This is a genomic window from Chryseobacterium sp. GM_Chr_2, from assembly GCF_026540445.1.
In the GTDB taxonomy this organism is placed as follows: domain Bacteria; phylum Bacteroidota; class Bacteroidia; order Flavobacteriales; family Weeksellaceae; genus Chryseobacterium.
In genome coordinates this window covers 1-57671 of the sequence record NZ_JALNUD010000016.1, presented here as the reverse complement: position 1 = coordinate 57671, position 57671 = coordinate 1, and the positions used below count along the sequence as shown (strand labels likewise).

Annotated in this window: 61 protein-coding genes (1 of these 61 running past the window's edge); 50 read left to right on the top strand and 11 right to left on the bottom strand. The window is 33.5% G+C overall.

Annotated elements, in window-relative coordinates; translation table 11 throughout:
- The 10 genes from OXQ85_RS19765 to OXQ85_RS19720 form a co-directional block, all read left to right on the top strand.
- Positions 1–392: the 3' portion of a hypothetical protein gene (locus OXQ85_RS19765; RefSeq protein ID WP_267406731.1), read on the top strand. It extends 241 nt beyond the left edge of the window; the window shows 392 of its 633 coding nt (coding positions 242–633); its start codon lies beyond the left edge, outside the window; the stop codon is at positions 390–392.
- Between the two features lie 133 nt (positions 393–525).
- Positions 526–780, top strand: a complete 255-nt coding sequence (locus OXQ85_RS19760; protein ID WP_267406729.1) for a hypothetical protein — start codon at positions 526–528, stop codon at positions 778–780.
- Positions 781–888: 108 nt separating this feature from the next.
- A complete protein-coding gene (locus tag OXQ85_RS19755) occupies positions 889–3564 on the top strand; it encodes a TonB-dependent receptor (protein WP_267406728.1) in 2676 nt (891 codons plus the stop codon).
- A 317-nt stretch (positions 3565–3881) separates the two neighbouring features.
- Positions 3882–4298, top strand: a complete 417-nt coding sequence (locus OXQ85_RS19750; RefSeq protein ID WP_267406727.1) for an OsmC family protein — start codon at positions 3882–3884, stop codon at positions 4296–4298.
- Between the two features lie 278 nt (positions 4299–4576).
- Complete coding sequence (locus OXQ85_RS19745; RefSeq protein ID WP_267406725.1) at positions 4577–5182, top strand: TetR/AcrR family transcriptional regulator; 606 nt, start codon at positions 4577–4579, stop codon at positions 5180–5182.
- 2 nt (positions 5183–5184) lie between these two features.
- The gene (locus OXQ85_RS19740) at positions 5185–5610 is read left to right on the top strand and encodes a PaaI family thioesterase (RefSeq protein ID WP_267406724.1); all 426 of its coding nucleotides are present in this window, start codon (positions 5185–5187) and stop codon (positions 5608–5610) included.
- Between the two features lies 1 nt (position 5611).
- The gene (gene fabF, locus OXQ85_RS19735; protein ID WP_267406723.1) at positions 5612–6853 is read left to right on the top strand and encodes a beta-ketoacyl-ACP synthase II; all 1242 of its coding nucleotides are present in this window, start codon (positions 5612–5614) and stop codon (positions 6851–6853) included.
- 25 nt (positions 6854–6878) lie between these two features.
- Complete coding sequence (locus tag OXQ85_RS19730) at positions 6879–7463, top strand: helix-turn-helix domain-containing protein (protein WP_267406722.1); 585 nt, start codon at positions 6879–6881, stop codon at positions 7461–7463.
- An 87-nt stretch (positions 7464–7550) separates the two neighbouring features.
- A complete protein-coding gene (locus OXQ85_RS19725) occupies positions 7551–8594 on the top strand; it encodes a serine hydrolase domain-containing protein (protein ID WP_346659724.1) in 1044 nt (347 codons plus the stop codon).
- 266 nt (positions 8595–8860) lie between these two features.
- Positions 8861–9973: a TlpA disulfide reductase family protein gene (locus tag OXQ85_RS19720; RefSeq protein WP_267406721.1), complete on the top strand. Its 1113-nt coding sequence runs from the start codon at positions 8861–8863 to the stop codon at positions 9971–9973.
- 91 nt (positions 9974–10064) lie between these two features.
- On the opposite strand, the gene OXQ85_RS19715 is transcribed toward OXQ85_RS19720, so the two are convergent.
- The 3 genes from OXQ85_RS19715 to OXQ85_RS19705 all read right to left on the bottom strand — a co-directional run bounded on the left by OXQ85_RS19715 (position 10065) and on the right by OXQ85_RS19705 (position 12484).
- Complete coding sequence (locus OXQ85_RS19715; RefSeq protein ID WP_267406719.1) at positions 10065–10544, bottom strand: hypothetical protein; 480 nt, start codon at positions 10542–10544, stop codon at positions 10065–10067.
- Between the two features lie 21 nt (positions 10545–10565).
- Positions 10566–10985: a Dabb family protein gene (locus OXQ85_RS19710; RefSeq protein ID WP_267406718.1), complete on the bottom strand. Its 420-nt coding sequence runs from the start codon at positions 10983–10985 to the stop codon at positions 10566–10568.
- 170 nt (positions 10986–11155) lie between these two features.
- Positions 11156–12484, bottom strand: a complete 1329-nt coding sequence (locus OXQ85_RS19705; protein WP_267406716.1) for a hypothetical protein — start codon at positions 12482–12484, stop codon at positions 11156–11158.
- Positions 12485–12734: 250 nt separating this feature from the next.
- Here OXQ85_RS19705 and OXQ85_RS19700 point away from each other — a divergent pair, with 250 nt between their 5' ends.
- On the top strand, positions 12735–13424 hold the full coding sequence (locus tag OXQ85_RS19700; RefSeq protein WP_267406715.1) for a response regulator transcription factor: 690 nt from the start codon (positions 12735–12737) through the stop codon (positions 13422–13424).
- Positions 13421–14806: a HAMP domain-containing sensor histidine kinase gene (locus tag OXQ85_RS19695; RefSeq protein WP_267406714.1), complete on the top strand. Its 1386-nt coding sequence runs from the start codon at positions 13421–13423 to the stop codon at positions 14804–14806. The genes OXQ85_RS19700 and OXQ85_RS19695 overlap by 4 nt, the downstream gene beginning before the upstream one ends.
- 24 nt (positions 14807–14830) lie before the next feature.
- Here OXQ85_RS19695 and OXQ85_RS19690 read toward each other — a convergent pair whose 3' ends face one another.
- A complete protein-coding gene (locus OXQ85_RS19690) occupies positions 14831–15586 on the bottom strand; it encodes a murein L,D-transpeptidase catalytic domain family protein (protein WP_267406712.1) in 756 nt (251 codons plus the stop codon).
- Positions 15587–15716: 130 nt separating this feature from the next.
- Positions 15717–16160: a peptide-methionine (R)-S-oxide reductase MsrB gene (gene msrB / locus OXQ85_RS19685; RefSeq protein ID WP_267406711.1), complete on the bottom strand. Its 444-nt coding sequence runs from the start codon at positions 16158–16160 to the stop codon at positions 15717–15719.
- A gap of 80 nt (positions 16161–16240) precedes the next feature.
- On the opposite strand from msrB, the gene OXQ85_RS19680 reads away from it, so the two are divergent.
- Positions 16241–17485: a DUF445 domain-containing protein gene (locus OXQ85_RS19680; protein WP_267406710.1), complete on the top strand. Its 1245-nt coding sequence runs from the start codon at positions 16241–16243 to the stop codon at positions 17483–17485.
- Between the two features lie 191 nt (positions 17486–17676).
- Here OXQ85_RS19680 and OXQ85_RS19675 read toward each other — a convergent pair whose 3' ends face one another.
- Positions 17677–18714 (bottom strand): quinone-dependent dihydroorotate dehydrogenase, encoded by a 1038-nt coding sequence (locus OXQ85_RS19675; protein ID WP_267406709.1) that lies wholly within the window; start codon positions 18712–18714, stop codon positions 17677–17679.
- Positions 18715–18969: 255 nt separating this feature from the next.
- Positions 18970–19665: a pseudouridine synthase gene (locus OXQ85_RS19670; RefSeq protein WP_267406707.1), complete on the bottom strand. Its 696-nt coding sequence runs from the start codon at positions 19663–19665 to the stop codon at positions 18970–18972.
- A gap of 121 nt (positions 19666–19786) precedes the next feature.
- Between OXQ85_RS19670 and OXQ85_RS19665 the strand changes: the two genes are divergently transcribed.
- The 4 genes from OXQ85_RS19665 (at position 19787) to OXQ85_RS19650 (ending at position 23695) form a co-directional block, all read left to right on the top strand.
- Positions 19787–20284 carry a sigma-70 family RNA polymerase sigma factor gene (locus OXQ85_RS19665; RefSeq protein ID WP_267406706.1) on the top strand — a complete coding sequence of 166 codons (498 nt, stop codon included), beginning with the start codon at positions 19787–19789 and terminating at the stop codon, positions 20282–20284.
- A complete protein-coding gene (locus tag OXQ85_RS19660) occupies positions 20268–20858 on the top strand; it encodes a hypothetical protein (RefSeq protein WP_267406705.1) in 591 nt (196 codons plus the stop codon). The genes OXQ85_RS19665 and OXQ85_RS19660 overlap by 17 nt, the downstream gene beginning before the upstream one ends.
- Before the next feature lie 80 nt (positions 20859–20938).
- Positions 20939–22480 (top strand): glycine--tRNA ligase, encoded by a 1542-nt coding sequence (locus OXQ85_RS19655; protein ID WP_267406703.1) that lies wholly within the window; start codon positions 20939–20941, stop codon positions 22478–22480.
- A 78-nt stretch (positions 22481–22558) separates the two neighbouring features.
- Complete coding sequence (locus OXQ85_RS19650) at positions 22559–23695, top strand: serine hydrolase (RefSeq protein ID WP_267406701.1); 1137 nt, start codon at positions 22559–22561, stop codon at positions 23693–23695.
- 21 nt (positions 23696–23716) lie between these two features.
- On the opposite strand, the gene OXQ85_RS19645 is transcribed toward OXQ85_RS19650, so the two are convergent.
- Positions 23717–24994: a Y-family DNA polymerase gene (locus OXQ85_RS19645; RefSeq protein WP_267406699.1), complete on the bottom strand. Its 1278-nt coding sequence runs from the start codon at positions 24992–24994 to the stop codon at positions 23717–23719.
- A gap of 439 nt (positions 24995–25433) precedes the next feature.
- Here OXQ85_RS19645 and OXQ85_RS19640 point away from each other — a divergent pair, with 439 nt between their 5' ends.
- From OXQ85_RS19640 to OXQ85_RS19560, 17 genes are all read left to right on the top strand, one after another.
- Entirely contained in the window at positions 25434–26909 is a 1476-nt protein-coding gene (locus OXQ85_RS19640; RefSeq protein ID WP_267406697.1) for a transglutaminase domain-containing protein, read from the top strand.
- A 114-nt stretch (positions 26910–27023) separates the two neighbouring features.
- Positions 27024–27320, top strand: a complete 297-nt coding sequence (locus OXQ85_RS19635) for a hypothetical protein (protein ID WP_267406694.1) — start codon at positions 27024–27026, stop codon at positions 27318–27320.
- Between the two features lie 22 nt (positions 27321–27342).
- Positions 27343–27651 carry a hypothetical protein gene (locus OXQ85_RS19630; protein WP_267406692.1) on the top strand — a complete coding sequence of 103 codons (309 nt, stop codon included), beginning with the start codon at positions 27343–27345 and terminating at the stop codon, positions 27649–27651.
- 21 nt (positions 27652–27672) lie between these two features.
- A complete protein-coding gene (locus OXQ85_RS19625) occupies positions 27673–27951 on the top strand; it encodes a hypothetical protein (protein ID WP_267406691.1) in 279 nt (92 codons plus the stop codon).
- A 10-nt stretch (positions 27952–27961) separates the two neighbouring features.
- Positions 27962–28267 carry a hypothetical protein gene (locus OXQ85_RS19620; protein WP_267406690.1) on the top strand — a complete coding sequence of 102 codons (306 nt, stop codon included), beginning with the start codon at positions 27962–27964 and terminating at the stop codon, positions 28265–28267.
- A gap of 20 nt (positions 28268–28287) precedes the next feature.
- On the top strand, positions 28288–28587 hold the full coding sequence (locus OXQ85_RS19615; protein WP_267406689.1) for a hypothetical protein: 300 nt from the start codon (positions 28288–28290) through the stop codon (positions 28585–28587).
- Between the two features lie 22 nt (positions 28588–28609).
- Positions 28610–28903: a hypothetical protein gene (locus tag OXQ85_RS19610; protein WP_267406687.1), complete on the top strand. Its 294-nt coding sequence runs from the start codon at positions 28610–28612 to the stop codon at positions 28901–28903.
- 20 nt (positions 28904–28923) lie between these two features.
- Positions 28924–29214 carry a hypothetical protein gene (locus OXQ85_RS19605; RefSeq protein WP_267406685.1) on the top strand — a complete coding sequence of 97 codons (291 nt, stop codon included), beginning with the start codon at positions 28924–28926 and terminating at the stop codon, positions 29212–29214.
- Positions 29215–29284: 70 nt separating this feature from the next.
- Positions 29285–29587 (top strand): hypothetical protein, encoded by a 303-nt coding sequence (locus OXQ85_RS19600; protein WP_267406683.1) that lies wholly within the window; start codon positions 29285–29287, stop codon positions 29585–29587.
- A 7-nt stretch (positions 29588–29594) separates the two neighbouring features.
- The gene (locus OXQ85_RS19595; RefSeq protein ID WP_267406680.1) at positions 29595–29978 is read left to right on the top strand and encodes a hypothetical protein; all 384 of its coding nucleotides are present in this window, start codon (positions 29595–29597) and stop codon (positions 29976–29978) included.
- 3 nt (positions 29979–29981) lie between these two features.
- Positions 29982–30344, top strand: a complete 363-nt coding sequence (locus OXQ85_RS19590; RefSeq protein ID WP_267406677.1) for a DCC1-like thiol-disulfide oxidoreductase family protein — start codon at positions 29982–29984, stop codon at positions 30342–30344.
- Positions 30345–30370: 26 nt separating this feature from the next.
- Positions 30371–31012 carry a hypothetical protein gene (locus OXQ85_RS19585; RefSeq protein ID WP_267406675.1) on the top strand — a complete coding sequence of 214 codons (642 nt, stop codon included), beginning with the start codon at positions 30371–30373 and terminating at the stop codon, positions 31010–31012.
- Positions 30987–31922: an HTTM domain-containing protein gene (locus OXQ85_RS19580; RefSeq protein WP_267406674.1), complete on the top strand. Its 936-nt coding sequence runs from the start codon at positions 30987–30989 to the stop codon at positions 31920–31922. The genes OXQ85_RS19585 and OXQ85_RS19580 overlap by 26 nt, the downstream gene beginning before the upstream one ends.
- Before the next feature lie 6 nt (positions 31923–31928).
- Positions 31929–34067 carry an outer membrane beta-barrel protein gene (locus OXQ85_RS19575; protein WP_267406673.1) on the top strand — a complete coding sequence of 713 codons (2139 nt, stop codon included), beginning with the start codon at positions 31929–31931 and terminating at the stop codon, positions 34065–34067.
- A 104-nt stretch (positions 34068–34171) separates the two neighbouring features.
- Positions 34172–37150, top strand: a complete 2979-nt coding sequence (locus tag OXQ85_RS19570) for a lantibiotic dehydratase (protein WP_267406672.1) — start codon at positions 34172–34174, stop codon at positions 37148–37150.
- A 4-nt stretch (positions 37151–37154) separates the two neighbouring features.
- A complete protein-coding gene (locus OXQ85_RS19565; RefSeq protein WP_267406671.1) occupies positions 37155–38318 on the top strand; it encodes a sensor histidine kinase in 1164 nt (387 codons plus the stop codon).
- A gap of 1 nt (position 38319) precedes the next feature.
- Positions 38320–39042 (top strand): LytTR family DNA-binding domain-containing protein, encoded by a 723-nt coding sequence (locus tag OXQ85_RS19560; protein WP_267406670.1) that lies wholly within the window; start codon positions 38320–38322, stop codon positions 39040–39042.
- On the opposite strand, the gene OXQ85_RS19555 is transcribed toward OXQ85_RS19560, so the two are convergent.
- Positions 39019–39393: a hypothetical protein gene (locus OXQ85_RS19555; protein WP_267406668.1), complete on the bottom strand. Its 375-nt coding sequence runs from the start codon at positions 39391–39393 to the stop codon at positions 39019–39021. The genes OXQ85_RS19560 and OXQ85_RS19555 overlap by 24 nt on opposite strands.
- A gap of 440 nt (positions 39394–39833) precedes the next feature.
- On the opposite strand from OXQ85_RS19555, the gene OXQ85_RS19550 reads away from it, so the two are divergent.
- From OXQ85_RS19550 to OXQ85_RS19475, 16 genes are all read left to right on the top strand, one after another.
- Positions 39834–40217, top strand: a complete 384-nt coding sequence (locus tag OXQ85_RS19550) for a hypothetical protein (protein ID WP_267406666.1) — start codon at positions 39834–39836, stop codon at positions 40215–40217.
- Positions 40218–40277: 60 nt separating this feature from the next.
- Positions 40278–40796, top strand: coding sequence for a hypothetical protein (locus tag OXQ85_RS19545; RefSeq protein WP_267406663.1), 519 nt, complete (start codon positions 40278–40280; stop codon positions 40794–40796).
- Between the two features lie 122 nt (positions 40797–40918).
- Positions 40919–41419 (top strand): M15 family metallopeptidase, encoded by a 501-nt coding sequence (locus OXQ85_RS19540; protein ID WP_267406661.1) that lies wholly within the window; start codon positions 40919–40921, stop codon positions 41417–41419.
- Positions 41420–41608: 189 nt separating this feature from the next.
- Entirely contained in the window at positions 41609–42646 is a 1038-nt protein-coding gene (locus OXQ85_RS19535) for a patatin-like phospholipase family protein (RefSeq protein ID WP_267406659.1), read from the top strand.
- A 363-nt stretch (positions 42647–43009) separates the two neighbouring features.
- Positions 43010–43573, top strand: a complete 564-nt coding sequence (locus OXQ85_RS19530) for a DUF2589 domain-containing protein (RefSeq protein WP_267406658.1) — start codon at positions 43010–43012, stop codon at positions 43571–43573.
- Positions 43574–43644: 71 nt separating this feature from the next.
- A complete protein-coding gene (locus OXQ85_RS19525; protein WP_267406657.1) occupies positions 43645–44334 on the top strand; it encodes a hypothetical protein in 690 nt (229 codons plus the stop codon).
- 2 nt (positions 44335–44336) lie between these two features.
- Entirely contained in the window at positions 44337–44891 is a 555-nt protein-coding gene (locus tag OXQ85_RS19520; RefSeq protein ID WP_267406656.1) for a hypothetical protein, read from the top strand.
- A gap of 335 nt (positions 44892–45226) precedes the next feature.
- Positions 45227–45397: a hypothetical protein gene (locus OXQ85_RS19515; RefSeq protein WP_267406654.1), complete on the top strand. Its 171-nt coding sequence runs from the start codon at positions 45227–45229 to the stop codon at positions 45395–45397.
- 292 nt (positions 45398–45689) lie between these two features.
- Positions 45690–49811, top strand: coding sequence for a hypothetical protein (locus tag OXQ85_RS19510; protein ID WP_267406652.1), 4122 nt, complete (start codon positions 45690–45692; stop codon positions 49809–49811).
- Between the two features lie 18 nt (positions 49812–49829).
- Entirely contained in the window at positions 49830–50162 is a 333-nt protein-coding gene (locus tag OXQ85_RS19505; protein ID WP_267406650.1) for a hypothetical protein, read from the top strand.
- 51 nt (positions 50163–50213) lie between these two features.
- Positions 50214–52739, top strand: a complete 2526-nt coding sequence (locus tag OXQ85_RS19500) for a hypothetical protein (protein ID WP_267406649.1) — start codon at positions 50214–50216, stop codon at positions 52737–52739.
- Positions 52740–52761: 22 nt separating this feature from the next.
- The gene (locus OXQ85_RS19495) at positions 52762–53061 is read left to right on the top strand and encodes a hypothetical protein (RefSeq protein WP_267406647.1); all 300 of its coding nucleotides are present in this window, start codon (positions 52762–52764) and stop codon (positions 53059–53061) included.
- Positions 53062–53248: 187 nt separating this feature from the next.
- On the top strand, positions 53249–53596 hold the full coding sequence (locus tag OXQ85_RS19490) for a hypothetical protein (RefSeq protein WP_267406646.1): 348 nt from the start codon (positions 53249–53251) through the stop codon (positions 53594–53596).
- Between the two features lie 75 nt (positions 53597–53671).
- Complete coding sequence (locus OXQ85_RS19485; protein ID WP_267406644.1) at positions 53672–54592, top strand: WYL domain-containing protein; 921 nt, start codon at positions 53672–53674, stop codon at positions 54590–54592.
- A 129-nt stretch (positions 54593–54721) separates the two neighbouring features.
- Positions 54722–55279 carry a hypothetical protein gene (locus OXQ85_RS19480; protein WP_267406642.1) on the top strand — a complete coding sequence of 186 codons (558 nt, stop codon included), beginning with the start codon at positions 54722–54724 and terminating at the stop codon, positions 55277–55279.
- Entirely contained in the window at positions 55280–55711 is a 432-nt protein-coding gene (locus OXQ85_RS19475; protein ID WP_267406640.1) for a nucleoside deaminase, read from the top strand.
- A 140-nt stretch (positions 55712–55851) separates the two neighbouring features.
- Here OXQ85_RS19475 and OXQ85_RS19470 read toward each other — a convergent pair whose 3' ends face one another.
- Both OXQ85_RS19470 and OXQ85_RS19465 read right to left on the bottom strand, forming a co-directional pair.
- Complete coding sequence (locus tag OXQ85_RS19470) at positions 55852–56385, bottom strand: GNAT family N-acetyltransferase (protein WP_267406638.1); 534 nt, start codon at positions 56383–56385, stop codon at positions 55852–55854.
- 81 nt (positions 56386–56466) lie between these two features.
- Complete coding sequence (locus tag OXQ85_RS19465) at positions 56467–57225, bottom strand: type III pantothenate kinase (protein WP_267406637.1); 759 nt, start codon at positions 57223–57225, stop codon at positions 56467–56469.
- Positions 57226–57671 lie beyond the last annotated feature (446 nt).

Sequence of the window (57671 nt, the reverse complement as noted above, 5' to 3'; positions counted from 1 at the left end):
ATATTCCTGTAGGACAACCTTTGAACAGCAAACCAGCACCTGCACAACAAGTGACTCAAAATGCAAACGGAACGCAAACCATTCAGATAGATCCGAACGCTTTAAAACCCGGAAAATTTTCTGTAGATAACAACGGGCAACCCGTAAAAACAGCACCGGGAATGAACCCACCACACGGGCAGCCAGGACACCGTTGCGACATCCCTGTAGGACAACCTTTGAATAGCAAGCCAGCCCCTGCACCTCAACCACAACCTGTACAAACTATAACTCAAAACACACCAGCTCCGGCTCCAACGCCTGCACCGACTGGTCCAAAACCAGCATTAAATCCTGCTCATGGAGAGCCTTGGCATAATTGCGCTGTGAAAGTTGGCGAAGCATTGCCATAAATGTTGTATTTTTGCAGTCGTGAAATTATTTCAGATCATAACGATTATTTTCTGCCTTGGGATTTTTTTAATTCCCAAAGATAATTTCTATGCTCAAGCTTCGCAGGAAACATGCTGTCACAGTGATTCTAAAATGGATTGTTGTAAAAGCAACCATAAAGATCATTCCACAAAAAAAGACAATGACAAAGAAAAACAATCTTCCTGTAATGATGATTGCTGCTCTTCTTGTGTTTTGTGTTACACTTTCATAGAAACTCCTTTTTCAAAGAGCTTGTATTTGGAGTTTTCTTACTATAAAGCCAATAAAAACTTACAGTTTCAGTATTCAGACCCTCATATTTCAGATGGTTTAAAAGAAATCTGGCAACCGCCGAAAATAGGTTAATTAATAAATATACCAATGTATCAGTTTAGCAATTTATCAATGATTGTCAAATTATTACATCGCTAGATTGTTACATTAAATTTTCAATTAATCTAAATTTTAAACAAAATGAAATTATATATTTCCAGGTTTATACTTGGTCTATTCCTATTATCTACACAATTTATATTTGCTCAAAATCTTTCTAAAAGCCAGTTTAAAGTAAAAGGAAACTGCGAAATGTGTAAAGAAAGAATAGAAACAACAGCCAAAAAGGCAGGTGCTAAAACGGCACGTTATTCTATTGATACACAAACATTAACATTAGAAACAAAGGATGTTTCTTCGGATGAGATTCTTAAAAAAGTTGCCGAAGCAGGACATGACAATGAAAAATTCAAAGCACCTAACGAAACATACGAAGATCTTCCCGGGTGTTGTCATTACGAAAGAGATCTAGCGTCTATCACATCGGAAAACCATGAACATCATTCTAAAAAAGAGAATGAATTTTATGTAAAAGGCAATTGCGGATCTTGTAAAGCAAGAATTGAAAAAGCCGCTAAAGATGCCGGAGCAACCTCTGCAGAATGGAATGCAGAAACCCAAATCGTTATTTTAAATTTCGATTCGTCTAAAACTTCGTCTGATAAAATTTTAAAGAAAATTGCAGATGTTGGACATGATAATGAAAAATATAAATCAACGGATTCTGTGTATAACGGACTTCCCGGATGTTGTCTGTATGACAGAGAAATTCCTTTCGGGGAAGCAAATCCAAAGGTTCATATGGAAGAAGGCACATCATCGAAACATTCAGAACATTCTGCTTCCATAGAAAATCATGACGGACACGAAAAACATATCGAAGGAGTAACCTTAACTGGAGGAAAAGCCGCGACTTCATTAAGTAAAAAAGAAGCCGGATTAGTTTTTAATATTGATAAAAAAGAACTGTTAAAAGCCGCTTGTTGTAATTTATCCGAAAGTTTTGAAACCAACGCAACGGTTGACGTTTCTTTCAGCAATGCAGTGACGGGAACAAAACAGTTAAAAATGTTAGGTTTAGATCAAAAATACACGAGCTTAACAAAAGAATTATTGCCCGAAATCAGAGGATTAGCTTCCGCTTACGGATTGAACTTTATTCCTGGAAGATGGATCGAAAGTATTCAGTTGACAAAAGGTGGAAGCACGGTTACAAACGGCTATGAAAGCATTACAGGACAAATCAATACAGAGTTATTGAAAAATGCCGAAAAACCGGAAACTTCTTTAAACCTTTTCGCAGATTTTAACGGAAGAGCCGAAGCCAATATCACCAGCGTGGTACCGATCAATGAGAAATGGTCGCAAACCTTTTTATTACACGGAAACGGTACGTTCGGAGATACGGATATGAATAATGATACATTTCTCGACCGACCGAAAGGCACTCAGATTAACGCAGCTTATTTACTGAATTATAATGATTTAGAAAAATCAGGATTAGGTTCACATTTTGGAATTAATTTTATTAAAGACGAAAGAACGGCCGGACAAATTGGCTTCGATAAAAAAATTCCACAAAAAGATCAATCGCTTTACGGTGTCGGAATTGATATTTCCAGATTTCAGGTATGGAATAAAACAGGCTATGTTTTTAAAGGGAAACCTTATCAAAGTCTGGGTTGGATGAACCAATATACTTATCATCAACAAGATAGCTTTTTTGGATTGAGAAATTATTCCGGGAAACAGCAAACCTATTATTCAAATTTAATTTTTGAAAGTATTTTGGGAAATACCAATCACAAATATAAGGCTGGCGCAAGTTTTATGTATGATGGTTACGATGAAACGTATTTAACGGACAGTTTTAAAAGAAACGAAATCGTTCCAGGAGCTTTTGCAGAATATACTTTGACAGGTTTAAAATATACTTTGGTTGCCGGAGCAAGAGTGGATTTCCACAATCTGGCAGGAACTCAGTTTACACCAAGATTGAATTTTAAATATGATTTCACTCCACAAACTATTTTGAGACTTTCTGCGGGAAGAGGTTTCAGAACGGCGAATGTTTTTGCGGAAAGTCAGCAATATTTTGCATCGAACAGAAATGTTAAGATTTTACAAAATGGCGGAAATATTTACGGTTTAAATCCCGAAATCGCATGGAATTATGGTGCAAGTTTGCAACAGGAATTCAAACTTTTCGGAAGAAAATCTACAATTGTTGCCGACTTTTTCAGAACAGATTTCCAGAATCAGGTGATGGTAGATTTAGACCGTTCACCTCAGCAGCTAACTTTCTATAATCTTGACGGAAAATCTTTCGCCAATTCTTTCCAAACGCAATGGGATTTTACGCCTTTTAAAAATTTTGATGTAAGATTGGCTTATAAATATTACGATGTTCAGGCAGATTATCTGGATGGAAGACGTGAAGTTCCGTTCATGGCGAAACACAGAGGTTTTGTGAATCTAGCATATTCAACCAATAAAAACAATAATGGTGGTTTCTGGAGTTTTGATACGACTTTAAATTTAGTCGGAAAACAAAGACTTCCGAATACCTCTTCAAATCCTGAAGAATTCCAGTTACCAACATATTCACAATCTTATGCGATTTTAAATGCACAGATTTCAAGGAATTTCAATAAAAAAATCAGAGCGTATTTAGGTGGTGAAAACCTAACTTCTTATTATCAGAAAAACGCAATTGTGGATTTTAAAAACCCTTTCGGAAATTATTTTGATGGCGGGATGGTATATGCTCCGATTATGAAGGCTAATTTCTATGTCGGATTGGATGTGACATTTTAATTCAACCGCAAAAGTCACAAAAGATGTAAATAAAAAAGCTTTTGTGAATTTTGGGGTAAAATACAAGCATGGTTTCAATAATTTAATATTAAAGAAATCATGCTTTTTTGTATATTTAAGCTAAAGTTTATCTATGTTACAGACACTTATCTTTGAAGATAATTACAGGAAATTCGTTTTCAAAAATTTTTCTGATTACATTTAGGGAAAAAAGTACAATATTTAAGTCAATTTATGCATTTATTCTGATAAATTCCCGATATACCTTTGTAACATCAAAATTCAATTAATATTTAAACAATACAAAAACAAACATTATGAAACGTAACGCAACAGCCGTTTGGAACGGTAACATCAAAGAAGGAAACGGACACATCACAACTCAAAGTACAACGCTTAACCAAACGCAATATTCTTTCAACAGCCGCTTTGCTGATGGCGTGGGAACAAACCCTGAAGAATTATTAGCAGCGGCTCACGCAGGATGTTTCACCATGAAATTGAGCGCAGAACTTTCTCAGGCTGGTTTTACTCCTGAAGAATTGACTACAAAATCTGTGATCACATTAGACCCAACCATCGGAAAAATAACAAAATCTGAATTGACTTTAACGGCAAAAATTCCTGGAATTTCAGAAGAAGAGTTTCAAAAATATGCTAAAATCGCAGAAGAAGGTTGTCCTGTAAGTGCTGCTTTCAACTTTGAAATTACTTTGGAAGCTACTTTGGCTTAATTAATCATTTGAACCATTAAGATTTTATTTAAGAAGTTAAGAATATTAAGTTTTTTCACTTGGAATTAAAATCTTATTCAAAATTATTATCATCAATAGGGACGGGCTTTAGCCCGTTTTCTTTTTTTTAAGCAAACAAAATGGCTTTAGCCAAAACTTAAAAACATTAAAGATTCAACTTAAATTAATCTAAACTTCTTAAATAAAATCTTAATGGTTTAATTTTAAAATATACCGATTGGTATATTTTTGTATATTTGTATCATGATCAATTGAAAATGTCAAAAGCAGAAAAGACAAAACAATTCATTATCGAGAAAACGGCGGCTTTGTTTAATACCAAGGGTTATATTTCCACGACCTTATCAGATATTACCGAGGCAACAGGCTTAACGAAAGGAAGCATCTATGGAAATTTTGCCAGTAAAGATGAAGTTGCATTAGAGGTCTACAAATATAATTCAGGTATTTTGGGTAAAAATATGGCTCGTTCTTTAAGCCAGGAATTTCCGACAACAATTGACAAATTACAGGCCTTTGTTAACTTTTATCGCAAAAACTGGAAAACGGTTTTTGAGGAGGGAGGTTGCCCTTTGATGAATGCGGCTACAGAAGCAGATGACACTTTTCCAGATCTCAGAAAGCAAGTTGCGAAATCTTTTGAAGTCTGGATACACAATGTTTCAGAGGTGATAAAGGAGGGTCAGAAAAACGGAAAAATTCATCCGGAAATCAATGCTGAAGAACTGGGTGCATTTTTCATTATGACGGTAGAAGGAGGAATTTTACTCTCAAAAACAACGGGTGATGAGAAATATCTCAACCTTGCTTTAGATCGAATTTTACTCATTATTGATAAAGAATTAAAACAAAATCATTTATAAATATGGATAAATTACAAGTACTTCAATCATTTGTCGGAAAAGAATTTACAGCATCCCCTTCCCCATTCATGAGATGGCTCAACCCCATCGTGATTTCGGCAGAAGAAGGACATATTGAATTTCAATATACGGTAAGAGAAGAATGGCTGAACCCAATGGGAAATCTTCATGGCGGTGTTACAGCGGCTATCATTGATGACGTTATTGGTGCTACGATGTTTTCATTAAATGAAAAAACCTTCATCGTTACGGTAAATAATAGCATCGATTATTTTTCAGCTGCCAAAGAAAATGATAATATTGTAGCCGAAACGAAAATTATAAAAAGAGGAAAGCAATTTGTGAATGCACAATGCGAGATATGGAACGCAGACAAATCAAGACTTATTGCAAGAGGAACCTCTAATCTATTTAAAATCAATAACTAAAATGAAAAGAGTTGTCATTACAGGATTAGGCGCAGTAACGCCTTTAGGAAATAATGTCGAAGAATTCTGGCAAAACAGTATCAACGGAGTAAGCGGAGCAAATAAAATCACCCATTTTGATACCGAAAAATTTAAAGTACATTTTGCTTGTGAGGTTAAAAATTTTGATCCAAAAGTTTATTTAACACACAACGAAATCAAAAGAAGCGATCTTTTTTCACAATATGCAATGTATTCTGCGGCAGAAGCATTGAAAGATTCCGGACTTGAACTGGAAAATATGGATCCATTCGACACCGGCGTTATCTGGGGAACCGGACAGGGCGGAATGATTACTTTCGAAAATGAAGTGAATGACTTTGCAAAAGGAGATGGAACCCCACGTTTCAATCCGTTTTTCGTTCCAAAATTTATTGCCAATATGGCTTCAGGGATGATCTCTATGAAATTCGGTCTTCGAGGAATTAATTATACTACAATTTCAGCTTGTGCTACAGGAAACACGGCTTTGATGGATGCTTTCAATTATATCCGTTTAGGAAAAGCAAAAGTGATTATCAGCGGTGGTTCGGAAGCGGCAATTACAGAAGCTTCCATCGGTGGTTTCTCGAGTATGAAAGCGATGTCGACAAGAAATGACGATTTTGCTACCGCCAGCCGTCCTTACGATGCAGAAAGAGACGGTTTTGTAATGGGAGAAGGTGCCGGAGCTTTGATTTTGGAAGAATATGAGCACGCTAAAGCAAGAGGTGCAAAAATATACGCTGAACTTGGCGGAGCAGCGATGACTGCTGATGCTCATCACATGACAGCACCTCATCCTGACGGTGTGGGCGCAATAAAAGCAATGCAGCTTGCCATGAAAGAAGCGGGTGCCAATATTGAAGATATCGATTATCTGAATCCTCATGCAACCTCTACTCCATTGGGAGATTTGATTGAATTAAAAGGAATCAGTAAATTATTCAACGGTAGTAAAAACCTTGATCTAAGTGCTACAAAATCTATGACAGGTCACTTATTAGGAGCAGCAGGTGCAGCAGAAGCCATCCTTTCTATTAAGGCGATTGAAAAAGGAATTATTCCGCCAACCATTAATCTTCATTCTATTGATGAAAATATCCCGAAAGATGTAAACATCGTTTTTGGAGAAGCAAAAGAAAAGAATATCAATTTTGCATTGAGCAACGCTTTCGGTTTCGGAGGTCATAATGCGACGTTGGTTTTCAAGAAGTTTTCTTAATTTTATCTTTTTAGCAAAATCAAACATGTCCAAACTAAAAGAAATACGAGAGCTTAAAAACCTGACTCAGGAAGAGCTGGCGGAGAGCTCTGGTATTTCTGTGAGGACGATTCAGCGGATAGAAGCAGGAACAATTCCAAAAGGATATACGCTCCGTACCTTATCTCAAACATTAGGAATTGAAGAAAATATACTTCAGAATATTCCTGAGGAAGCAATAGCAATTCCAGAGCAACCGACAGAAAAACAGTTCATCGAAGAAAAAGCAGAGGAAGTTCTTATCAATTATTCTTTTATTAAAATCATCAACCTTTCTTCCATTCCATTTATTTTATTTCCTCCACTAAATATTTTACTTCCGATTATTTTAATGTTTAAGCTAAACCAGAAAAATAATTTATCCAAACAAATCATTACACTTCAAATCCTCTGGACGATTTCTGCGCCTGTTATTTTCATGCTTTGGATATTTTTAAAATTGCGCGGAAACTATACTTTAGGCATTTTGATCATTATTGTCTTGTCTAATGTATTCATGATTATTAGAAATGCCATTGAAATCGATCGAAAACAAAAATTACATTATAAACTGAATTTCAATATGATATAATTACAATTTGTGATTGTCGGGTTTTTGTCGGGTTCATTTTTTTGTATTAAAAGCAGGAAATTCAACCTTTGTCGAAAATTAAAAACTATGACAAAAACATTGTATTTCTTGCTTCTATTCTTCTTTCTTTTCACTTTTAAAATTAAAGCTCAAACAGAGATTTTTGATAATGATCCTGCGATTAAAAATTGGGTAAAGGAAAATCATATTCGCACGCTTGGACTCGGAATAATTGAAAATGAAAAGCTTAAACAGATCAAAGTTTTCGGCGAAATTAAAGAGAATATTCCAGCACCTTACAATACAATTTTTAATGTAGCATCGCTTACTAAGCCCATTACGGCAATGGTTGCTTTACAGTTGGTCAATTCCGGAAAATGGAATTTGGATGAACCTATTTCCAACTATTGGATGGATCCTGATATTGCCAACGATCCGAGAGCAAAAAAACTAACCACAAGAATTATTTTGAGCCATCAAACAGGGCTTCCCAACTGGCGATGGATGAAAGAGAATAAAAAGCTGAACTTTGATTTTGAACCCGGAACAAAATATCAATACTCCGGTGAAGGAATGGAATATTTAAGAAAAGTTCTTGAAATAAAGTTCAAAAAAAGTTTAGATCAATTAGCGAAAGAATTGATTTTTCAACCTCTACAAATGAACGACACCAACTATATTTGGGATCAAAATACTGATGAAAAGAGGTTTGCCATTGGCTATGACAAAAACGGAAAATCTTACGAAATCATTAAAAATACAACGGTCAATGCCGCCGATGATCTTCACACGACGATAGAAGATTACGGAAAATTTCTGGTCAACATTTTGGAAGGCGGAAATATAAACCCTAATATTTATTCAGAAATGATCAAAAAGCAGGTGAAAACAAAGGAAAATAAATATTTTGGATTGGGGTTTGAAATTTATGACTTAGGAAATGGCGAATTTGCATTATCTCATGGTGGTTCCGATTTGGGAAGTCAGTGTATTACTTTCATTTTACCAAACACAAAACAGGGTATTTTAATTTTTACCAATGCCGATGAAGGCTATAAAGTATTTGAGAAATTGCTTGTTCATTATTTGGGTGAAAACGGGAAAAAAATTGTGGATATTGAAACGAAGTAATTATCGAATTTTATTCGTTTTTTTATAACGCAAAGATTTTATTTTCGATCTTATAATTTTCAGAAAGCAAAGACAAATGAAATTTGCTGCGCGAAGCTTGAAAATATCGCTTCATCAAATCAACTTGTTGATTCTTCTTTGCTCCTTGGATATGAGAATATGTTAATTAAATCTTTGCGTTAAAAAAAAGAAAAGATTAAGAAAATAAATCATATCATCATAAATAAAAAAAATTGTAAGTTAGCATAAGCCATGAAAATAGATCTATGAGAAAACTCAACTATATTTTATTGATTTTTATTTCGAATTTTTTGCTTTCACAAAACAACTTTGAAATTAATTTAACTGCAGATTCTTATGTAAACGATAGCCTGATTCTAGGTGCTCCGATGACGAGAAAAGGCTTTGGAGATTTATATACATTCAAAATACAGCTGAATAAAAACACATCTCTTTTTCCGTCTGACCATTCTATATATACTATAAAAGTTCAGAAGGAAAACCTCATAAAGGGTTTTATAGAATATCCTCAGCCGGTTGCTTTCACTTATCTTGATAAGAAAAATAAATCATTTGCTATTTCTAAAATTTTCTTTCTCGAAAAAGGAAAATATGACATTGAACTTCCAGTTTTCAAGAATCAAACAGAAATCAATATCGATTCTCCAACCAATCGGGATTTTAAAAATTTGCAGAAATCATTAAGCTCCGTTTATATCAAATCTACAGATCTACAAAAAATGGATAGCCTGACCAGCTTTGATGAAAAGCAGAAAATTTTAAGTCAATACATCAAAAAAAATCCAAATTCTTATGCTGCGTTGTGGGAAATTGTAAATGATTATACTTTGTACAATTATCATCCTGAATATCTGGAAAACATGAAATTATTTTCACCTTCTATAAAAAAGAATACTTTATACAAAAAACTGGAAAACAAACTTTTAACTGAGAAAAAAACATTAACGGGAAATAAAATTCCTGACATTTATTTTAATAAGAATAATAAATTAACGGCTCAAGATTTTAAAAATCATAAACTTACTTTTATTGATTATTGGGCAACTTCCTGTGCACCTTGCGTAAAAGGAATGCCTGAAATTGTGAATCTCTATCATGAATTTAAAGACAAAGGAGTGCAATTCATCACGGTTACTGATGAACAAAAGCCTGAAAGAATGAAATTAGCCCAAGCAATTCTTCAGAAAAATAATGCTACATGGTTCAATTTTTTTGATATGAATAAAGACTTTCAGAAAAAACTCAATGCCACTGGCTATCCATTGCATCTTTTAATTGATGAAAACGGAAAAATTGTCGCCAGAATCATGGGCGATCTTTCGGAGGTCAGAAGTAAAATCAATGAATACGTGGAATAATTCGGTTCAAACATAAAAAAAGCAGCCAAAACCGACTGCTTTTTCCCTTGTACGAAATTTATATAAAACACTTAAAATGATTGTGTTCAGACTAGTCTTTATCTGCAATAAAGAAATCATCGGCATCTTCAGCAATCGGGATGTATAATCTTTCCCATTCTTTGCTTTTCACCATATCCCAGCTATGCCCTTTTCCTTTAAGATCTTCAGCCAAAAGAACAGTTCCCGGCTTGATCATAAACGTAGAACCGTCTGTTACTTTAAATTTAATATTTCCTTTAATGGTAATCACATACTGTCTTCTCGGCGCCGGGTGAGCATTCTTTTCCCATTCTTCTGTTTTATTGCTCATCCAGAAAGTGGTGGTGTTCATGTGTTTCAAAGTTGGGATTTTTCCTTTTTCGAAGGCACATGAGCCGTCAGGATTATTGATTAATCTAACCGCCGGAATAAATTCGGTAGATTCTTCTACTTTTACGCTTACTTTTTTATGGTCTTTGTTTTGTCCGTTCATAAAACCTACGGTGCTTAATGCTAAAACTAGGCTGAAGCCTTTAATGAAATTTTTCATTATAAATTTAAATTTTTTATTTTAATTGTAAACAGTATCATGAACCATCATTTTTTCGAAAAATGGTTTATATTTTTGAACTAAAGCCAAATGCTCGGGAAGCTGACCGTAGGCTTCCAGTTCTTCCAAAGTATCGAATTCCATCGAAGCGTTGTAGGTGAAGGTATTATCAAGAACCGCTCTTGGTGATGAATTCGCAGGTTTTCCGTAGCGTAGATTTTTTTGATAAGGCAATTTTTTCAAACCTTCAAAAAAGTTTTCAAACTCTTTTACTTCAGCTTCAGAAAGATCTTTACGAAGCCAGAACAATAAATAATGAAAGTACACTTTTTTCTTTTTTATAGGGTTAAACATCGGTAAAGCAGATCCAAATACGCTTCCTGAGATCAGCAACAATGCCGAAGCCTGAACTGATCGGAATAAAAATTTTCTTCTTTCCATTGTAATATTATTTTAGTACGAATCTTATGAAAGAAAGTAGGTTTTGGCTTGAAGTTGGAAGCCAGAAGATGGAGGCAAGAGGCAAAATCGTTTATGAAGTTCACATCAACCTCCCTCTTCCGGCATCCCGCCATTTAAAAACCTATTCTAACATACTATTCATGTTATTTTTAATTAAAATCTATTCTGTATTTTAAAACAAATTGCCATTTTCTATCTGAAACCACGGCATTATTGGAAGGATCAGCCGTATAAACAGGTCTGTTTTGAGCATCGAAGGACAGTCGGGAAGACATTCCGTTCATCAATAATGAAATTCCTGCATCGTAGATGATGGCATTGTCATGAAGACCTTTCAAATCAGACAACTGCATACTTACCGCAGGCTGAAGCTGAAGATTCTTTTTTTCTTTATTTAAATAAGGAAGCGTTCCTCCCAATTGAACGTAATAGGTATTTCCTGTTCCGATCACGGGCATTGCATTACCGGCGCCATTCAGACTTGCCATCGAAGCATCTACAGAAGTTGCAGGATTGTTGGTTCCTACATATCGAACATAATTCGGGCCGTAATCGTTGTGCATTGCCATTCCGTAAGCACTTATTGAAGTTCCTTTTTCTTTGTTTAAAGGAGCATCATAGAATAAATCCACCGCAAAATTTTTCATATCATCATTCACGGTATTTTTATCTGCATCTAAGTGCCACATCGCATCATGAATATAATCGAAACCAGCCCCCAAACTCAATACATTCTTTTTTCCGACATACGTTCCGGAGTTGAAAGGCGTTGAAATATTTTCTTTATCTAAAAAAGCATACCTGAAATATCCTGAAAAGTCTTTGTGAGGTGCATTTTTACTGAAAGTCGCCACATTCAATTTAGGATCAGCGGTCGCCATTGTGTAAGGATCTGCCACCACCAAACGGTAATCAAATCTTCCTAACTGACCTTTGATATAAGCGCCCAATTCTCTCACCGTATAATCGGTTGCTCCCGCATTAGAAGTCGCGTACGCGGGCAAATCATATAACAACGTATTCAAAGGGCCTGTGGTAAATCTTGATAAACCTCTCCATGTAGAGCGCCCTGCCCCGAAAGCTATTTTATCACTGAAAGAATATTCTGCGTAAGCATCCAGCAAATCAAAATAATTGCTTCCTTTTGCATTTACGTTAACATTTGTAGTTCCGCCCTGTAATACAAACATCAACTTTTCGGTTGGTTTGTAGGTCATTTTTACCCTTACTCTTCTTAATGAAAGGTCTGAAGCACTGGATTCCGCCTGATTATTAATCATACTTCCCGGATTCAGCTGTGTGTATCTCGCCCAAAGCTCTGCGTAACCGCTAAATGAAATATAACGAGAATGTTCATCATTAAGATAATGCGTAAGCCCCGGATTGTTAAAATCATTCTTTTTCTGCGCTTCTACTTTTGAGTATAAACTCATTAAGGAAACTAAAATAAGTCCGATTTTAAAAGATTTTTTACTCATGATATTTTCTTTATTCTTACTCTTTATTGTTGATTTCAACGGGACAAAATTAGGCTGGAAAAACAAGGAAGGTCGTTAGAAAACTATTAGAAAATCTTTAGAAATTTATTATAAACCACAGGAGCATAGTCTGTAAAAGGAAAATATGAGATACCTTTGTATAGGATTTAAAGAACAACTGAAAATCAAACCTTTGGCTGTTTTTATTTTAAATAATTAATCTTTATAATTTGTTCTAAATTATTTCTGCATGAACGTTTTAATCATAGAAGATAATATCCGTGTTTCCAGTCTTTTGAAGAGAGGTCTGGAAAGTCAGGGCTATCAGATTTATATTTCTGAAGATGCCGAAGATGCCCTGGTGATGGTAGATAAAATTGTTTTTGATCTCGTGATTACCGACATCATGCTTCCAAACATGAATGGTATTGAACTCAGCAGGATCATCAAGCAAAAAAATCCCGATCTGCCGATTATTATGCTGACGGCCTTGGGAACTATTGATGAAAAAATTGAAGGTTTTGATGCCGGTGCTGATGATTATATGGTTAAGCCTTTTGAAATCAGAGAATTATATGCCCGAATAAAAGCTGTTTTATTAAGAAAATCATCTTTGCCAAAGAAAAACGAAGTATCAAATAGTATTGATTATCAAAATCTTACCGTAAATAAAAACACCAATCGTGTTTTCAGAAACGGAAAGGAAATTAATCTCACCCCGAAAGAATTTAAGCTCTTAGTTTTCTTGATAAGCAATGCAGAAAGGGTATTGAGCCGCGAGGAAATTGCCGAAAACGTTTGGGGGAACCATTTTGATACGGGAACAAATTATATTGATGTTTACATTGCCTATCTCCGTAAAAAAATTGATAAAGACTTTGACGAAAAGCTGATTCACACCAAACCCGGAATGGGATTCATTTTTACTCACACTTTATGAAAATAGCTACCAGAACGGCTCTCAACTACGCGATCCTTACGGCAGGAATTCTGTTTGTATTTGCTTACACTTTATACTTTGTTTCAGAAAAAAACCGAGAAGATGAATTTAATGATCGTTTAGGCTATAAAATTACGTGGAGATCAGAATTTATATTTGATGCCAATATCAACGATGCTAAAATACGCGAGCTTCACCAACGTAATAAAAAAATACTAAATGAAGCAGACATCAGCGTTTATGACAGTAAAAAAGAATTGATCTTTACAGATATTGAGCCTTCTTCAAAAAATCAGTATTATTTGGATCAACTGATTAAAACAAAAAAAAATAAAATAACATGGCAACGTCGTGACCGCCAATATATGGCCTTCAGGTATGAATTTAATAATGAAAATTTTTACATCATAGGAAGCGCTATTGATGTAACGGGAAAAGCCCATATTGAAGAATTCAAGAAAGATATTATTATCGTTTACATAATTTCTATCATCATTATTTTTATTATCGGCTTTCTTTTTTCGTATTATACTTTGAAACCTTTAAAGGATATTATTCTTCAGATTCGCGATATTTCGGAACACAACCTCAACAAAAGATTGGTGGTTCCCAAAGCAAAAGATGAAATTTATGAGCTCACCGAAACTTTTAATTCAACCTTTAACCGTTTAGAAAAATCATTTAATAATCACAGACAATTTGTAACAACAATTTCACATGAATTCCGGACACCGCTTTCCACTTTAATCGCTGAGCTTGAGCTCGCTAAAGAACTGAATGTAACCTTAGACGATTATAAAATATCCATTGATAATGCTTTACAAGATGCAACTCATGCGTCACAGCTTTCTTCGGCTTTGCTGGATTTTGCAAGAGCGAGTTATGATGTTTCGCAGATCAGCTTTGTAGATCTCCGTCTGGATGAAGTTTTGGCAGATGCAAAAGTGGCTTTACTGCAGAAAAATCCGAATTACAGAATCGGAATTAATTATATGGACAGTTGGGGAGATAAAGACGAAAGCAATTATGATTTCCACGGAAATCCTTATCTGTTGCAGATTGCATTTTTAAATTTAATGGAAAATGCCTGCAAATATTCTTCAGATAAATACTGTTCAGTAGAAATTGAAGTTCAGAATAAAAATCTGGAAATCCGCTTTATCGATCATGGAATAGGTATTTCGAAAGAAGATCAATCCAAAATATTTGATCTTTTTTATCGCGGAAGCAATAAAAGCTACGAAAAAGGAAACGGCATCGGCTTATCGATTGTCAAGAGAATTATCGAAATGCATCAGGGCAAACTTTCGCTGCAATCTGAACCGGAAAAAGGAAGTATTTTCAGAATAAAATTCTGTTCACAAAATAAAAAAGCAGTCTAAAATCAGACTGCTTTCTATTTTTTCTTAAGCTTTTAACCATTCCGATTTGGAAAGATAGTTTTGATCAGGATAATAAATAAAAAGGCAATTTCTTCCTTTTATTGTATTAATGATCGGCTGAGTAAGATCTCTCGGAACCGCCGGGCATCCCCAACTTCTCCCGATTCTTTTGTGCATTGCTGCAAACTCATCACTTACATAATCTGCGCCATGCATGACGATGGCTCTTTTGTACGCGGCATCGTTAAAACCTTTGTCCATACCCAGCAATCTCAGAGAATATCCGTTGTCACCGTTATACGTAGCATCTGTGATATAAAATCCTAAACTACTTTGCAGCGAGCTGTTGGTATTGGAGAAGTTGGTGGCAAATTCTTCACCCGTGTTTTTCCCGTGGGCAACGAGTGAATTAAACAATACCTTTTTTTCTTCAGTGTCAATTACCCAAAGTCTTTTTGTATTCGAAGACATAGAAAAATCGCATACCGTAAGTAAATGCGAATCCTGATTAAGCAAACCAGCTTTCTTCAAATTCTCAAAACCAGTTAAGGCTTTGAAGAAAACTTCTTCGTTAAGTTCGTGTCCTGTTTCAAATGCAATAGATTTGTACAATTCTTCTGATGAAGATACCGCATTGGCCGTCTTCTCAGATTTCGTGTCGGCTACTCTTTCAATTTTTTTTGTACTGATTTCATTCCTTACAATCGCCGTTCTTGGAGACAGATAGAATGAAGTAGTTACTACGTAAACAATACCTAATAAGCTATAAAATCCTTTCATTCAATATTATGTTAAATCCAATTGAGTGGGACAAATTTATAAAAACATAATTATCAAGGCATTATAACTCCACAAAGTTTAACTGAATTTAAGAAACTTTAACTTCCTGATTTTGTGATTTAAAACCCCATTATTTCTCAGAATCTCCTACAAATTCAAGGCTGATAGAATTCATACAATAGCGCAGTCCTGTAGGTTTCGGGCCATCATCAAACACGTGTCCCAAGTGCGAATCGCATCTTTTACAAAGCACCTCTACCCTTTCCATTCCGTACGCGGTATCTCTTTTATAATATACTCCTTCTTTATCGGCTTCAAAAAAACTTGGCCATCCGCAACTGCTTGAAAATTTTGAATCAGAACGGAATAAATGATTACCGCAAACCGCACAATAATAATCGCCCAACTCATCAAAATCATTGTATTTTCCTGTAAAAGCTCGTTCTGTCGCTGCTTCCCTTGAGATTGCATACAAGTCTGGAGCTAAGATTTTTTGCCATTCTTCATTGGGAATATCGAGTTTCGTGGTATCTGTTCTGGAATAGTATGGATTGTTTTTTGCTTGGTTTTCCATAGAATTATTTTAAATATTTTTGATAATAAGATTGAAAATTAAACGATAAGTTCACAACCAAATTTAGTAAATTTGAGAATATGAATGATGAAGCAAAAAGAAAACAGTTAAGAAAATATAAAGCCTTTGCCACCGGATTATTTCTGCTGATGGCTGCTTTGTTTATTATAACAACCATTCTTCAGAAAACCACCGATTCTCATTGGGTTGGCTATGTTCGGGCATTCTCCGAAGCCGCAATGGTTGGGGCTTTAGCCGATTGGTTTGCCGTTACCGCTTTGTTCCGTCATCCGCTTGGATTACCGATTCCGCACACGAATCTCATTGAAAACAGCAAACAAAAACTCGGCGATAATCTCGGAAGTTTTGTGGTTAGTAATTTTCTTTCGCCGCAGAATATCAGACCTTATATTCAGAAGTTAAAAATTTCAGGTTTTGTGGGCGAATGGCTGGGAAAAGAGAAAAGTCAGAAGGTTTTGATTCAAAATATTTCGGATATTGTTTTAGATATTTTAAATAAACTTGATGATTCTACAGTAAGCCAGTTCATCAGCAAAAAAGTATCTGAAATGACGAATGATATTAAACTGAATAAAATTGTCGGCAACGGGATTCATTATATTTTGGAGAAAAACGATCATCAGAGAATTATTACCAATCTTTCATCACAGATCAAAAATTATATTATTGAAAATGATGAAATGATCCAAAAACGTGTAAAAGAAGGAAGTTATTCTTTCATTCCATCTTTTGTTGACAATAAAATAGCAGATAAAATTGCCAGCGGGCTATCTGATTTTTTCAAAGAAATTGAAGAAGATCCTGAACATGAATTGAGACATTTGATCACACAAAAAATCTATGACTTTTCAGTTGATTTAAAGGAAGATCCGAAATGGGATGAAGAATTTAAGACTATTAAAAACGATCTTTTAAAAGGCGATAAATTGGAAGAATATTCCAATGACATCTGGGTTTCCATTAAAAATACATTGAAAAAAGAATTACAGGAAGACCAATCTTCATTAAAAAATTATTTATCTAAAAATCTGAATGAATTTTCACAAAATCTAAAAACTGACGAAAATCTTCAGAATAAAATTGATCATTGGGTTCGTGTAACCGCTTATAAATATATTCTGAAAAATACCCATCAATTTGGGAACCTCATCAGTTCAACCGTTGGAAACTGGCAGGGAAAAGAATTGAGCGAAAAGCTTGAGCTAGAAGTCGGGAAAGATCTTCAATTCATCAGGGTTAATGGAACTTTAGTCGGTGGATTGGTTGGATTGATTATTTATACGATTTCGCATTTTTTCCTTTAAAATCAAAACAAAAAAGAGAGCTCAAACAAACTCTCTATATTTATTTTCTCTTGAATATTTTCCTGAAAAGATTGGGATAAAAATCCTCTGTTCCAATTCTTAATTCTTTAGTTACTGGAAATAAAAATTTCAAAACCGGAATAAGAAATACCATTAAAATAGCAAAAATTATAATATTCATATAGCTGCAATTATCTTGGTAAACGGCTCGCTCTCGTCAGAATCGCTTTATTGATATCATTAATCAATTCAGGGCCTTCGTAGATAAAACCTGTGTATAATTGTACCAAAGTTGCGCCTGCATCCAGTTTTTCCAAAGCATCTTTTGCAGAATGAATTCCACCCACCCCAATGATCGGGAATGCTCTGTTGCTTTTATCAGAAAGATATTTGATCATTTTTGTACTTCTCTCGCGAATCGGTTTTCCGCTTAAACCACCATTTCCGATTTGCTCTAAAACTTCCGGTGAAGTTTTCAGGCCTTCTCTGTTGACTGATGTATTGGAAACTACGATTCCGTCGATTTTTGTTTCGGCAATCAATTCGATAATTTCATCAAGCTGTTGATTATTTAAATCCGGAGCAATTTTCAATAAAATGGGCTTTTGTACCGTTTTTGACTGGTTGATTTTTTTAACCTCTGTAATCAATTCGCGTAAATATTCTACATCTTCCAGTTTGGCGTGACTTCCAACGTTCGGACAGCTTACATTCAGCACAAAATAATCTACGTAAGGGTGCAGTCCATCGAAACAATTCAGATAATCCTGAGTATAATTTTCCGGTGTCGTATTCGTATTTTTTCCGATGTTTCCACCGATGATGATTTTTCCTTTGTTGCCTTTCAGTTTTTCAATTGCTGCTTCCAAACCTTCGTTGTTGAATCCCATTCTGTTGATGATTCCGCCATCTTCAATTAGTCTGAATAATCTTTTCTTAGGATTTCCCGCTTGAGCTCTTGGAGTTACCGTTCCGATTTCCACAAATCCAAAACCTAAATCTCCCAACTCATTAAATAAAACAGCATTTTTGTCGAAACCGGCAGCCAATCCTACAGGATTTTTAAATTTTAAGCCGAAAACTTCTCTTTCCAGACGTTGGTCTACAATAGGTTTTGGAAAAAATAATTTGGTAAGAAATCCAAAATTCTTGAGCATTGAAAAAGTAAAATGATGAACTTCTTCAGGATCGAATTTGAAAAGGATCGGACGAATGAGCGATTTGTACATTGAAAAAAAGTTTTACAAAAATACTCATTTTAAAATTAATGGTTGTTAACGTATGATATTTTATGGAAAATATTGAAATAGCTTGAGTCTATGATAAGTAGATCAAAAAGCTTGCGTCACTTCGAGTAACGCAGCAAAGCGGAGTGTATCGAGAAGTTTTGGGTTGTATAAATAGCAATTCATTTAATTAATAACTTCTCGATACGATTTTTTTCAAAATCTACTCGAAGTGACGGTGAATTGTTCAAATAAAAATTAAGAATATGCACTCAAATCCAGTTTCAAAATATCCCCTACTCTTTTGAATTCCTCATCTATCGTTGCATTTACGGTAATCTTTTCGTTAGAAATGGGATGATTAAAAATTAACTGATGAGCGTGAAGCGTCATTTTATTGATTCCAAATGTTTGAAGCCACAATTTATTTTGTTTGTTGCAACCATGTTTTCGACAACCTAAAATTGGGTGCAAAATATGTTTAAAATGCTTTCTCAACTGATGAAATCTTCCCGTTTGAGGAATTGCTTCGACTAAACAGTATCTCGAAGTCTGATGTTTTAAAAAAGGTAAATCTATTTCCGAAGTCTGCAAACGGCGATAATAGGTAATCGCATTTTGTGTAACCTCGTTTTCATTCACCAAATCATAATCAATCGTTTCTTCTTCTTTTGTCCAACCTCGGAGAATGGCGATGTATTTCTTTTCAACCAGTTTCTCCTCAAATTGAGTACTCATCATTCTCAATGTATCTTTATCTAAAGTAAACAACAAAACGCCCGAAGTTTTTCGATCCAAACGATGCACCGGATACACTTTTTGCCCGATCTGCTTTCTCAGTTCCTGAATCGCGTAAGTATCGGCCTCTCCTGAATAAAAGGATTTATGAACCAATAATCCGCTCGGTTTGTTGATGGCAATAAGATTTTCGTCGCGATAAAGAATTTCTAACATTCGGCAAAAGTAGAGAGATTTTCACGATAAACGATTCTTTACGAATAATAAAAAAGATTTTATCTTCACTAAAATTATGTAACATTTTCGGTCAGATGTTCTCTAAATTCTAAAACAATAAATGCACAATTTAAACTTCGAGGAAATTTATCATACCTATTGGAAAAAGATTTTTCGACTCTGCATGGGATATATAAATAATGACGATATGGCGAAAGATTTGTGCCAGGAAACTTTTGTCGCCGTTTTTCAGCAGTTGCCAAAATTCCGCCAGGAGGCGAATGTCGGTACTTGGATCTACAGAATTGCAACCAATATTTGTCTGAGACAGGTAAATGTGGAAAAGAGAATGCCTAAAAATGAACTTCCTTATCAGATTAAAGATATTTCGGACAAAGAACATAAGCAGGAACAGGAAAAAATGACTGACTTTCTCTATCAATGTATTTCCGAATTACCTGAATTGGAAAGAATTATCATTTCTCTGGAATTAGAAGAAATGAAACAGAAAGACATTGCCGAAGTTGTGGGAATTTCGCCTGCCAATGTGAGAGTGAAAATACATAGAATCAAAGAAAAATTAACCGAAAAATTTGCAAAGTATGAAACCCAATTATAATTTTCAGGACATCTGGAATAAAAAAAATATTGAAGTTCCGGATATCAAAGAAATAAAAGCAAAATCCGAAAAATACAGAAAAAAACAGATATTAAAAGATATCGGGCTCATTGCTCTTTTACTTTTATGTGCAGCTTTGGTAATCGGCATCTGGATATTTATTAATTTCTCTTTTTTTACGACAAAATTTGGAATTATGCTGGTTCTTATTGCAGTATCTTCCTATGCCTATTTGGTCTTCCAAAATGTTAATATTTTAAAGAAAATCAATATTTCAGCTACCAATCAGGAATATCTTGCCGGAATGAAAAAAACTGAGCAGCAGCAGATTTATATGCAGACTAAAGGTTTAAGTTTTTATTACATTATACTTTCTTTTGGCTTTGCATTTTACTTTTATGAATTTGTTTTAAGAATGTCTTGGCTAGGCGTTGTATTAGTTTACGGATTAACTTTTTTATGGTGTGCTGTTAGCTGGTTTATCATCAGGCCGAGACAGATCAGAAAACAGAAACAAAAAATATCATCGGTCATTACTTCTTTAGAAAAACTGGAAAAAAGCCTTGAAGAATAATCATAACACTTATTAAACAAATGAATATCAAAAAATTGTTGTAAAATCTGTATTTTTGCACTTCAGACGTTAAAAAAATTATGGCAAAGCAAGAAGATGTTTTCAAGAAAGTGATTTCTCACGCTAAAGAATATGGTTTTATTTTCCCTTCGAGTGAGATCTACGATGGTTTATCCGCTGTCTATGATTATGGACAAAACGGTGCCGAATTAAAAAATAATATCAAACAATATTGGTGGAAAGCGATGGTACAGCTTAACGAAAATATTGTCGGCATTGATTCAGCCATTTTGATGCACCCAACAACCTGGAAGGCATCGGGCCACGTAGACGCTTTCAACGATCCATTGATTGACAATAAAGATTCTAAAAAACGTTTCAGAGCAGACGTTTTGGTGGAAGATTACTGCCTGAAAATTGAAGAAAAAGAGAATAAAGAAATTGAAAAAGCAGCGAAAAGATTCGGAGATGCTTTTGATAAAGAACAATTTGTAGCAACAAATCAAAAAATTATTGATTACAGAGCTAAAAGAGAAGCTATTCTTTCAAGATTGGCAAAATCTCTTGAAAATGAAGATCTTGCTGATGTAAAAGCTTTAATTGAAGAATTGGAAATTGCTGATCCAGATACTGGTTCTAAAAACTGGACGGAAGTAAGACAATTCAACTTAATGTTCGGAACTAAATTAGGTGCTTCTGCAGATTCTGCGATGGATCTTTATTTGAGACCGGAAACGGCTCAGGGTATTTTCGTTAACTTTTTGAATGTTCAGAAAACGTCTCGTCATAAGCTTCCTTTTGGTATTGCACAAATCGGAAAAGCATTTAGAAATGAAATTGTTGCAAGACAATTTATTTTCAGAATGCGTGAATTCGAACAAATGGAAATGCAGTTTTTCGTTGCTCCAGGAACTGAATTGGAATTCTACGAACAATGGAAGCAAAAACGTCTAAACTGGCATAAAGCTTTAGGTTTAGGTGATGAAAACTATAGATTCCACGATCATGAGAAATTGGCTCATTACGCAAATGCTGCGGCTGATATTGAATTTAATTTCCCATTTGGTTTCAAAGAATTGGAAGGTATTCACTCAAGAACGGATTTTGATTTGAAAGCTCACGAAAAGCATTCAGGAAGAAAGCTTCAGTTCTTCGATCCTGAAAGAAACGAAAATTATGTGCCTTATGTTGTAGAAACTTCAGTAGGTTTAGACCGATTATTCCTTTCCCTATTCTCTCATTGCCTGAAAGATGAAGTATTGGAAGACGGTTCAGAAAGAACAGTTTTATCTTTGCCACCGGCTTTAGCGCCAATTAAAGCCGCTATTCTTCCATTAATGAAGAAAGACGGTTTGGCAGAATATGCTGAGAAAGTTTTCAATGATTTGAAATATGATTTCAACTTATTCTACGAAGAAAAAGATGCGATCGGAAAACGTTACAGAAGACAGGACGCGATTGGAACACCTTATTGTATCACGATCGACCACGATTCTTTAACAGATCACACGGTGACCATAAGAGACAGAGATACAATGGTTCAGGAAAGAGTTCCGGTATCGGAATTAAGAAGAATTATCGACGAAAAGACAAGTTTCAGAAATTTACTTTCAAAAATATAGATAAAAAGCCTTGAGAAATCAGGGCTTTTTTTATACACTTTTTTTGAATAGATTTGTTTTACACTAATCATTCAAAATATGTGGTTAATAATTCTGCAAACGGTTCTTATTGTTTTAGTTGTAGCCATTATTCTTATGTATCTTTTTGGATATGGCTATCTTTTCAGCGGTATTTCCAAAACGTATTTGCGGGGAAGGTCTACCGCTTATATTGATGATGGAAAACTGTTTACCAGCAATATCATTAAAACCGCTTCTCCTAAAATTTGGGAAGAATCTTCCGTTTATAATAAAACCAATTTACCGAAAAATATAGTTGATGATTTAATTCATGCTAATACCGCCGCTTTTATTGTAGTAAAAGACAGAAAACTTGTTCATGAACAGTATTGGAACGGCTATCATCAACTTTCACATACCAATTCTTTTTCCATGACGAAAGTAATTACGGTCATGCTTTTGGGAAAGGCGATTGAAGAAGGAAAAGTCAACAGTATTGATGATCTGTTTTCAGATTATTTTGATGAATTTAAAACAAAAGGATTCGGAAGAAGTTTAACGTTAAAAAATTTAGCCCAAATGGAAGCCGGACTCAATTGGGATGAAGATTACAAAAATCCTTTTTTACCGACTGCCAAAGCCTATTATGGAAGAAGTTTGATGAAAGCTACTTTTTCAAGAAAATTTAAAGAAAAACCAGGCGAAAGATTTGAATATCAAAGTGGAGCAACGCAGTTATTGGGTTTTGCTCTGAAAAAAGCATTAAATCAAACATTGGCAAGTTATCTTTCTGAAAAATTCTGGATTCCGTTGGGAATGGAACAAAACGCAGAATGGAGCACCGACGAAAGCGGCATGGAAAAAACGTATTGCTGTATTCACTCTAACGCCAGAGACTTTGCCAAGTTGGGACAATTATTTTTGGATGACGGAAAAGTAGATGGCGAACAAATTTTAAACCTTGATTTTATTAATCAAATGAAAACTCCGACAGAAAAATCTGAGGAAATTTACGGAATGGGCTTTTGGATTAATTACGATAATCCAGTAAAACATTATTATTTTCTTGGACTTCAGGGACAATATATTATCATGGTTCCTGAACATAATATGGTGATTGTAAGAACCGGAAGTTATAATAATCTGCCAAAAAATGACCGCGGAAGACCAGATCAGGTGAAATTTTTAGTCAATGAAATGGTGAAGTTATTTTAAAAGTTTAGAATAAATTTTTGTTTAATGAAATCTGAAATTAGCTTCTGTAAGCGTATTATTCTTCAAAAAAGCTTCATATTCGGGAGATAATTGTTTTCGGCCAAAAGTATTTTCACCGCTCATGCTACCGAGGCGCACTTTGTCTTTTCCAAACTTTTTATTCATGGCATCCATCGCTTTCATCACCGGTAAATGCTGGTTCTGTGTATCTTCTTCAAAAAGGCTGATCAAACGTTGATCTTCAGGAACAAAATCATTCACAATAACACCAGCTTTTTTATAATGAAAACCTTCTTTGTAAATAGCTTCAAACAACTCATTCACAACCCTTCCAATCAAAATGGAAGAATTGGTAGGATTAGGAAGAATTTTCGTCATGGCATTTCTATACTCTGGCAAATCTGTTCTGAAACGATTGGTTTGAACAAAAACAGTCACCATTTTGCAACACGTATTTTGTTTTCTCAACCTCTCAGAGCAATACATCCCAAAAGTTTCTACACGTTCGCGAACATCTTCTTTTTTGGTCAGCATTTCCATGAAACTTCTCGTGACCGCGATTGATTTTTTGGGTGAAGGTGAATCTAATTCTAATTGACGAATGCCTTTCAATTCATTAATCATTCTTATCCCATGAATTCCCATGATCTTACGAACCCACATTTCAGGTTTTTGTAATAAATCCCAAGCTTTATAAACCCCGTTGTCATGCATTTTAGCAGCTAAACGTCTTCCAATTCCCCAAACATCGCCGATATTCAACCATTTTAAAGCAATCTCAATTTTTTCTGGAGTATCTAAAATAAAGACTCCATTAAATCTCTCAGGATCTTTTTTTACAATTCGATTGGCTATTTTGCATAAGGTTTTGGTAGGCGCAATGCCTATGCTTACAGGAATATTAGCTTTTTCTTTAATTTCATCCTTGATTTTAATACAGTAATCCTGAATATTAACATATCGAAAGCTCGTGAGATCTAAAAACAATTCATCGATACTATAAACTTCGAAATCTCTTTCGCCAACATACGATTTTGAAATCTCAATAACCTGCTGGCTTTTAAAATTATACAATTCAAATTTTGCAGAAAAAGATTGCACATCGTACTTTTTGAAAAGTTCCTTATACTTAAAAGCAGGAGCCGCCATCGGAATTCCCAAATCTTTGGCTTCCTTACTTCGGGACACAACACATCCGTCGTTGTTGGAAAGTACCACGACCGGTTTGTTTTCAAGCTCAGGATTTAGCGTCCGTTCGCAGGAAACAAAGAAATTATTGCAATCTACCAAAGCATACATGATGAGAAAATGAACATTTCAATACACAAAATTATATCTTTTGAATCAGAACAATGCAGTGAAATAAAATTTTAACATCATTAATAATTATTTGATTATCAAATTATTAATTATTTTAAATACGTCATGTTTTGTCGCATTTATAGGCTTTATTGCAAGGTTTATTTTTCTGCGATTTTCTTTTATTCATTCAAAGAAAATGATCCTAATTAATTATAAGTTTATCCGAATAATTGAGTTTTTTATCAGACAAAATCCACATCTCGTCGATATTATTATTATTCTAAATAGCAACTTTATACTTTTGAGGAACATTAAAGCAAAGAATCACAAAATAAGAATTGGTTTGATTATAATTTTTCAACAATATTCTTTAAAAAGTGAATATAGAATGATAAAAACTAATGCTTATAAAAGATAAGTAAAAAAATAAAAACTAATGAAAACCTCAAAGCAAAAAATATTTAATAAGAAAAGCGTCTTGTATGTACTCATTGCTTCGGCGTTGGCATCATGTACGAATAAAAGTGACAGCTACGGTATTTTGAACAGTGATAGAAGCATTAATTATAAAACAGCTTTCGATTTTGTAAAGAAAAATGCGATTTTAAATTTCCATGTAAGTAATTCGGGAAACCAAGAGCAGGATTCGAAATTTATTAATGATAATGACATTACTGAAAATGTAGAGTTATCTTATGACAAGTCTAAAGAGCTCATTAATTCAAATGCAATATCAGATTATAGCTTTGTTAATTTTGTTCTTCCTTATAAAGTTAATTTCACCAATGATTTCAACTGGCGAAAAAACGTTTTGAAAAGCTATGAACTTCCTAAAACGTATGTTTTAAACTCTGAAAAATCTGTTATTGAAGCATCAAGCTATTTAAACAATAGAATAAAAAGTTTAAATATTCCTTATTCAGCTCCCTTTCCTCAGGAAGATTACTGGTCGTTCAGTCATTTATTAAAAGAAAAGAAAGGTTCTGATATTGCGTTGGTAAATCTTGCAAGTTTTATCAACAGAGCCAACGGAATTCCTGTAACCATAGATTATGCTCCGGTTTGGGGAAATGCCGATGGAGGAAAAGCATGGAATGCGTTGGTATTTGATCAAAAAAAATCGTTTGCATTTGCCGGCGGTACAGATAATATAGGAAATTTTGATCCTAAAAAAATTATTAATAGTATAAAAGACACTCTAAATAATTCTTATACCATTACAAAGGTATACCGAAGAGGTTTTGTTCCGGATACCGCTTCCGTTTATCTGAAATATTATAAGACATTGAGCAAAATGGGCTTTACCTCTACTTACTCAGATATTGATGTAACAGATCAGTATGCGAAAACTATAAAATACAATGTAAACGGGTTTTATAATGATAAAACAGAGATTGCCTTACTTTCTGTATTCAGTTTTAATAAATGGCTTCCGATTGCTGCCATAAGCCCTAAGCACAAACAGATGGTGTTTGATAAAATAGGAGTCGGCGCCTTATATCTTGTTCATTCACCAGATAATTATTCTAAAAAAGCATTGTTTTATGTAGATAAAAGCGGAAAGCTGCTATTCTTTGATAAGTCTAAAACTTCTACAATTACGATTTCTCAAACAGAATCTATCGCTACCCGACTAAAAAATATGGCTGCGGAAAATAGAAATGCAAATAATATAGCATCTCTTGCTCAAAATACAATTAATTCTAAACTGGAAAACGGAAAAGTGTATACATTGTACAAATTGAGCGACAGTAACTGGGAAAAACAAGAAACTAAGTCTGTGGCCAACAACAAATTATCATTTTCCGGGCAATATCAAGATGGAATTTATATGACTGCTCCTGAAAAAGAAGAAAAAATAAATTCAAAAAGACCTTTCATTGTTGCAGGCGGAAAGGTAGTCTTCATCTAAAACACCAAAAACTTCTCAATATATACTTCGTATTTCTCTTATTTAAATGAAGAGAAACAGGGAAAACTTTACCCAAAAATCCCTGAAAAAAATCCAAATCTCAAAATATTAATCATGAAAAATTACAGAAAATTACTTTTTGCGGCATTCGGGATTATTCCTTTAGCCCTTTCTTCCTGGACATCGGAAGATCCAATTAAGCAATATCAGGTTATCGACAACCAGAGCAAAGTTTCATCTGTTGGCACAATCGGAACGTCTGATTATCAAAGTGAAATCATTGTGCAAAGTAAAAAAGATGTTTTAGTCTTGGTAGACAGATATGACTATGTAGACAAGGTTGTAATCACTACAAAAACATTAGAACCTACAACCTCATCTGTGGAAGATATTATAAAAACGTATCAATAAAATTTTTAAATAAATAATAATCATGAAAAACAATAAGAAATTACTTCTTGCAGGAGTTGCTGTTGTTCCACTAGCAATTTCATCGTGGACGTCTGAAAACACCACTTCAAAAATTCAAAACATTGACGATCATTCTAAACTATCTTCTGTTGAATTAATCGGAACAACCGATGTAATGATAGATGTTTCTGAAAAAGATAAAAGAAGTGTCGTTGCCTTTATAGATAAAACCGACGCCCCAAGTAAAGTAGCTGTTTCGTCAAAAACATCAAAACCTTACGATCCGGATTTATCCATGTCCTTTGAAACGATCGTAGAAACCTATAAATAAATTTCCAAACAACTAATAAATATGAAAAACTACAAAAGGTTACTCATTGCAGGATTGGCAATAGTACCGCTAGCCCTTTCTTCTTGGGCATCGGCAGAGCCTCCGGATAAAGACTATAAGAAAACCACCGATTATAGTACCGAAATCACAAAAGATAATATCGGAACAAGCTCTGTACAAGACGAATTATTTTATCCCCAAAGACAACAGATCTCTGTACAGCTTAGAAGTTCCGATAAAGTAACAAAAGCTCTCGAGCCTGTTCTTACGATGAACGAAATTTTAGAAAATTATAAATAAATATTTTATTATGCGAAACTACAAAAAGCTATTATTAGCGGGGCTTGCAATAGTTCCTTTGGCATTATCTTCCTGGACTTCGGAAGACCCTACAAAAAACATCAGAAACCTTCAGGATTATCCTACTTCTCAATTAAAAGAGATGGATCAGCAAGTTGGGGCAGGCTTCTTACAAAGCATTTTTACTGTAAAATCAAAGAAAACAGTAATTAATGTATCCAATATGGAAACTGTGGAAGTTGCCGAATCTAAGGTAACTACAACTATTGAAAACCCGGGATTTTCTTTAGACAAATTAGTAAAAGATTATCAATAAAATTTTAATATAAAATTACTATGAAAAACTACAAAAAGTTATTATTCGCCGGATTGGCAATCGTTCCAATGGCGCTTTCTTCTTGGACTTCTAATGATCAAAACATAAACTTCCAAAACGGAGACGGAAGTAAGCTGGCCAACGAAGAACTTGTGGGAACCGTAGCAGCTACAAGCTCGGTAACTGTAAAAACTCAGAAAAAAGTAATCAGCGTATCTACTATACAGGAAGTAAGTGTTGCTGAAAAAACAGTAGCAACAGGTTCAGGATCTCTGGAACCGGTACTTTCTCTAGATAAAATCGTAAACGATTATAAATAATTATTAAAAACAATATTATATCATGAACAACTACAGAAAATTATTATTCGCTGGATTGGCAATCGTTCCAATGGCGCTTTCTTCTTGGACTTCTAATGGTCAAAATGCTAACTATGAAAACGGAGACGGAGCTAAATACTCTTCTATCGAGATCATTGGGGATACTGCAGCAAGCAGCGTAGTAACTACAAAAACAAAGAAAAACATCTTTTCTAAAGAAACAGTGGAAACAGTAGACAAAGTAGAGAGCAAGGTAGCAATCTCAGCTTTCGACAAAACTCTTTCTTTTGACAAAATCGTAAACGATTACAAATAATTATAAAACAATATTATATCATGAACAACTACAGAAAATTATTATTTGCAGGATTAGCAATCGTTCCAATGGCACTTTCTTCTTGGACTTCTAATGATCAAAATGCAAACTTCCAAAACGGAGACGGAAGCAAGGTGGCAACCGTAGAACTTATTGGTGATACTGCGGCAAGCAGTGTAGTAACTTCTAAAACTAAAAAAACAGTTTTTGAAAAATCAAGCATTCAGGAAACAAATGTCGTAGAAACAAAAGTGGCTACAAGTTTAGACCCAGTATTAACGTTTGACCGCGTTTTAGAATCTTACAAATAATTTATTAATCCATAGCACATTCAGTTGAATGTATTCAACTGAATGTGCTTCTAAAAAACTTTTAAACCTTATGAAAAAATCTATTCTAATCTTACCAGCAGCTTTATTACTAACAGTTTCTCTATTATCATTCAACAAATCTGATAACGGAATTGAAACGGTAAAATACGACACTATTGGAAAAGTAGCATCTATGGATGATGAGCTTGGAGCTTTTATTAAAAGTACAGTTATTACAAACAAAAGCTTTAAGAAAGAATGCTCTGTAGACGTTTGCGTAAAAAGAGATGCGGTAAGCGTTTTTGAAACAAAAATTGTATCTGCTATGGATCCAAGTATGGATTTAGGTAGAATTGTTGCAACTTATAAATAATTATATTATGAAAAGCCTTTATTCTTACTCATTATCAATCATCTGTGCAGTTATTTTTCTTTGTTCATTCAATATCGAAAGAGGTAGGCATATCTACCGAAACGGATGGGCAATCCCTGCACAACAGAATCTGAAAATTAAAAATTCTTCCAAAGAAAATTTAGATGTTGTTTTGTATAATCCTTCTACAACAGAAGATTTACAATACATCAACAGCAGTAACGAGTTGAAAACTTTACCTAAAAATGACTCTGTAACTACAAAAATAAATTTCAAAAATGAATTTTACGTTGTAAACAATTCTAACAACGAGAGCCTTTTCAAACTAAAGATATTGAATAATAGTGGCAGAATAAAGGCTTTCATACAAAAAAAGCTTCCAAAAAATTAGATCATGAAAAAACTAATAGTGTATTATGACGGTTGGTGCCCACGTTGTACCAAGTTCATGAAAACAGTAAAAAAGATAGATTGGTTGCAGCTTACAGATTTTCGCTCACTCAGAGAAAGAGATCCATCTATGAAAGGAATTGACTATGCACTGGCAGAAAAACAAATGGCCACTTATGATAAAAACTGGGTTTACGGATACGAATCCATTTTCAAAATCCTGATCAGATTGCCCCTGCTCTGGCTTTTCGTACCGGTTCTTTGGCTAATGCACATCACAAAAATCGGTCAGGCAATTTACATACAGTTGGCGGTTAACAGAAAAATAATCCCTCTTCACTGTGACAATGATGTTTGTAATATTTAATTATTAATTTTTTTATACTAATTACAATGAAATACCCAAAACTTTTTTTCATCTTCAGTATGGTGCATATTGCCCTGATACTGATCGTGTGTACTGCAAGTACTATCGATTCTTACGAGAAATCTACATCGTATGTGAAAAACGATTTCACAGATGCATTAAAAAACACAAAAGATCAAATTAAAGAATTCAACGGTGTAGCAGGAATTCAACAATATCAGGCATTCGCAGGTATTAACGCAGGATACGGATTCTTCGCTCCAAACGTTGCAAGCTCTTATATATTGAAAGTATCAGTATACGATAAAAATAAAAACTTGGTGAAGGAATCTTACTTCCCACCATTCAAATCTAAAGAAGGTCTAAACAGATATCATACACTATTAGGATATTTCCAAGATAGACTGACGATTCTAGAAAATAAAATGCAAAAGAAAAAATCTACAGAATTCAATGAATCTGATAAATACGGAGAATTCTTAGACATCTTCATAAAAAGTATAGGAAGATATTATTACAAAGATTACAATTCTGATAAATATAATATTTCATGTACCCTTTATCTACATCATCACCCGATGCTAAATGAAATAAAAACAGCCGACAAAACTAAACCAGTATTAATTAAACTCCTTGACATCGATGCAAAACCTCTTAAGAAAAACTAGTACCCTTCCTTACGAATTTTATAGATTCTTTAATGAATTTAAACTGGAAGACCGATTGTTCTTTGCATTTTTCAGAATCTCCATGGGATTATTCTTTTTGGTGCACTTTGTATCTACCCTTACAGATTTTGATCTTCTTTTCACCAATAAAGGGTTGATTCCTTTAGATGTGATAGAGTTTCTGGGCGCAGATAGAATGGTATCCTTCAATTTCATTATGAAATACCTTGGAACCATGAATATTTCAGAAGCATCTGTAATCATGGGCTATATTGTCGCTTATATCTTAGCATGTATTTCCTTAACGGTGGGATTCATGAGCAGGCTTTCCGCGTTGATTATCTTAATCCTTCATCTTATTATCTTTCAGTCTTCAAGTACTTTTATGTACGGAATTGATTTCTTCAAATCTATCGCCATGTTTTATTGCGTGATGTTTCCCTTAGGAAGTTTTTATTCTGTAGATTCAAAAATATTTAAACTCAAAGAGATCAATCCTACCCCATTCAGAAACCTTTTGAGAATTCACCTGTGTATCGTTTATTTCACTTCAGGTTTAGATAAAGCATTCGGAATCAACTGGTGGAACGGAGAATCTATCTGGAAAGCATTACACTTACCGGGATTCCAGTCTTATATTCTTGATAACACCAGCTATGATGTATTTGTAAGCTTTCCGATCATTCCAATTTTCATAGGAGTTTCTACCATTGCAGTAGAATTATTTTATCCTTACTTCATGTGGAAAAAAAGTACAAGAAAGTACTTTATCTGGATGGTAGTAGCATTACACGCAGGTATCATCATCGCAATGAATCTTTATTTCTTCGGAGCCTTAATGATCTTATTAAACCTAAGTGCCTACTTAAATCTTGAAGAATCTAAAAAACCAGTAGCAGTAACAGCATAAAATACCATGAATTATTTCCAGAATAAAACCAGCAGAGCATTCATATTACTGTCTTCATCGATAGTAATATTAACCTCAGCTCAACAAAAAGATACGGTAAAAAATGAAAAGAAAATTGAAGAGGTGAAAATCACACGTTCGGCTGTAAAGTTTAAAAATGGAAAAATAATCATATCAGCAGAAAATACCCCGGTAAATGATTCTAAAAACACCTGGGAGTTTATAAAAAACTCGGGGTACGCAGATGCTTCAGAAGATGGCATCATAAAAATCAAGCAAAAATATACCACCGTATACATCAACGACAGAAAACTTCGTCTTTCGGGTTTAGAGCTTAAAAATTATTTAGAATCTATCCCAAGTAAATTGATTAAAAACATTGAAGTTATCGGTACTCCGGATTCTTCCTACTCTGCAGAAGAACAATCGATTATCAGAATAAATTTAATCAACAGCAGCATTGAAGGATTAAAACTTGGAATAGGCTCAAGCCTTGGTTTTACCAAGAAGATGAATATGTCTCAAAATTTAAATGTAAACTATAAATCTAAAAAGTTTGAGTTTAATACACTTGTAAGCAGCACACACAGCAATCTTCTTACCGAAGTAAATTCACAGAGAGAATACAAAAACAATATTTGGGATATTACTCAGGAGCAAGATATTAAGAGATCTACCAATATTTATTCTTTTTTGGTAAATTATTTTGCCAATAAAAAAAATAAATTCAGTTTGTATGCTGAATACAACCCATCTAATACCGCAAGTAAGCTAAATGCAGATAACGGCTTGCCAACAGCTGATAGAGTATCTAGAAAAGATTCTATATTTAAATACAATTCCAACTTTAAAGATAATGGGAGAAGTACCAACTTTCAGGCAAATTATAAGTTTGAGAATGATTCGGCAACCCAAAAGCTTAATATCCAGTTTGAATATTTAAATGCCAACAGAAAAACAAATAACAGTTTTAAGAATTATTATTTTCAGGATCCTGAATATTTGGATGGCAATCAGATAGACGATACATCATCAAGAAATATCAATATGTATATCGGAAATGCCAACTACACTTATCAAACGAAAAAGTTGGGAATCTGGTCAGCAGGAGGAAGGTTTTCTTATAGCGATATTAATAATCCTATCAATATTTCTGTAAACAATATGCCTTCTCAGGAAAGTTCTCAAAACTACAGCGAAGAGCAATATGCTTTGTTTTTAGAAGGCCAGAAAGAATTTGGAAAAACGTATGTAAGATTGGGAATGCGATATGAAAACAATATCACCAATTTTTTTGATAACAATCTGAAATCGAATTCATTCAAAATTGATGGTTTTTATCCTAATGTTTTAGTTCAGCACAATTTTTCAGACAATTTTCAGATGGAGACGAGTTATAAAAAAACGTTGATAAGACCAGATTATTTTCTTCTGAATCAATTAAGACGAAAAAATAGTGACGACAGCATGTTGTATACATCAGGAAACATCAATATAAGGCCTCAAATAGAGCATGAAGTTGATCTTTCTTTTTATTACAAAAATCAAATGCTATCCGTAGGCATGAATTATTCTCCCAACTACATCAGTACGCTGATTATAAAAAGAGGAGATTATCTTGTTCAGGAATACAATAATTTCAAAATGATGACTTTATATGCGAGCTTAGCGTTGAATAAAGTTTTCAAAGAGAAGTATGTGATCAAAAACTATATGAATGTGAACTATTTGCCAATTATGGAGTTTGAAGGTTTTGATAAAGGAAAAACCAATCTTGCCTTCAACAACAGAACAGTTGCCGGGATCATGTTTAAAAACGGATATGCAGCAGAAGCTTCTTATTCTTTTTCTACAAAATTTTATGATGGCTTTTTTAAACACGGGTCAACAAATAATCTTAGCTTAACCATTCAGAAAAAAATACCTCATCTTAATTTAACAACCTATGTTATTTTCAGTGATATATTAAAAGGGCAAAAAAATTATGACGAAGCCATGTATGATGTTACCTATAAAAATATGTCTTACAACGATTCCCGCAGTATCAGATTAGGATTGTACTGGACTTTTGGAAACCAAAAACTAAAAGAAATAAGAAAAGAAGGATCTCTAACCGATGATTTGAAATCCAGAAACAGAAAATAACTTAAAATTAATCATTAAAACTCATCAGAAGTTTCGTATTCAAACGATTATATGATATTTTTGCTGAAATTCTAATTTATACCAAAACAGAATTTCTAAAAACCATGCAAAAATATGAGACCTACAATAAATATGTCATAAGAAAGCCTTTATTTTCTTATGATATATTGTTTAATAACAACGAGACAAAAAACATAGAAGAAGTTGTAAACGAAATGGTTAACAATGATGATTTCGTCACCTCTATCTACTGGAGTTCACCTGATCTTTATGAAACCATCTCAGCTTATAAACAAAAATTACTCAGCCAAGATAAAATCAACAGATTATTCCATACTTTAAAAAAATATGTCATCAGGATCAGCACAAGATCTACCCCTTACGGAACCATGGCAGGTGTTGTGTTAAAAGATCTACAATCAGAAGAAAAACCTGTTCTGAAGGCTCGTAAAGCTAGAATAGATATGGATTTTTTATCTGAATTAAAATCTCACATAGAAAATAACGAATTCATTAGACCTCATTTAAAGTATAAAGCGAATAATACATTAATTAAACTTCATGGCCAGTATAGATATCAAGAACCCACGCAAAAGGAAGGAGAAGAAAAATATCAGCTGACATCTCTAGAATCTAACGAATTTCTCGATCAGCTTTATGAGTTATCAGAATACGAAGAATATAATGAAATTAAAAATATATTTCCATCTAGTTTTGAAAATGAAGAAATTTCAAGTTTTTTAGAGGAATTAATTGATATTAAATTTTTAGTTAGCGAACTTCAATCAACCCTTACCTCAGACACGGCGAAAAAGATTAAAGACACTCTCCAAAATCTATTCAATAAAGGTATTTCTGAAACTAAAATTTACTTAGATATTTTAAATAAGATAGAAAACTGTACTTCTATTTTAGAAAATACGCCTATTAATTATTTGCCGGAAGCCGAAATTAATGACATTAAAAATTTAGCAAAGGCTTTAGAAATTGAGAAAACACATATCTTTCATGTAGATTTGCAGCATAATCTGGAAAGCAATTTTGAACTGACCAATCAAAAGCTGAAAAATATCGCTCATGCCGTATCTATTCTACATCAATTTGGATCTTATAACTCGGCATATGGAGAGCTCGAAACGTTTAAACAAATCTTCAACAGTAAATATGAATCAAAAGAGGTTCCTCTTCTAGAAGTTTTAGATACAGAATTCGGAATAGGTTTTCCTGCCAATTCTCAAATCGGAAACATTCAAGGAAATAGTCTTATCGAAGGATTAGGAAAAACGAAAGACACCTCAGCAAAAAATCGAGAATCATCAAAGCTTGATCTTTTGTTAGATTTAATTGAGGAAAATAATTTCTCTAGAATTTCTCTAGAAGATCATGATTGGGGAACTTTAGAAACTGCCCCTATAAAATCACGTAATTTTCACATTGCCGGATTTCCTTATAAAGAAGGCTTCTTTTTACAAAATATTGGAACTTCAGGAGCGAATAATATTTTAGGAAGATTCGGTTTATTTGATGAAAAAATAAAAGAATTTTGTGATGAGATTCTACAACAGGAGCAAGAAAATAAAGACATTATTTTTGCCGAAGTAGTATTTGCTCCCGAAAAAAGAATCGCTAATATCGCAAGAAGACCCAAGCTTTCGGAATATGAAATCCCTATTTTTGCAGAAAACAATGATGAGACAAAAACCATTCTGCTTCAAGACATTATGGTTTCTGTTTATAGAGACAAAATTATCTTACGTTCTAAAAAACTTAATAAAAGAATAATTCCCAGGCTTTCAAACGCTCATAATTTTTATACTAGCGAAAATGCTATTTACCGCTTTCTTTCAACTTTACAATCTTCTGACCATTATAATATTCATTTAAATTTTAATTATTCTACGCTCAAGAAAAGATTTATCCCAAGAATTGTTTTTAAAGATGTTATTCTGCATCGCGCCAGCTGGATATTGCATGAAAATGATATAAAAAAAATAAAAACATCTGAAAACCCTTTACAAGCGTTGAAATTTTTTCTTCAAAAATGGAACGTTGAAAAATATATTGCTTTGATACAAAGTGATAACGAACTTTTTTTAGATACTTCGAATGATTCATATCTTCTTTTGCTACTCGAAGAATTAAAAAATAATAAACTCATTCAGTTATCCGAATGGCTTGGCGCAGTAAATGGTGAAAAAAACTTTATTGAACAGATTTTATTGCCTTTAAAAAATGTAAACTTTTCATCAGAAACATCGGTACAAATTCAAAATAAAACTATTATACAAAGAAGTTTTGCACCGGGAAGTGAATGGCTATATTTAAAAATATATTGCAATTCTAATATTTCAGATCATATATTATCTGATCTTATTTTCCCCGTTTTGAATGAATTGGTTGGAAGTAATCTCATGAAATCATCTTTTTTCATTCGTTATACAGATCCTCATTATCATATTAGATTAAGAATCGAGCTTTCCGACACAAAATATTATTCTGAAGTTCTTCAAAAATTATATACCGTATTAAATCCTTATTTTCAGGAACAAATGATCTGGAATCTGCAGTTAGATTCTTATCACCGAGAGTTTGAAAGATATTTACCGGAACATATTGAAGCTACAGAAACGGCCTTTTACTATGACAGCATCCTCATATTTCAATTGCTAAACCACGAAAGTTTCAGAGAAACTGAAGAGATGAGACTTTTTGCCGCTGTTAAAAATATTGATAAATGGCTTTCGGTTTTCAGATTTTCGTCAAAAGAGAAATTAGAGTTTTGTCAAGAAATAGAAGACTCTTTTTCAAAAGAATTCGGGTCAGAATTAAAGCGACACATTGCTTCAAAGTACAGAATTTTAAACGAAGATCTTAATAATTTTCTTAAAGAATCTATATTTGAAGAAGAATTTAATGCAAGAGATAAAAATATAAGTCAACTAATTCTTTGTAAGGAAAACTTGTCTAGCTATATTCATATGAGTATCAACAGGTGGTTTTCTTCAGAGCAAAGAGCTTTAGAATTTATGTCTTATTCTTTTGCTGTAAAATATTATAAAAGAATCTTAAGCCAAGCAAAATAATACAATGGATACACAAGGTAAAATTTCTCCCTTTTTAGAAAGAGTATCAAAATTAGATTTTGATGTTTTTTATACTCCGATCACTAGATTACTTTGCCATGTATTTATGTGGTTATTTTTCTTTTCGTTATTGTTTTTAAATTATTGGTTAGAACTGAATTTATCTTTTCAGTCTAGCTTTTTGCTTTGCGGAAGAAGTACAATAAACAACATTATTGTTTTTTACATATTTTTCTACATTATTGTTCCTATTGTTTTTAGAAGCAAGAAATGGGGAATATTTTTCATTATTCTCAGTATTCCGATTTCTATTTTTATTTGGTTATCTGCTAATTATGTTCAGTTTAATATTTTACATTATTTAGGAGTTGAGATTAATGACGGTCCTTTAAAAGATATTGTAAGCAAAAATGCACAACAAAATTATTTACAAGCTGTATCTTTCCAAAATATTTTCGGAAATGCGATGATCGTTATTTACGCTTTTTCGCCGCCTTTTTTCGTTAAAATACTTTTTGATATTACCCGCCTTTTTAATCGAACTATTTTCTTTCAAAAACAAACTTCAAACTTAGAATTACAAAATCTTAATATCGAAAAAGATTTTTTAAAGGCTCAGCTTAATCCGCACTTTTTATTTAATACACTGAATAACCTTTACGGTTTGGTTATAAAAAAAGATCCTTCCGCTCCGGAAGTCATCATCAATATTTCAGACATGATGGCTTATACATTGTACGAATCTAATACTGAAAAAGTTCCGTTGCAAAAAGAGTTAGATTTTATTGCTAATTTCTTTGCATTAGAAAAGATGAGATATTCTCCAGATTATGATATTTTGCTGGAGACTTCGATTGATCAAAATATAGAAAATACTACAATTGCGCCATTATTAAGTTTTACATTCATAGAAAACGCATTTAAGTATGGATTAAAATCTACAAAAGACAATTTTTTAAAAATAAACATCAAAATTTCAAATAATATTTTCTACCTTTCGATTGCTAATAACAAAGAGAAACAATCTTTGAAAAAAACTGTCTTAGGAGGAATTGGTGTAAAAAATGTAGAAAAAAGACTCAACCTTATTTATCCCAATCATCACGAATTAATTATTGAAGACCGAGAGACCAGTTTTTTTGTTTCCCTATCTATAAAACTAGACTGAGATGAATGAGAAATTAAGATGTATCGTTATTGATGATGAACCTATTGGTAAAGAATTAATTGTAGATTTTGTAAATACTATTCCTTTTTTAGATTTAAAAGCTTCTTTTGAAGATCCGGTAATGGCACTTACCTATTTACAATCAAATGATGTTGATATTATTTTCAGCGATATTCAGATGCCGAAAATTAATGGGATAGATCTTATTCGATCACTCACCAAACAACCTTCCATTATATTTATTACTGCACACAGAGACTTTGCTCTAGAAGGTTATGAAGACGGCGTCGTAGATTATCTACTGAAGCCTGTAGCCTACAACAGATTTTTAAAGGCGGTTAATAGAGCAAAAGAAAGATTTAGTGAATCTAATACTAAAGCATCTGCCATCACAAACCCTCCAAACAATATAATCGACAGGATTTTTATCAAAGTAAATGGTAAACTTGTAAAAGTTACATTAGAGGATATTCTTTATGTGGAGGCATTGGGAGATTATCTAAAAATTGTTACCAATACAGAATCTCACACTACTCTGGCCACATTAAAATCAATGGAAGATATCTTATCTGCTCCAGATTTTTTAAGAGTTCAGCGGTCTTTTATTGTAAAAATAACAGCGATAAAATCTGTTTCAGGAAACGTTGTAGAACTTACAAACGGAAAATCTATTACAATTGCCGCGGCAAAAAAGGATGAACTATTCAACCTTTTGGGAATCTAAGTCACATTTTCGATCAACTATTTTACTAATTTCTTCTACAAACTGCTGATATAAGATATTTGAATGTATTGCACCAATAGATTGTAAGAGATTCTCATCAAACCAATTGATAATAATTTCTTTGGAGAAAAGAGAATGTATAATAATGACAATTTTGCCATTATTAATACATTCTGCTATATAAAATTTGTCTAAATCTATAGAATCAATATCCCAAATGATGATTTGTATATCTTCATACGCGTCATTAGCTTCTTCGCATACAATGAAAAACGGCGTTTTTGTGATAAATTCTTTGAATTTATTATAAATAAGAAGATTGTCAGATATGATTTTACAATTTATCCACATTATAATGTCTTTTAAAAAAATGATGAACTTATAGAAGATATAGACGTTGGATTGGTTGAAAGAAAAGTATCGTCTCCTCCTTTTGATTTTGAGAAACTCTTAATTACTTTTTTTTTAACGACTAACTTTGATTCTTGTGTGTTTACTTGTTTTTTCATGATTGGTTAAATTTTCTGTAACAAATATGCTATAAAACAAAAAATAAATAAACTTTCATCGATAGAAAATTGCATAAAATCGTTGAAATATGTGGTTTTCCCGATGAAAGACTTAGCCCATTCCACTAAAAATACTTCAATTGATAATTATCTTGTCTATTAATTATACATACAGCAGCCAAAACATTAATATAGAAGTTTTGTAAAGCAACAATTAAAATTCACTAAATATTGAAAAATATTTTATAATTTTATAAAATTCAAACAAAATCAAAAATAATTATGAAAAAACAAATTTTATCTTTATTACTATGTGGATTTTGCATTATCTCTTGTTCAACGGAAAATATGGCAGTGAACAGTGTAGAAAATATGAAATCTGACGAAATGGTAAATTTTGACAAAGCCTTAAAGAGTCTTCTGGAACCCGAAAATCAATCGACACCAGAAGAAAAAGCAAAAAGCAAAAGCCCTGCAGCTCTTAATGACAGAAGTAAAGAAATTCTTTACATTGCTTCTAAAAAACTGATCCTTTCTAATGGAATTACAGAGCAGGAACTTAAATCCAAGACTTCCGAAAGCAAAGAAAAAACAATTTCCCTAGCTACAAAAATCTACTTCGAAAAGTATAATGACATTCAAAAAAGAATAAAATCTGAAAATTAATTATACTCCAAAATTTTCAATTTATACCAGAAAAAATTCAACCTCATTAAATTTATTTATATGAAAAAACTATTATACCTTATCGCCATATGTTTAGGTTTTACAAGCTTTGCACAAGGCTATTTACATATCTACAATTACTCAAGCTACGACCTTACGGGAAGGTTATATGCCAACGGAACAAACCCATCCTCTTGCCTTCCGGAAGTCTTTACTTCCTACAACGTTCCCGCTGGAGCTATGGTAGATATAAAATCTTTTAATACAAGTAATCTTGCAACTCCTCCAATTAACGGATGGGCGGTAAGAACAGCCCCTACTAGCGGCAGTGCAGTTAATGTTGCCGTTCCTTCAGGATTATTGATAACTATGGGAAATCTTACACGCTGGCATTTCTACTGGTTTCAAACAAGATATGCAGGAACTTCTACTCAAACGCCAGATCCCGATTTTCCTATGGGCGAGAATTTATGCGGCTGGAGCACCAATAGCACAGATGTATATGGTGTAGTGACACAGGCAAAATGGTACTACGATCCTGTAACCAACGAAACAACCCTTATCGTTAAAGATATTTAATTTTATTCGCATACTTCTAAAGAATCTGCCTCTACATTGAGGCAGATTTTTTTATTAAAACACGTCAACTTTTGGCGTACTCCATCAATAGCTTTGTATATAAGAAATCATAAAATAATAGTATGGACAAAGTGACTTTACAAAGAATTGAAAAATTACACCCTTACGTAAGAGAAGAGGTAAAACAGATTATCAAAGAATGTGACAAAGCGCTCACCGGAAGGGCAAAAATCAGAATTACACAAGGGTTGAGAAGCTTTGAAGAACAGGAAAAACTGTATGCCATCGGAAGAATTACTTCTGGTAAAAAAGTAACCAATGCCAAAGCTGGGCAAAGCATTCATAACTATGGATTTGCAGTAGATATGTGCTTGATTATTGATGGCAAAACAGCAAGCTGGGACACAGCAAAAGATTGGGATAACGACGGAATTGCCGATTGGTACGAATGCGTGAAAATTTTCGCAAAACATGGCTGGGATTGGGGCGGAAATTGGAAAACGTTTAAAGACCTTCCACACTTCGAGAAAAAGGAAATTAAAACAAAAAAAGGAGCGGTAAAAGCAACGTGGAGAAACTTAGCCAAAATGGCTAAAAACAACGATGGTTACGTGATTTTTTAATTCTCATTTATTTGAAAATATTTTTTAATACGACACGTTCTGTCGCCACCTCACACTATCTTTGTTTTATAAGAAAAGTACCAGAAATATCGACATAAAAAGCTAAAACCAATAGTCACTTCCGAGGAAAACTATTGGTTTTACTTGTCTAAAATTGTAACAAATTTCTTAAAAAATTAAATATAAAACATGAAAAAAACAACCATTCTTTCTTTGGACGGCGGCGGAATCAGAGGTATTATTACTTGCATCATTCTGCGCTACATAGAAGAGCAATTACAGATTCACGATAAGCCGAGCGCCAAGCTGGGAGATTATTTTGATCTGGTTGCGGGAAGCAGCACCGGCGGGCTGATTGCTTCCATCATTCTATGTCCCGATGAACACCGGAAAGCAAAATATTCGATCCAGAAAGGGCTTGAATTGTATGCTGAAAAAGGTGGTGATATCTTTCAGGTTTCTTTTTGGGAAAGACTCGTAAATCCTTTTGGATTATTAAATGAAAAGATCTCTCAGGAAGCTCTTGAAAAAAATTTGAATGATTTTTTCGGAAATTTAGAATTAAAAGAACTAATAAAACCATGTTTAATAACAAGTTATGACATCGAAAACAGAAGAGCAAAATTATTCAATTCTTGGAAAGCCAACCTCAGTACAGATAATTTTTATGTAAAAGACGTTTGTAGAGCAACTTCGGCGGCTCCCACGTATTTCAGTCCGGTTCAGATAAAATCGATGTACGGGCAGATTTTTAGTTTGATTGATGGCGGAATGTTTGCCAATAATCCTGCGCTTTGTGCATATGCGGAAGCAAGAAAAATTCCGTTTGCAGAAGTCTTTAAAAATCATCAGAAAACTAATCATCCTGTGGTAAATGATATGATTTTTGTTTCTATTGGAACAGGAATTGAATCAAAATCGTATTCTTTCAAAAAACTGGAAAAAGCTGGAAAAATTGGCTGGATTAATCCGATTATTGATATTTTGATGTCGGCAAATGCAGAAACCGTTGATTATCAACTTTGTCAAATGTTTCAAACATTAGGTCTAAGAAATCAGAAAAATTATTATCGACTAAATCCTTCGTTGAAGAACGCATCTCCCGCGATGGATAATGTAAAAAGATCGAATATAGAAAATTTAATCCAAGCCGGATTAAGCTATATCGACGACAACAGAGATATTCTGAACCAAATTGTTCAGAAATTAATTAAAAATAAAATCTAAGATTCAGGATTTTTACTATTCAACTAAACTTTTAAAATAAATTTGAAAAATTTAAAAACACGTCGAGTTTTGTCGCTTTCAGTAAATATCTTTGAATCAGAAAATTAAAAACAATAACCGTGAAAACTCACAATGATGAAAAATGTTAATACAACAATAAATTTCTTTATTTCAATGCTTTTATAAATCGTAAAAAGCATTCGTTAATACAATTTATTTTCCTTAATCGATCTTGATTCAGCATCTCAATAAGGTCTTACAAAGGTGCTGAACAAGAGAGATTATGCCCAATTAAGATTAGTTTGCTAGCACTAACTATATTTTCAACTTAATAATTAACATTTTAAAAACCATTCACAAATTATGGCAAATTTAGTACAAGAATTAAACAGTTTAGATTTCAGCGTTTATATTGGTGGCCCGTTACAGGCTGCAGTAAAAGCTCAAAATGATGCCTCGATGGCACAGGTAGAATTTATCAAAGAAGTGGGTTTCAACGGAAACAATCTGAGATATGTAGATTTCTCGTTCAAAAAAACGATTCCGGATGCAGTAACAGGAGTTCCGGCAGAGTCTCAGGTTACTCTACAGGTTCCATTTTTAACGATGCTTACGCTTCCTGCGATAAGAATCGATGAAATGACCATTGATTTCAATGCAAGATTGAATTCTATCGAAACACAAAGCAAAGATGCTACATTCTCCGGTTCAGCATCATTAAGTGCAAAGTTCTGGAAAGTAAAACTGAACGCAAGTGCTTCTTATAAGAAAACAACTTCTAGCACATCAACAACTGAAAAAACATACACCTTAGGCGTGCATGTAAGAGCGGTAAATGATGAATTGCCGGCGGGTCTTACAAGAGTTCTTGATATGTTGGAAGATTCTATCGCTGCAATCAACGGATTGCCTGTAGCTGCGAATTAATAACATTTTCGGATGGTTGCTCCGGCAGCCATCCTTTTTCCTCTGATTTTTAACTTAAAAACAAATTTACCATGCCAACATTAAATGAATATCTCGGCGGAATTGTATCAGAAATTACCGCAGCCAGAAAAATGGCCGATATGCAGACCGTAGAAATTGCAAAAGAATACGCAAAAGATGATCTTTTAAAACATTTTTCTATACCGAGAATGAAGGTGGGAACGGTGGATCTTACGGTTCCTTTTGCCAAAGCGGCGCCCTCTCCCATCCTGTCTTTTACAGAATTTGCTTATGCTGAAATTATCAAAGTTGCCCAAACAGATTATAATCCTTCCGACGCGAAAAGCGATAAAAGTCTTAAAGATTTTTTAGTAGATCTTCAGGTTTATTATAAAAATGGCTTGGAAAAGGCTAGAATCGACAAAGTAACCGTATTTACAGAAGCCCACATGTCTTATTTTGATGTTATTCCGGGCTATACGGCAGAATTTTGCGAAACCCTTCCTAATTTTTCGTGGAAGCTGATAAAGCCTGAAACATTGAAAGAAAAAATGTATCAGCGTATTTTTAAAGAAGCTAAGAAAACCATCGAAAATAAACCCGATAACGACTACGAAGTAATTGTAGAAGCCAGTAAACTGATGGAGCTTGATCCTAAATGCCTGATCGTTGCTAAAATGAGCGTAACCGAATCTGGAATGGAATGGTCTAAATATGAAGACATCGACGGCAATATCATCGAAACTTTAATTCCTGAATAAATATGAAAAAATCACAATTTGTTCTCATTACACAGCTTAAAGAAAAACTGATGCTCTTCCCCTCCATAGTTTCTAAACTGGAAAAAAAAGATCCGTTTTTTGTAGAAACTATTGTAGAATGGCTGAAGTCTTCGGAAGATATATTTTCCACATATAATATTAGCGCTGTATCTGAATTGGCGGGATTTAGAAGCAAAATCATCGCTACCAGAACGAACGATACACGAGGAACTAATATCCGAAAAAACCAAACCAAGGTCGCAGCCAATATTTTGTATGATATTCAAAGTACTGTTTTGACTGTTTTAATGCCTTTTGAAAAGAAAATGGATGAATGCAGAGAGCTTGTAAAGCAATTGCTTGCACTTCTTCTTCAAAAAGGGACAGAAACTTATCATCCGGAAACTTCATTTGAAGCCTTTGTAAGAACAATCTGGTACACAATGCTTTCAGATCATGAACTAAAAATGGGAGCCATTAAACTCAAGTCAATTCTTTCTGAAACAGATATTGTGATGCTTATTGGCGACGAAATTGAAATTGAAGAATTTTCTTAGTTCAAATTTCAATAATATTAAAAAAATAACTCAACGGCATGAGTTATTTTTTTGTTTTTAGCCATTTAAACAATTAATAAGCTTTTTGGCTTATAATTAACCAATATAAGTTTAAAAGCTTATAAAAAAGAGACTGATATTTTTTTGAAAAATTTTTAATAAAGATTTTATACACGTCAAGTTTTGTCGCTATCGCCGAGTATCTTTGAAGTATAAATAAAGCACAAAATTAATCATCAAAAAAAACTTTAAAAAGCCATTTGAATTCACTATCTAAAAATGTTGAACAGCCAAACGTATGTTCAAATTTTCACCAAAATCATCAAAACCAAAACATGGAAACACCAAATCACAATCCTGATAAAAATTTTGATGAAGACCTCTACACCATTGAGTGGAGCGACATTGAAAACGCAGAGATAGATTATGAAAACTACCTCAGCGACATCGAAAACTTTTTTAAAGAAGATTTTGAAAAAGATACGATTGAAGATGATATTTATTAATTAATTTCTCAAAAAGCGTCAAGTTCTGTCGCTGTCTGTTCTTACTTTTGGAGTATAAAATAAAAGCACAAAAACAATCATTTTAAACTTTAACCTCAACCTTTGAATTCACCATTCACAACATGTTGGACAGCCAGAACTGTGCTTAAAAACTAACCTTTAAAAACATACAAATGAAAAAGAAAATGTAACACAAAAAGTGAAAAAAAATTCACCAAATCACAAAAAACAAATGATCACAGTCTTTAATGAGACTTTAAATTAACACAAAAACCAAACAAAAAATTACAAAATGGCAGAAAATGAAAATGGAGCTGCAAAACCAGCAGAAAACACACCAAGTCAAACTCTTTTTAGATTTGTAAGTCTTAGAAGTCCGCAATTGTCTGACGATAAAAACCAGGATAAGAAATTTGTATTAATGCCTCAAGAGGTAAAAGAAACAGGATATTTTTACTCTCCTGTCACCAACGGAACAGGCTCAAAAAAGAAACTTTTACTTACTGAAGCCGCTAATTATGCGACATCATCAGACTGTATTGCAAAAGAAAAACCGTCTAACAATTTAGATACATTTAAAAGAACTTATAGAGTTATTTATGACTTTGCAGTTTGGCTGGCGAGAAATAAGAGCACATGCACTTTTGAAGAATTTGCACTTAAGAGAGACTCTATATTTGCCGCTACTTACGCTTTACCTGAGAAAAAAACATTATGGGATAATTTTATTTTTCAGGTAGTTACTCAAAAAGATTTCTATATTAAAGAAGTAATGATGCAGATGATTTTGGCTTTGCATACTATTCAAAACCCGAATCAAAATGAAGATCAGGTAAAAACTTTACTAGCCGCTAGAATTGTACTTCCAAAAGAAATGATGATGGATGACGATTCGTCTTCCACCTCACAAACTGTTTCAAGATTGGCTCCACCAGAGATTAAAGAATCTTTCCCAACGGAAGAAATGCAGAAGCAGCAGAAGGTTGCTTCGGCTAAAACAACAATCGACAGGTTCGAAAAGTTGAAAAAGAATTTAGTTATTGCTGAAAAACAATACAATAAAGAATATCAGGAAGCTTACAATACTCAGAAGGAGGCTTACGAAAAACACATTTCAGTTATTCTTCAACAATATCAAGATGATGTTGAAAAAGAAAAAGAAAGATTTTGCTCGGTAAGACCTTCAGGAACAACTTATGATCCAAAAGATCCTTGTATGCAGCCTAAGCAAATTCCTTATCCCAATTTACCCGTATTTGAAGTAAGCTTTAGAGATCAGATTAGCGGTCAGTCATTAGTTACTTCCTTAAAAACAGAAAACTTAGAAACCATACTTCTACTTTTAGAGTTTGATTTTTATGACAGGTTTGATATTACAAGACCTACAGAAGAAGATATTCGCCAAATCGACTATTTATTAGAAGGCCGAAATACTTTTGCAGAAATTCAAGATCTAATTATTGAATCAACTGAAAGGAATAATACTGCCATCGTAGAAAATACTACCGGGAATGAAGAAATGTATGTAAGTATCGGCGGAGTTGTGATGCCAATGGCAAGAACAGTGAGTGAAGCTTTCACTTTCCAGTTATGCCCACGAATTCCCTATAGATTACCGGTATTTGATTTAGCATTAAATGTTCCAGATTCTTCGTGGGATGTTTCTTATGCAGATTATGTAATTACTTCAAGTAGCGGAAGCTTGGGAATGAATTATTATACAAAATCTCGAAGCGGAAATACCATTTTCTTAAAAGATCTTTTCAAAGATGGAATCGACTACAGCCTTGCTGAATATGCTACCATAAATTTTAAAATTTCTTTTACCAATGGTAACATAGTCACATTTTCTGCCAGTACCTTGAATTACAAAACTTGTACTTCCGGAGCTTTTGAATATGAGGTTCAAGAAGGAGAACCACCAGTGGCGATTAGCGATGAAGATACATTTATCCCTTCAGGTTTTGGATTTAAAAGAATAGGTATTGCTGATTATCTGAAAGTAGAACAAACAACCCATGCTTATGTAGAAGGTGAAGTTGCCAATATTGAGAATATTATGGCAAGGGAATACCGCGAAAAGTCTACCAGAAGGTTAAGAAGAAGCGAAAATACTACCACTTCATCTTCAGATACTGAAAGAGAGCAGCTTTCTGACACTACAACGGCCAATCGTTTTGAAATGCAAAGCGAAATTGCCAAAATGATGCAAGAATCAACAGATTTTGGGTTAAATACAAGTTTTAGCGCTTCTTACAAACTTGGTGCTAATGGATCAATTAATGCCGCGCTTGGAACCAATTATGCGAACCATAAGTCTAAAGAAGAAAGTACTCGACAGGCAATGACTCAATCTCAAGACATTACCTCCAGAGCAATGGATAGAATTGTTGCTAAAGTGCATGAAGAAAGAATTGAGAAAATCATCGAAGAATTTGAAGAAAACAACTCTCATGGTTTCGATAACAGAAAAGGAGATAAACACGTAGTCGGAGTATACAGATGGGTAGATAAATTGATGAAAAATCAAATCTACAACTATGGCAAACGTATGATGTTCGAATTTGCCATTCCACAACCGGCTAAATTATATTTACTGGGTGCAAATGCTCTCGCAAAATTTGAAAAACCAATCGATCCTAGAACATCGAACGAATTTAAAATGAGCAATTACGCTGCTTTGAATGATGAAACAGTTTTAAAATACTGGAGCAGTAAATATAATATTGCTCTTGATGAGCTCCTTGCGGATAAAAAAGTTGTAGGCTATAGTTTCTCTGATAAAACAATGGGAGTTGATTTTGTTGATAGAGGCCAATATAATGGCTCAGGAAGATGGGCAGGATTTTTCAGTAAAGATTTTGAAGTTCCGGAAAATTATGTAGCAACTAAATTAACAGGTGATATTACCGTTAGAGGAGCAGGATGGGAAGTCGCGTCAGGTACACGTCCAACTGCAATATTAAGTATTGCTGACAAAAGAATTAAACAAACAGACGAAGGAGCCTTTGATGCTGCTAATCTTGGAACAACCCCAATAAACGTTGCTTTAGATAATCTTGAGGAAAAAGTTGGGCTATCATTAAACACATGGGACGTTAAAGCCGTTGGAGGTTCTGTAAATATTTACTGTTCTTTAAAGCCTTCATATAAAGTAAAATGGACGCAGGAAACATTTAATAAAATTATTGATGCTTACGAAAATGCTTTAGTTGAATATAATAATAAAATTGCCGAAGAAAATGCAAAAGCAGACAATATTAAAGGATCCAATCCATTATTTTACAGACAAATTGAGCAAGAGGTTCTTAAGCATAATTGTATTGCCTATTTAATTGATGATAATGCTCAAAATCAGCGTCTAGGTAAAAAAATGTATACCGGAAATACTCTTGAAAATTTTGGGGTTGATAGAACAAACCTAGATAAATATGCTTCATTAGCTAAATTTATGGAACAGGCTTTTGAGTGGGACATCATCTCATACAATCTTTACCCTTACTACTGGGCAAATAGAGAAGATTGGAAAGAAATGTATAATACCGATGAAATAGATCCTCTATTCCGTTCTTTTCTTAGAAGTGGTATGGCAAGAGTGGTTGCCACTGTCCGCCCAGGATTTGAAGATGCAGTACAATTCTATTTAGCAACCGGTAAAATCTGGAACGGAAGCGAAGTTCCTGTAATTGGAGACGAGCTTTACTTATCAATTGTTGATGAAATGAAAGAACCAAAAGGCATAAAACAAGGAAAAGCATGGTTAACAAGACTTCCGACGACCTTGAATATTCTTCAGGCAGAAAGCATTGGATTAAAAGTAGCTCACGCATTGCCTTTTACTACAGAAAATCCGGATGATTTTGAAGTTCCGTCTGAAGTGATTACGGAGGATAAATTTAATTTTGAGAAGAATGATAGTGTTTTAGGAGGAGATATTTTTGAAAAAAAAGAAGTTCAGATCACATTTAATTATATGGATCTCTCACAGTTTAAAACTATTGGAGATTTAGATAATGCTTCAGAGTTTCCTCGAACTTATGAATGTATGGGTCAAAAGTTTGAAATTAACAGAGATGCTAGATGGAAAAAAACAGATTCAATATTAAAATTTTATGATGTTATCGCAGATGAAATTACAAAAATTGATGGAATCGAAGCTTATCCAAGTGGTAAAAATGGTATTTTATTTAAAATAGATATTAATAAAGTTAAAAATTTTAGATTTTCTAAACCTCCTCATGCAGAACCTCTTGACATTTTAGAATTTACTACAGATGGAGAAGCAACTTTAAAGATGATTTATCCAGATGGTATGATAAATTCTATTGAAGACCGTATTACAGATAAAAATGGAAATAATCTTGCTCAAGAAGAATATGGAAATACAATCTCCTTATCAAGATTCCTAGTGTAATCATTTAAAAAACTAACTATGAGCCAAGTAAAACACGAGGCTATCTGGCAGCACGATCAAGTGCTGCCTTATATTCTCACAACTTTAAAAGACAAGATTGAAGAAATTACACCTGTGGAAAAAATTTTTCTTTTTGGAAGCAGAGGCAGAGTTCCTTTTGAAAACTGGAAGGAATTGGAAGGAAAAGATTGGGATGTATTGGTTCAGACGAAATTCAAACTCAAAAATGCACAGGTTCTGGTAGATAAAGATTATCATCTGGATTTGCTGGTATTGGATGAGGAAAGAATTAAAACCAATTACTCCAAAAATTTAAAAATGATTTTTCCGGTGAATGAACTTGAAAAATAATCAATTAAGCAGAGCTTACCACTCTGCTTTTTTAACCTTAAAAATCACAAAATGAGTTTAGAAATATTAAATAATAAGAATAGTGAACTATTTAATTCTAAAATTTTATCGATTGATAAACTTAATGGAAATTTAGAAAATATTAAAGGGATAAAATCATTCAATGAAATTTCTTATGAAACAAAGTTTGGAGAAAGCCAAAAATGTATAACTACAAAAGGAGATTTTTACTCTTCTAATATGGACTTGAATACATTATTTAATGATATAAGCAATAGAAGCAACGAAAAATTCTTTTTTTATTATCAAAAATATGCTTTAGAAAATCCATCTGTTGATTTAGGAATAAGCCCAACAACTTTGGGTACAATAACAACATCTTATATTCCTCCTAAATATTATGATTATCAATTGGGCACAGAAAAAAAGAGAGCTCAAGTCATAGTAGAATTGAATAGAAGAGCATGCAATATAGATTTAAAAAGTATTGGAGCAGAATATATTTTAAATCCTGAGAATCAAGAAATAAGTTTCAGTTTAAAATATATTTACACAGATTATTTAGATAAACGAAACTTTGATAACAATGGAGAATTTACCATCGATAAAGAATATAATGCAATTATCGTTAAAACTTCCGACCCCAATGCTTTTCTTTCAATAACAGATAAACTAAGTTTTAAAGCACAAGTATTAAATAAAATTATTTCATTGTTCACAAAAAAACTACAAGAGAGCACGGAAGGTAAAACTTTAAAATTTCTTTATGAAAAGATGCCCGATATTGTGGCAAAAGAAATTTTGAATAGACTATTTCAAGAAATGGGAATATCAATGACCAAAAGTAAAGATGGAGAAAATGAAGTTAATAATCCTGTAGAAAATTTGCTTTGGAAACATATAGAAATTCTTTCAAATTATGATGACAAAGGAGTTTTCAGTTGGACAAAAGATTCTAGTGGAGCCTTAATTAATTTATTTAAAGTTTTTAAAGATGGGCAATTTCTTTTCCAAAGCTTTCAAAAGAATCAAACCTTAATAAAACGTATTTTCAATAATATGAATAGAGCTTCTTTTGTAAATGGTAGAGAGACTAGCAATAAAACAGTTTTTGCCAATTTCATTAATGCTTTATGTATTCATAATAAATTTAATGGTTTAAGAATTCTAGCCAAAGAGTTTATCATTGGTAAAGATTATGCAATTTCTTCAGGCAGAATTTTTCAAAAAGAAAAGGATAATGAATTTTTCCTACAGCAACTGAAAAAGAAAATAGAAAAGAAAACAATTTATACTCCTGCAATCGTTCCGGGAAATCCAGGCACTTCGGATGAGGTCACTTCTTATGAACTTACAGAAGATGACAATGGAAATCTTTATCACCCAATGGATATTGTTCGCATTAAATATTCAGATAAAAATGATGGTTCTTTTACTTTAGTTTCTGCAATGACTATTAAAGCATTTGCTGAAGAAAGAGACCAACAACTTAGAGAAGATGCAATAAGAATTGGTTTTGACGCTTTAGGAATTATATTAGGTATTGTATTTTTTCCTGCTGGTGGAGTTATTGCGGTAACCTCAACTGTACTAGGTATAGGATTAGCCGCTATTGATATTGGATTTATTACTAATAGAGAAAACATACTTCTTGAACATGGTGGTAAAGAATTTCTAGAATCTTGGGATAAAATATATTTTGTCGGAGGAATTGCTTTAGCTTCAATTACAATCATTGAACAGGTGTTTGCGAAAAGTGTTTTTTCTTATCTAAATGCTATAAAAAATAAAAGTCCTCTTCTAGAAGTTTATGAAAAAAGTCTTGGCCAGATTTTACTTGAGCGAGAAATATTAACGTTTGCAGGCAACACACTAAAAGCAAATACTGAAATTAGTGTGAAAATTTTAGCTTATAATAGTAAAGAAATATCAAAAGCTACAGGAAATATTTTTGATTCATCTAAAAATTTATTGCCATTATATGAAAAAGGGGCCATTTTAGTTGAAGTTGGCGAGAAAGAGTATGCTCTTGTATATAAAGGGGAAAAATTAATTCAAGGTAATTATTCTAATGAAAAATATGTTAAAAATTTTTACAAAGAAATAAAGAAAATTTATCAAAATCCTACTGAACTCACCAAAACCCTTACAAATCTATGGGAAGCAAAATCTTATCAGTTGATCGAAATTTTGGATCATAGAGGTTCTCCTATCGGAGAGTTTGATGAGGTCTTTCATAATAAAAGAATTTTTGTTGAAGATAAATCTGCTCAAGGTTTACTCCAAAATATCAATCCTAAAACAGGGAAACCATGGCAAACTTTTGAAAGTTGGGCAAGTAAACAAATTTTTGAAAAAACCTATAATCGCATTAAGGCTTTAGAAGTTGCAAAATCAACTAGAGCAAGACTACCTGATGGTCTCACACCCGATGTTGCTGCTATTAGAGGTATTCGAAAATTAGAGTTTCAAATTTTAGAAACTGATATTGAAATTCAGAAAGCAGTTAACAATGAAATGCAACGATTAAAAAAAGAATTTCCACATTGGGAATTTACAGCTAAATTTGGAAAATAGTTTTAATTTAAAGTATAATAAAATGTCATATAGTATTATCGCAAAAACAAAGCATGGGGTAGCAAAAGAAATCCCTGTCTCTACGCATGATTTATTTCATAAATATTGGCTTCCTTTATTTGAAAAGCATGAAATGATTAATTTATCTAATTGGAAATTTCCTCACGATTTTGAAAAGGATGAACTAAAAGAAATTATAACAGAATGGGAAAATCTTCTTCCTTATATAGAAGGAGATTGGGAAAAAGAAAGAGCAAATTTTATACTACATCAATTAAAATCAATTAAATTTGAGGATTACGAATACATAAACTTTGGATAATTTATAAACCACCTATTTTCGGTGGTTTTTTTTAAAAGAAATATTATTCTGATAATGGCTATAACAATTTTCATATTTTGGATTTTAAATAAAACAGACACTAATTAGAAAATTTTTTTAAAAAAAACAATAATAGAACAATTTGAAAATCTAACCATTGTGTATCCAAACATTTAAAATTAAAACTATGAAATATAAATTCTCAACCAAAGTTCACGGACAAGAAGGAATCTATGGAATTGAATATGATTCTATTGATAAAAATGAGAAGGCTTTATTTGAAATAAACTCCTATATCTGGACATCAATGGAAGTACAGAATCTGATTAATGAAATTGATTCTATAACTTCAGATATCTATTTTGAGTATTCTGTTGAAGGAGGAAACTTATTAATTGTTTCTGACAAAGATGAAGCCCATATTTTCAATTTGCTTAATAAATCCCAAAAAGAAGCAGATATTATATGGCCTACATCAAAACTTATTCAATTTTTAAATGAGTTTAGAAATTTTCTAAAGAAAAATGGAAAATAATTTTCCTCACAAAAAAATAAAACACGACACCTTTTGTCGCATTAAGCCCATATATTTGTGGTAGAAAATTAAATCATGAAAAAAGATTTTTACCTTACAAGATATGCCTTAATTATAAAAAGATTAGAAAGTTCTCCGGCCACCTATTCGCAGCTGGAGGACTATCTACTCAATTCTTTCGAATTTCAGGACGCGGATATTAAAAGCTATTCTATTCGTACCTTGCAGAGGGATATTCGTGAGATTTCTGACCTTTTTAACCTTTCCATTCACAACAAAAAAAAGGGAGATAACCGTTATTATATCGAAAGTCGCCCCATCATGGAAGTGGATGAATACAACCAAAAATTATTGGAATCTTTCCAGGTAAGCAACGCGCTAAACAATCATCCTGACTTCGCCAATTATATCTTTTTTGAAAGCAGAAAACCTACAGGTGTTGAAAATTTTTATGATCTTTTCTTTGCCATCCGCAACAAAAGGGTTGCAACTTTCGAACATTACAATTACAAAAATAAGCTGATGACTTCCCGAAAGGTTCATCCGCTGGCGTTGAAAGAATCAAAAGACCGATGGTATCTTATCGCGATTGATACAAAAGATAAAGTATTGAAATCTTTCGGTTTAGACAGAATCAATTATCTGGATGTAAGCGATAAAAAATTCAAGGAAAAGTATAATTATAATTTCAAGGAACATTTTAAAAATGCTTTCGGCGTGATGAATCTGGCAGAACAAAAACCACAGAAAATTGTTCTGAAATGCAGTAAACATCAAGGCGAATACATCAAAAGTTTTCCGCTTCATCAGTCTCAGAAAGAAACAAAAGAAACTCAGACAGAGACTTTTTTCGAGTTTTTTCTGCATCCAACTTACGACTTTATGCAGGAAATTTTATCTTACGGAAAAGAAGTTCAGGTTTTGGAACCTAAAGTTTTAGTTGATGATATTCGCACGCATCTACAGGAATCACTGAACAATTATCTTGAGCAATAAAAACCGTGTTTTTATTGATTTTTTTGATTATATTTACATAAATATATCAATTTGAGACCTCTATTTCTTTGTTTGTTTTGCCTTATTTCTTCTTTTTGTTTTTCACAACAGACAGAGGAATTCAAGCATGTGCGAGGTTTCTACAATCAGCACCGAAACATGCTCACCAATGAGTTTAAAAAGAAATTTGATGCTGAAGCCAATACTTTCAGCAAAACATTGATTCGACAGGATTTTGTGCTTTTCATGAAGAAAATGGATAGTATTGAAAATGTAGCCTTGATTGGTGCTTTGCTAAAAGTGAGAAACTTAGAAGACCTCAAAAAAATCGGTCAGAAAAACGATAAAAAAGACACTGCTAATCATTTGGTTAAAACCCCTGCAAATATTGAGAAAAATGCAGATTATCCGGGAGGAATTAATGCTTTAAGAAAAGAAGTTTCCGATCTTTTTTATTCTCCGGGAGTGTATTCTGAAAACAAAACCATTAAGACTAATGTCGCGTTTATTGTTGAAAAAGACGGCAGCATCACCAACGTTCATGCGCAGGGAGAAAATTTCACTTTCAACAGACAGGCAGAAATTGCGATGTATTCTGTCTCGGAGAAATTCAGTCCGGCAGTCGTCAATGGCGAATCGGTGAGATACCGCTTTAGCCTTCCTTTAACTATGAATATCGACAGATAAATGTTTACCGACGAATATTTTATGAAAATGGCTTTGCAGGAAGCCGAAATTGCCTTGGAAAAAGATGAGGTTCCCATCGGATGTGTGATTATTTCCAACGACCGAGTGATTGCAAGATCGCACAATCTTACCGAAGCTTTAAATGACGTAACCGCTCATGCCGAAATGCAGGCGATTACTTCTGCTGCGAACTTTCTGGGCGGAAAATATCTTATCAACTGTACAATGTATGTAACGATGGAACCCTGTGTCATGTGTTCCGGAGCGCTTTCTTGGTCGCAAATTACAAAGGTTGTGATTGGCGCGCGAGACGAACAGCGAGGATTTATCAATAAAAATTTATCACTTCATCCCAAAACAGAAATTGTTACAGGAGTTATGGAAAGGGAATGCTCTTCTATAGTAAAAGAGTTTTTTAGATCTAAAAGATAATATTTTAATTTCGGATAAAGTATGATGAAAAATATCTCCCGAAATTTCACTAGACCCAGCTTCTCGATACAAAATTCTTTCAGAATTTCACTCGAAGTGATGGCGTTTTATCAATAGAATACTTTTCCCTTTAAGATAAGTTAATCCTTATTTTTAAATATAGAATACATCGGGATATCATAATATTTCCCGTCTTTCTTCAGATGTTGTTTTAAAATCGCTTCCTGCTGCATTCCTATTTTCTGCATGATCTTTCCTGACGCAGGATTATGTGGAAAATGAATTGCAAAGATTTTATTAAACCCTAATTCATTAAATCCAAAATCGACAATAGCTCTGGCAGCTTCGGTTACATAGCCTTTATTCCATAAAGCTTTTGCCATCCAGTAACCCATTTCTGCTTTATCATGACCTTCATCGTGCAGACCAATCGCTCCGATAATTTTTCCGGATGTATCGCGGATCGCGAAAGTACATCCTTTTTTGGAGTTGAACGCCTCTCTCACCAGCTTCAGCCAGAAATCACCATCTTCTTTTCGGTAGGGATAAGGGATTGTAGATGTATAATCAGAATATTCTTTATCCTGCATATATTCTACAACCAAAGGAAGATCTTCTTCTTTTAATTCAGAAAGAATCAATCTTTCAGTTTTTATTGTGGGGAAATTTTGCATTGCTTTTTTTTGAAATTCAGGCTAAGATTCAGGTAAATATGTTTTTACATTACTAAACCTCAGCCTAAACCTCAATCTTATTTATAAATCTTTTCCTAAAAAATACAATCCTTTTAAGGTATGAAGCCTGTCCATCACATGAATTTTATCCGTGAGCGGTTTGTAAACATGAGAAACTCCTCCCGTGGCAATTACGAAACAGTCATCATTTACCTCATCATTTATTCTATCGATAAAACCTTCTACCATTCCTAAAAATCCGTAAACCATACCACTTTGCATACAACTTACAGTGTCTAATCCGAGAACTGTTTTAGGTTTCTTCAGTTCAATTTCGGGAAGTTGTGCTGTGTGGCTGATTAATGAATTTAAAGCGGTAATGATTCCCGGAGCAATAATCACTCCCAAAGATTCTCCTGTCTCCGAAATACAGCTTGCCGTAAGCGCCGTTCCAAAATCTAACACGATCTTCTTTTTCCCCGGATACAGCATGTGTGCAGCGACAAGATTAGCGAAAATATCGGTTCCTCGCGACTTCGATTTTGCCTGAACAACGGACGGCGTCGTACTGTCTACGATCACAGGAACTCCTTCATGAATTTTCCTGATAGCAGCACTGATCACCTTGGTAAGCTGAGGAACCACAGAGCCAATAATCACTTTATCGATCTCTTGAGGCTCAATTTTATAAGTTTGATACAGCATCAGCATCTGTACATACAATTCGTCTGCCGTGCGGTAAGGTTTTGTATTGATGACCCACGAAATATCACAATTATCATCATCAAAAAGACCAAATCTGATATTGCTGTTTCCTACGTTAATTACGATTGAATTCATTGACATATTTTTCAGAAGAATTTCATTACATAATATTGAAACCCTTGCTTTTATTTTGAGGGAATAAATTTAATGATTTTCATAAAAACTATCCCTTAATCTCTTATAAAATGCTCTTCTGTTTAAAAATATCATGGATTAGATGAAGTGAAAATTTATTCGTGCAATAAAAACCGGATTAAGACCAAATTATTTTTACGGAGGTTACAAACAAGGTTGTTTTAAACAAAATACTTGTTACATTTATTTAAAACAACCTTGTTTGTAATAAAATACAAAATGCGGAGAGTTAAAACAGGGGTGTTTGTAACAAAATACAAACTACTTTTGTTTCCCACATATTGTTTGAAATCAAATGATGATAATTATTTAATTAACCTGAGTTCGGTTTAAGCCAAGTTTAAAAATAGTTGACCGTCATTTACTTTCTTTAAGTTTAATGACGG

Coding starts and splice junctions, on each gene's coding strand:
- OXQ85_RS19760 (WP_267406729.1), top strand. CDS start 526: ATGGATTGTTGTAAAAGCAACCATAAAGATCATTCCACAAAAAAAGAC.
- OXQ85_RS19755 (WP_267406728.1), top strand. CDS start 889: ATGAAATTATATATTTCCAGGTTTATACTTGGTCTATTCCTATTATCT.
- OXQ85_RS19750 (WP_267406727.1), top strand. CDS start 3,882: ATGAAACGTAACGCAACAGCCGTTTGGAACGGTAACATCAAAGAAGGA.
- OXQ85_RS19745 (WP_267406725.1), top strand. CDS start 4,577: ATGTCAAAAGCAGAAAAGACAAAACAATTCATTATCGAGAAAACGGCG.
- OXQ85_RS19740 (WP_267406724.1), top strand. CDS start 5,185: ATGGATAAATTACAAGTACTTCAATCATTTGTCGGAAAAGAATTTACA.
- fabF (WP_267406723.1), top strand. CDS start 5,612: ATGAAAAGAGTTGTCATTACAGGATTAGGCGCAGTAACGCCTTTAGGA.
- OXQ85_RS19730 (WP_267406722.1), top strand. CDS start 6,879: ATGTCCAAACTAAAAGAAATACGAGAGCTTAAAAACCTGACTCAGGAA.
- OXQ85_RS19725 (WP_346659724.1), top strand. CDS start 7,551: ATGACAAAAACATTGTATTTCTTGCTTCTATTCTTCTTTCTTTTCACT.
- OXQ85_RS19720 (WP_267406721.1), top strand. CDS start 8,861: ATGAGAAAACTCAACTATATTTTATTGATTTTTATTTCGAATTTTTTG.
- OXQ85_RS19715 (WP_267406719.1), bottom strand. CDS start 10,544: ATGAAAAATTTCATTAAAGGCTTCAGCCTAGTTTTAGCATTAAGCACC.
- OXQ85_RS19710 (WP_267406718.1), bottom strand. CDS start 10,985: ATGGAAAGAAGAAAATTTTTATTCCGATCAGTTCAGGCTTCGGCATTG.
- OXQ85_RS19705 (WP_267406716.1), bottom strand. CDS start 12,484: ATGAGTAAAAAATCTTTTAAAATCGGACTTATTTTAGTTTCCTTAATG.
- OXQ85_RS19700 (WP_267406715.1), top strand. CDS start 12,735: ATGAACGTTTTAATCATAGAAGATAATATCCGTGTTTCCAGTCTTTTG.
- OXQ85_RS19695 (WP_267406714.1), top strand. CDS start 13,421: ATGAAAATAGCTACCAGAACGGCTCTCAACTACGCGATCCTTACGGCA.
- OXQ85_RS19690 (WP_267406712.1), bottom strand. CDS start 15,586: ATGAAAGGATTTTATAGCTTATTAGGTATTGTTTACGTAGTAACTACT.
- msrB (WP_267406711.1), bottom strand. CDS start 16,160: ATGGAAAACCAAGCAAAAAACAATCCATACTATTCCAGAACAGATACC.
- OXQ85_RS19680 (WP_267406710.1), top strand. CDS start 16,241: ATGAATGATGAAGCAAAAAGAAAACAGTTAAGAAAATATAAAGCCTTT.
- OXQ85_RS19675 (WP_267406709.1), bottom strand. CDS start 18,714: ATGTACAAATCGCTCATTCGTCCGATCCTTTTCAAATTCGATCCTGAA.
- OXQ85_RS19670 (WP_267406707.1), bottom strand. CDS start 19,665: ATGTTAGAAATTCTTTATCGCGACGAAAATCTTATTGCCATCAACAAA.
- OXQ85_RS19665 (WP_267406706.1), top strand. CDS start 19,787: ATGCACAATTTAAACTTCGAGGAAATTTATCATACCTATTGGAAAAAG.
- OXQ85_RS19660 (WP_267406705.1), top strand. CDS start 20,268: ATGAAACCCAATTATAATTTTCAGGACATCTGGAATAAAAAAAATATT.
- OXQ85_RS19655 (WP_267406703.1), top strand. CDS start 20,939: ATGGCAAAGCAAGAAGATGTTTTCAAGAAAGTGATTTCTCACGCTAAA.
- OXQ85_RS19650 (WP_267406701.1), top strand. CDS start 22,559: ATGTGGTTAATAATTCTGCAAACGGTTCTTATTGTTTTAGTTGTAGCC.
- OXQ85_RS19645 (WP_267406699.1), bottom strand. CDS start 24,994: ATGTATGCTTTGGTAGATTGCAATAATTTCTTTGTTTCCTGCGAACGG.
- OXQ85_RS19640 (WP_267406697.1), top strand. CDS start 25,434: ATGAAAACCTCAAAGCAAAAAATATTTAATAAGAAAAGCGTCTTGTAT.
- OXQ85_RS19635 (WP_267406694.1), top strand. CDS start 27,024: ATGAAAAATTACAGAAAATTACTTTTTGCGGCATTCGGGATTATTCCT.
- OXQ85_RS19630 (WP_267406692.1), top strand. CDS start 27,343: ATGAAAAACAATAAGAAATTACTTCTTGCAGGAGTTGCTGTTGTTCCA.
- OXQ85_RS19625 (WP_267406691.1), top strand. CDS start 27,673: ATGAAAAACTACAAAAGGTTACTCATTGCAGGATTGGCAATAGTACCG.
- OXQ85_RS19620 (WP_267406690.1), top strand. CDS start 27,962: ATGCGAAACTACAAAAAGCTATTATTAGCGGGGCTTGCAATAGTTCCT.
- OXQ85_RS19615 (WP_267406689.1), top strand. CDS start 28,288: ATGAAAAACTACAAAAAGTTATTATTCGCCGGATTGGCAATCGTTCCA.
- OXQ85_RS19610 (WP_267406687.1), top strand. CDS start 28,610: ATGAACAACTACAGAAAATTATTATTCGCTGGATTGGCAATCGTTCCA.
- OXQ85_RS19605 (WP_267406685.1), top strand. CDS start 28,924: ATGAACAACTACAGAAAATTATTATTTGCAGGATTAGCAATCGTTCCA.
- OXQ85_RS19600 (WP_267406683.1), top strand. CDS start 29,285: ATGAAAAAATCTATTCTAATCTTACCAGCAGCTTTATTACTAACAGTT.
- OXQ85_RS19595 (WP_267406680.1), top strand. CDS start 29,595: ATGAAAAGCCTTTATTCTTACTCATTATCAATCATCTGTGCAGTTATT.
- OXQ85_RS19590 (WP_267406677.1), top strand. CDS start 29,982: ATGAAAAAACTAATAGTGTATTATGACGGTTGGTGCCCACGTTGTACC.
- OXQ85_RS19585 (WP_267406675.1), top strand. CDS start 30,371: ATGAAATACCCAAAACTTTTTTTCATCTTCAGTATGGTGCATATTGCC.
- OXQ85_RS19580 (WP_267406674.1), top strand. CDS start 30,987: ATGCAAAACCTCTTAAGAAAAACTAGTACCCTTCCTTACGAATTTTAT.
- OXQ85_RS19575 (WP_267406673.1), top strand. CDS start 31,929: ATGAATTATTTCCAGAATAAAACCAGCAGAGCATTCATATTACTGTCT.
- OXQ85_RS19570 (WP_267406672.1), top strand. CDS start 34,172: ATGCAAAAATATGAGACCTACAATAAATATGTCATAAGAAAGCCTTTA.
- OXQ85_RS19565 (WP_267406671.1), top strand. CDS start 37,155: ATGGATACACAAGGTAAAATTTCTCCCTTTTTAGAAAGAGTATCAAAA.
- OXQ85_RS19560 (WP_267406670.1), top strand. CDS start 38,320: ATGAATGAGAAATTAAGATGTATCGTTATTGATGATGAACCTATTGGT.
- OXQ85_RS19555 (WP_267406668.1), bottom strand. CDS start 39,393: ATGTGGATAAATTGTAAAATCATATCTGACAATCTTCTTATTTATAAT.
- OXQ85_RS19550 (WP_267406666.1), top strand. CDS start 39,834: ATGAAAAAACAAATTTTATCTTTATTACTATGTGGATTTTGCATTATC.
- OXQ85_RS19545 (WP_267406663.1), top strand. CDS start 40,278: ATGAAAAAACTATTATACCTTATCGCCATATGTTTAGGTTTTACAAGC.
- OXQ85_RS19540 (WP_267406661.1), top strand. CDS start 40,919: ATGGACAAAGTGACTTTACAAAGAATTGAAAAATTACACCCTTACGTA.
- OXQ85_RS19535 (WP_267406659.1), top strand. CDS start 41,609: ATGAAAAAAACAACCATTCTTTCTTTGGACGGCGGCGGAATCAGAGGT.
- OXQ85_RS19530 (WP_267406658.1), top strand. CDS start 43,010: ATGGCAAATTTAGTACAAGAATTAAACAGTTTAGATTTCAGCGTTTAT.
- OXQ85_RS19525 (WP_267406657.1), top strand. CDS start 43,645: ATGCCAACATTAAATGAATATCTCGGCGGAATTGTATCAGAAATTACC.
- OXQ85_RS19520 (WP_267406656.1), top strand. CDS start 44,337: ATGAAAAAATCACAATTTGTTCTCATTACACAGCTTAAAGAAAAACTG.
- OXQ85_RS19515 (WP_267406654.1), top strand. CDS start 45,227: ATGGAAACACCAAATCACAATCCTGATAAAAATTTTGATGAAGACCTC.
- OXQ85_RS19510 (WP_267406652.1), top strand. CDS start 45,690: ATGGCAGAAAATGAAAATGGAGCTGCAAAACCAGCAGAAAACACACCA.
- OXQ85_RS19505 (WP_267406650.1), top strand. CDS start 49,830: ATGAGCCAAGTAAAACACGAGGCTATCTGGCAGCACGATCAAGTGCTG.
- OXQ85_RS19500 (WP_267406649.1), top strand. CDS start 50,214: ATGAGTTTAGAAATATTAAATAATAAGAATAGTGAACTATTTAATTCT.
- OXQ85_RS19495 (WP_267406647.1), top strand. CDS start 52,762: ATGTCATATAGTATTATCGCAAAAACAAAGCATGGGGTAGCAAAAGAA.
- OXQ85_RS19490 (WP_267406646.1), top strand. CDS start 53,249: ATGAAATATAAATTCTCAACCAAAGTTCACGGACAAGAAGGAATCTAT.
- OXQ85_RS19485 (WP_267406644.1), top strand. CDS start 53,672: ATGAAAAAAGATTTTTACCTTACAAGATATGCCTTAATTATAAAAAGA.
- OXQ85_RS19475 (WP_267406640.1), top strand. CDS start 55,280: ATGTTTACCGACGAATATTTTATGAAAATGGCTTTGCAGGAAGCCGAA.
- OXQ85_RS19470 (WP_267406638.1), bottom strand. CDS start 56,385: ATGCAAAATTTCCCCACAATAAAAACTGAAAGATTGATTCTTTCTGAA.
- OXQ85_RS19465 (WP_267406637.1), bottom strand. CDS start 57,225: ATGAATTCAATCGTAATTAACGTAGGAAACAGCAATATCAGATTTGGT.